General features: G+C 59.8%; 48 protein-coding genes (2 of these 48 cut by a window edge). 4 read left to right on the top strand and 44 right to left on the bottom strand.

The features are described 5' to 3' along the window. The 15 genes from PD282_RS08940 to PD282_RS08870 form a co-directional block, all read right to left on the bottom strand. A protein-coding gene (locus tag PD282_RS08940; RefSeq protein WP_274650236.1) for an ABC transporter ATP-binding protein crosses the window boundary here: on the bottom strand, positions 1–1,123 show its 5' portion. 641 nt of this gene lie to the left of the window's left edge; the window shows 1,123 of its 1,764 coding nt (coding positions 1–1,123); its start codon is at positions 1,121–1,123; its stop codon lies beyond the left edge, outside the window. Positions 1,124–1,712: 589 nt separating this feature from the next. Then, positions 1,713–2,447, bottom strand: coding sequence for an HAD family hydrolase (locus PD282_RS08935; protein ID WP_274650235.1), 735 nt, complete (start codon positions 2,445–2,447; stop codon positions 1,713–1,715). A gap of 58 nt (positions 2,448–2,505) precedes the next feature. Beyond that, a complete protein-coding gene (locus tag PD282_RS08930) occupies positions 2,506–2,955 on the bottom strand; it encodes a GyrI-like domain-containing protein (RefSeq protein ID WP_274650234.1) in 450 nt (149 codons plus the stop codon). 137 nt (positions 2,956–3,092) lie between these two features. Further along, positions 3,093–3,935, bottom strand: a complete 843-nt coding sequence (locus PD282_RS08925; RefSeq protein ID WP_274650233.1) for an ABC transporter permease — start codon at positions 3,933–3,935, stop codon at positions 3,093–3,095. Then, positions 3,932–5,131, bottom strand: a complete 1,200-nt coding sequence (locus PD282_RS08920; RefSeq protein WP_274650231.1) for an extracellular solute-binding protein — start codon at positions 5,129–5,131, stop codon at positions 3,932–3,934. Before PD282_RS08920 ends, PD282_RS08925 begins: the two co-directional genes overlap by 4 nt. Before the next feature lie 48 nt (positions 5,132–5,179). Beyond that, complete coding sequence (locus PD282_RS08915) at positions 5,180–6,208, bottom strand: ABC transporter ATP-binding protein (RefSeq protein ID WP_274650229.1); 1,029 nt, start codon at positions 6,206–6,208, stop codon at positions 5,180–5,182. Positions 6,209–6,227: 19 nt separating this feature from the next. Continuing rightward, positions 6,228–7,049: an ABC transporter permease gene (locus PD282_RS08910; protein ID WP_274650227.1), complete on the bottom strand. Its 822-nt coding sequence runs from the start codon at positions 7,047–7,049 to the stop codon at positions 6,228–6,230. A 148-nt stretch (positions 7,050–7,197) separates the two neighbouring features. Next, the gene (locus PD282_RS08905; protein ID WP_274650225.1) at positions 7,198–8,223 is read right to left on the bottom strand and encodes a LacI family DNA-binding transcriptional regulator; all 1,026 of its coding nucleotides are present in this window, start codon (positions 8,221–8,223) and stop codon (positions 7,198–7,200) included. Next, entirely contained in the window at positions 8,220–8,984 is a 765-nt protein-coding gene (locus tag PD282_RS08900) for a glycerophosphodiester phosphodiesterase (protein WP_274650223.1), read from the bottom strand. Before PD282_RS08900 ends, PD282_RS08905 begins: the two co-directional genes overlap by 4 nt. Next, a complete protein-coding gene (locus tag PD282_RS08895) occupies positions 8,981–10,018 on the bottom strand; it encodes a CehA/McbA family metallohydrolase (protein ID WP_274650222.1) in 1,038 nt (345 codons plus the stop codon). Before PD282_RS08895 ends, PD282_RS08900 begins: the two co-directional genes overlap by 4 nt. Further along, positions 10,015–10,473: a hypothetical protein gene (locus PD282_RS08890; RefSeq protein WP_274650220.1), complete on the bottom strand. Its 459-nt coding sequence runs from the start codon at positions 10,471–10,473 to the stop codon at positions 10,015–10,017. Before PD282_RS08890 ends, PD282_RS08895 begins: the two co-directional genes overlap by 4 nt. Positions 10,474–10,648: 175 nt before the next feature. After that, positions 10,649–11,518, bottom strand: a complete 870-nt coding sequence (locus PD282_RS08885) for an eCIS core domain-containing protein (protein ID WP_274650218.1) — start codon at positions 11,516–11,518, stop codon at positions 10,649–10,651. Positions 11,519–11,645: 127 nt separating this feature from the next. Further along, positions 11,646–14,846 (bottom strand): hypothetical protein, encoded by a 3,201-nt coding sequence (locus PD282_RS08880; RefSeq protein ID WP_274650216.1) that lies wholly within the window; start codon positions 14,844–14,846, stop codon positions 11,646–11,648. Positions 14,847–14,878: 32 nt separating this feature from the next. Next, the gene (locus PD282_RS08875; RefSeq protein ID WP_274650214.1) at positions 14,879–15,373 is read right to left on the bottom strand and encodes a GNAT family N-acetyltransferase; all 495 of its coding nucleotides are present in this window, start codon (positions 15,371–15,373) and stop codon (positions 14,879–14,881) included. 15 nt (positions 15,374–15,388) lie between these two features. Then, positions 15,389–18,172 carry an adenylate/guanylate cyclase domain-containing protein gene (locus PD282_RS08870; RefSeq protein ID WP_274650212.1) on the bottom strand — a complete coding sequence of 928 codons (2,784 nt, stop codon included), beginning with the start codon at positions 18,170–18,172 and terminating at the stop codon, positions 15,389–15,391. A 205-nt stretch (positions 18,173–18,377) separates the two neighbouring features. On the opposite strand from PD282_RS08870, the gene PD282_RS08865 reads away from it, so the two are divergent. Next, the gene (locus PD282_RS08865) at positions 18,378–18,764 is read left to right on the top strand and encodes a DUF4280 domain-containing protein (RefSeq protein WP_274650210.1); all 387 of its coding nucleotides are present in this window, start codon (positions 18,378–18,380) and stop codon (positions 18,762–18,764) included. 5 nt (positions 18,765–18,769) lie between these two features. Then, positions 18,770–20,914: an MORN repeat-containing protein gene (locus PD282_RS08860; RefSeq protein WP_274650208.1), complete on the top strand. Its 2,145-nt coding sequence runs from the start codon at positions 18,770–18,772 to the stop codon at positions 20,912–20,914. An 82-nt stretch (positions 20,915–20,996) separates the two neighbouring features. On the opposite strand, the gene aroC is transcribed toward PD282_RS08860, so the two are convergent. Next, a complete protein-coding gene (gene aroC / locus PD282_RS08855) occupies positions 20,997–22,052 on the bottom strand; it encodes a chorismate synthase (protein ID WP_274650206.1) in 1,056 nt (351 codons plus the stop codon). Positions 22,053–22,161: 109 nt separating this feature from the next. Here aroC and PD282_RS08850 point away from each other — a divergent pair, with 109 nt between their 5' ends. Beyond that, entirely contained in the window at positions 22,162–23,064 is a 903-nt protein-coding gene (locus tag PD282_RS08850; RefSeq protein WP_274650205.1) for a LysR family transcriptional regulator, read from the top strand. 341 nt (positions 23,065–23,405) lie between these two features. Beyond that, complete coding sequence (locus PD282_RS08845; RefSeq protein WP_274650204.1) at positions 23,406–24,767, top strand: MFS transporter; 1,362 nt, start codon at positions 23,406–23,408, stop codon at positions 24,765–24,767. A gap of 209 nt (positions 24,768–24,976) precedes the next feature. Here PD282_RS08845 and PD282_RS08840 read toward each other — a convergent pair whose 3' ends face one another. From PD282_RS08840 to PD282_RS08705, 28 genes are all read right to left on the bottom strand, one after another. Further along, positions 24,977–26,683 carry a hypothetical protein gene (locus tag PD282_RS08840; RefSeq protein WP_274650203.1) on the bottom strand — a complete coding sequence of 569 codons (1,707 nt, stop codon included), beginning with the start codon at positions 26,681–26,683 and terminating at the stop codon, positions 24,977–24,979. Positions 26,684–27,338: 655 nt separating this feature from the next. Further along, positions 27,339–29,435, bottom strand: a complete 2,097-nt coding sequence (locus PD282_RS08835; protein ID WP_274650201.1) for a phage tail protein — start codon at positions 29,433–29,435, stop codon at positions 27,339–27,341. 66 nt (positions 29,436–29,501) lie between these two features. Beyond that, positions 29,502–31,808: a putative baseplate assembly protein gene (locus PD282_RS08830; RefSeq protein WP_274650199.1), complete on the bottom strand. Its 2,307-nt coding sequence runs from the start codon at positions 31,806–31,808 to the stop codon at positions 29,502–29,504. A gap of 15 nt (positions 31,809–31,823) precedes the next feature. Further along, positions 31,824–34,922, bottom strand: a complete 3,099-nt coding sequence (locus tag PD282_RS08825; protein WP_274650197.1) for a baseplate J/gp47 family protein — start codon at positions 34,920–34,922, stop codon at positions 31,824–31,826. 24 nt (positions 34,923–34,946) lie between these two features. Continuing rightward, positions 34,947–35,345, bottom strand: a complete 399-nt coding sequence (locus PD282_RS08820) for a GPW/gp25 family protein (protein ID WP_274650195.1) — start codon at positions 35,343–35,345, stop codon at positions 34,947–34,949. Positions 35,346–35,362: 17 nt separating this feature from the next. Further along, positions 35,363–36,079 carry a phage baseplate assembly protein V gene (locus tag PD282_RS08815; RefSeq protein ID WP_274650193.1) on the bottom strand — a complete coding sequence of 239 codons (717 nt, stop codon included), beginning with the start codon at positions 36,077–36,079 and terminating at the stop codon, positions 35,363–35,365. Continuing rightward, a complete protein-coding gene (locus PD282_RS08810; protein ID WP_274650191.1) occupies positions 36,076–37,176 on the bottom strand; it encodes a phage late control D family protein in 1,101 nt (366 codons plus the stop codon). The genes PD282_RS08815 and PD282_RS08810 overlap by 4 nt, the downstream gene beginning before the upstream one ends. A gap of 3 nt (positions 37,177–37,179) precedes the next feature. Further along, positions 37,180–37,806, bottom strand: coding sequence for a CIS tube protein (locus PD282_RS08805; protein WP_274650189.1), 627 nt, complete (start codon positions 37,804–37,806; stop codon positions 37,180–37,182). Positions 37,807–37,861: 55 nt separating this feature from the next. Then, a complete protein-coding gene (locus tag PD282_RS08800) occupies positions 37,862–38,896 on the bottom strand; it encodes a hypothetical protein (protein WP_274650187.1) in 1,035 nt (344 codons plus the stop codon). A gap of 2,444 nt (positions 38,897–41,340) precedes the next feature. Beyond that, positions 41,341–41,580 (bottom strand): hypothetical protein, encoded by a 240-nt coding sequence (locus PD282_RS08795; RefSeq protein ID WP_274650185.1) that lies wholly within the window; start codon positions 41,578–41,580, stop codon positions 41,341–41,343. A gap of 776 nt (positions 41,581–42,356) precedes the next feature. Continuing rightward, positions 42,357–42,803: a phage tail protein gene (locus PD282_RS08790; protein WP_274650183.1), complete on the bottom strand. Its 447-nt coding sequence runs from the start codon at positions 42,801–42,803 to the stop codon at positions 42,357–42,359. Between the two features lie 8 nt (positions 42,804–42,811). Further along, a complete protein-coding gene (locus tag PD282_RS08785; RefSeq protein ID WP_274650181.1) occupies positions 42,812–42,985 on the bottom strand; it encodes a DUF6760 family protein in 174 nt (57 codons plus the stop codon). A gap of 20 nt (positions 42,986–43,005) precedes the next feature. Continuing rightward, entirely contained in the window at positions 43,006–43,383 is a 378-nt protein-coding gene (locus PD282_RS08780) for a phage tail assembly protein (RefSeq protein ID WP_274650179.1), read from the bottom strand. A gap of 147 nt (positions 43,384–43,530) precedes the next feature. Continuing rightward, positions 43,531–43,965, bottom strand: coding sequence for a phage tail protein (locus PD282_RS08775; RefSeq protein ID WP_274650177.1), 435 nt, complete (start codon positions 43,963–43,965; stop codon positions 43,531–43,533). A 62-nt stretch (positions 43,966–44,027) separates the two neighbouring features. Then, positions 44,028–45,764 carry a phage tail sheath family protein gene (locus PD282_RS08770; RefSeq protein WP_274650176.1) on the bottom strand — a complete coding sequence of 579 codons (1,737 nt, stop codon included), beginning with the start codon at positions 45,762–45,764 and terminating at the stop codon, positions 44,028–44,030. A gap of 195 nt (positions 45,765–45,959) precedes the next feature. After that, a complete protein-coding gene (locus tag PD282_RS08765) occupies positions 45,960–46,751 on the bottom strand; it encodes a hypothetical protein (protein WP_274650175.1) in 792 nt (263 codons plus the stop codon). A gap of 13 nt (positions 46,752–46,764) precedes the next feature. Continuing rightward, positions 46,765–47,307: a Pvc16 family protein gene (locus tag PD282_RS08760; protein ID WP_274655112.1), complete on the bottom strand. Its 543-nt coding sequence runs from the start codon at positions 47,305–47,307 to the stop codon at positions 46,765–46,767. 175 nt (positions 47,308–47,482) lie between these two features. After that, positions 47,483–49,675 (bottom strand): ATP-binding protein, encoded by a 2,193-nt coding sequence (locus tag PD282_RS08755; protein WP_274650173.1) that lies wholly within the window; start codon positions 49,673–49,675, stop codon positions 47,483–47,485. Between the two features lie 238 nt (positions 49,676–49,913). Then, positions 49,914–50,564 carry an HAD family hydrolase gene (locus PD282_RS08750; RefSeq protein WP_274650171.1) on the bottom strand — a complete coding sequence of 217 codons (651 nt, stop codon included), beginning with the start codon at positions 50,562–50,564 and terminating at the stop codon, positions 49,914–49,916. After that, on the bottom strand, positions 50,565–51,323 hold the full coding sequence (locus PD282_RS08745) for a class I SAM-dependent methyltransferase (protein WP_274650169.1): 759 nt from the start codon (positions 51,321–51,323) through the stop codon (positions 50,565–50,567). Between the two features lie 27 nt (positions 51,324–51,350). Then, on the bottom strand, positions 51,351–51,593 hold the full coding sequence (locus PD282_RS08740; RefSeq protein ID WP_274650167.1) for a DUF2164 domain-containing protein: 243 nt from the start codon (positions 51,591–51,593) through the stop codon (positions 51,351–51,353). 17 nt (positions 51,594–51,610) lie between these two features. After that, a complete protein-coding gene (gene hisA / locus PD282_RS08735) occupies positions 51,611–52,372 on the bottom strand; it encodes a phosphoribosylformimino-5-aminoimidazole carboxamide ribotide isomerase (RefSeq protein ID WP_274650165.1) in 762 nt (253 codons plus the stop codon). A gap of 134 nt (positions 52,373–52,506) precedes the next feature. Next, positions 52,507–53,865: a DUF4269 domain-containing protein gene (locus tag PD282_RS08730; protein ID WP_274650163.1), complete on the bottom strand. Its 1,359-nt coding sequence runs from the start codon at positions 53,863–53,865 to the stop codon at positions 52,507–52,509. Then, on the bottom strand, positions 53,831–54,568 hold the full coding sequence (locus PD282_RS08725; protein WP_274650161.1) for a YjjG family noncanonical pyrimidine nucleotidase: 738 nt from the start codon (positions 54,566–54,568) through the stop codon (positions 53,831–53,833). The genes PD282_RS08730 and PD282_RS08725 overlap by 35 nt, the downstream gene beginning before the upstream one ends. A 26-nt stretch (positions 54,569–54,594) precedes the next feature. Continuing rightward, a complete protein-coding gene (locus tag PD282_RS08720; RefSeq protein ID WP_274650159.1) occupies positions 54,595–55,302 on the bottom strand; it encodes an HAD family hydrolase in 708 nt (235 codons plus the stop codon). A gap of 356 nt (positions 55,303–55,658) precedes the next feature. Then, positions 55,659–56,834, bottom strand: coding sequence for a glycosyl hydrolase family 18 protein (locus PD282_RS08715; RefSeq protein ID WP_274650157.1), 1,176 nt, complete (start codon positions 56,832–56,834; stop codon positions 55,659–55,661). Positions 56,835–56,936: 102 nt separating this feature from the next. Then, positions 56,937–57,260 carry a nucleotidyltransferase family protein gene (locus PD282_RS08710; protein WP_274655110.1) on the bottom strand — a complete coding sequence of 108 codons (324 nt, stop codon included), beginning with the start codon at positions 57,258–57,260 and terminating at the stop codon, positions 56,937–56,939. Positions 57,261–57,314: 54 nt separating this feature from the next. Further along, positions 57,315–57,671 carry the end of an NAD(P)-dependent alcohol dehydrogenase gene (locus PD282_RS08705; protein WP_274650155.1) on the bottom strand. 708 nt of this gene lie beyond the right edge of the window, so the window shows 357 of its 1,065 coding nt (coding positions 709–1,065); the start codon falls outside the window, past its right edge; its stop codon occupies positions 57,315–57,317.

The raw sequence follows: 57,671 nt of genomic DNA, 5'->3' as shown, positions 1-57,671 counted from the left end.
TGCCGGTGCGGCCGACGATGCCGAGCGTCCAGCCCGGCTGAATCGACAGCGTGACGCCCTGCAGATTGAGGACGTTCGAGGACGGATAACGGAACGTCACGTCCTTGAACTCGATCCGCCCCGGCGACGCGGGCCGCGCCGCTTGTTCCGGGTCCGGCACATCCGGCTTGACGGCAAGCGTCGCGTTCACCCGATCCAGCGACGCGTTGCCCCGCTGCATGATGTTGATCATTTCCCCGATCGCGAACATCGGCCATATCAGCATGCCGAGGTACACGTTAAACGATACGAGCCCGCCGATCGTCAGCTCGTTGTGGTATACGAGATACGCACCGTAGCCGAGACCGATCAGGTAGCTCGCCCCGACAAAAATTTTAACCGTCGGCTCGAAGAGCGAATCGATGCGGACGACGGCGATATTTTTGGCCAGCACGCCGTCCGTCACCTCCCCGAACCGTCTTTCCGCCGCCCGCTCCTGCACGTAAGCGCGGATGACGCGCGTACCGGCGATCGTTTCCAGCACGCTGTCGTTCATATCGCCGAAGGCGTTCTGCGCCTCGGTAAACCGGCGGTGAATCCATTTGCCGTACAGGCCGACCAGGACGGCCATGACCGGAAGCGGCAAAATCGCAACGAGCGTCAGCTTCCAGGATACGAAGACGATCATCGTCACGAGCAGCGTCGCCATCCAGATCGTCGAATCCATCACCGTCAGAATGCCGAAGCCGGCCGTGACCGATACCGCCTGCAAATCGTTCGTTGCGCGGGCCATCAGGTCGCCCGTCCGGTTTTTCTCGTAAAAAACCGGCGTCATCCGCAAAAAATGCTTCATCAGCCGCGACCGCATCATACGTTCCATGACGAATGCGCCGCCGAACAGCTGCGACATCCAAATATAACAAACGATGTAGACGATTGCCGTGAGGACGACCAGCTGCACGAGCGTCGCCGTCATGCCGCCCCAGGTCAGGCTCCCGTCCTGAATGGAATCGATCGACCGGCCGACCATCATCGGCGGGAATACCTCGATAATGCCGCAAATCGTCAGCAAAACGAGCGCCACCGTATATCTTTTTTTCTCGAGCCTGAAAAACCAGCCCAGCTTGCCGATAACCGAAAGCATGCCCGCGCTGCCCCCTTCCCCTTAGAAAACTTTGCCCAAAATTCAAACCTTTCCCATGCGGTAAAAAAAGCACACCGCCCCGCGAGCGATGTGCTTCTTATCGAAATAAAAAGCGCACGCCACGATCGTTCGTGGCCTGCGCAGGTGGACGCCGAAAACCGCTAAAATCCGTCCGGGTTCAGACAGGTTCAGTCAGGCAAGCGAAGGAGGCCGCGAATCGTATGAAATTGAATGCCGCCGCGTCGATGACCACGATGACATGATGCGCGTTCACATTCCACATGACTCGCCTACTCCCTTTCTTTTTCCAAAATGAATTTCGATACTTCGTAAGTTAACACGGCATGTAAATGGTTGTCAATCGGATTTTCGGTAAAGATTTTATTAATTTATTTTTGAACGTTAAAAATGCGGCGATTTCCGGAATCCCGGAACGCTGTATGTATGATAGCCGCCATCCGCGCTGATTGCCAGCGCGTTCAACTGCAGGCCTTCGGCGCAGCCGCCGTCGATGCCGATTTTGCCGTCGCCGAACGCCGGACGACCGCCCTTGCGGATTGCAGGCTGTCGCTCCTTTAGGTCATTTCCCCTATGTAATGCCGGCATCCGGCAGCAGCAGCGTCTCCAGTTCGGTCAGCTTTTCGATCACGGCATACAAGTTCGGAAAAGGCTTCGGCAAAGGGAGGCGCTTCGGATTCAGCCAAACGGCATGCAGGCCCGCGTTCCAAGCACCAGTTATATCGGCCTCCCAGGAGTCGCCGACGAAGACCGTCTCGTCCGCCGCGAATCCGAGCGCCGCGAGCGCATGGTCGAAAATGACGCGCTCCGGCTTCGCCGCCCCGATTTCCGAGGATACGAACAGGGCGCGCTCCGGGAAGCATTCGCCGAGTCCAAGCCGCGCAAGCTTTTCCCGTACGGTGTCCCCGGCTCCGTTCGTAATCACGCCCATCGTATACTTTTCGGACAGGCGGCGCAGCAGCGACGTGACGGCTGCGTCTTCGCGCAGCAGCGACAAACCCGCTTGAATAAACTGCCGGTTGAAATCCTCGGCGTGCTCGTCGGCGAGCGGGACGCCGAACCGGTCCAGCGTATCCTTCAGCCGGAGAAACCGGTACTGCCCGAACGTCGCTTCGCCGCGCGCCAGCTTCTGCCAGTTTAACACGCTGAAATGATGAAACGCCTCCTGCACGGCTTCCTGCTCCAACGCTTTTGTGAGCGCGTGGGAAGCGAAGGTCAGCCGCACCGAGTCGTTCCAATTGGCCTGAAAATCGTACAGTGTGTCGTCAATATCGAACAGGACGAGCCTGATCTTTTCCAAGCGCATACTTCCGCCTCCTTCCGCCGGCTGCCCGGATAAAAGAAAAGAAGGCTTGCGCCTTCTGTCAGTCTTCAATCGGGATAAGCAGCTCGACCGGCATTTCCTCCAAGTGCTCGTCGACATAAAAGATTTCGATCGATACCGCCTTGTCCCGCTTGGCCAGTCTCTGCTCGTGCATCCAGACGTTCAGCTGCTCATAGCCTTCGCCGATCCGTTCGTTCGTGCAGGGGACCATCGCGTACCGGCGCTCAGGTACCGTAAACTGCACCATGCCTTCGGGAACGCGGTCCATATGGGCGACCTCGTAGCAGGCCCAATACGTCACGAACGCCTCGTTGCCGAAATACGGGCTGTAGACAGCGGCCGATTTCGTCTCGCCGTTGAATTCGTGCTTCCTTGACAGAAACTCGCTCTGCAGCCGGATCGCTTCGTCAGGGAACGACGAGAAAGGGCCGCAGTAACTCAGTCCGACCAGATTAATGGCGGGTTTCGTAATGACTGAACAATTGTTCATTCTCGAAAAACCTCCCATCAAGGTTAGGCCATGCGAATGGATCGAATGAGGCCGTCCGCGGCCGCTTTACCCATTTTCCAGTTTAACACGACCTCGTACCAGGATGGTATACGTTTCAAAAATCGGATTGAAAATTTCTACCGGCGCGCCGTCTCCTCCCGGACCATGCTGCGAATATAGAAATACCCCATGAAAGAGCAGAGAGCGAAGGTGAAAAACGCGATGGCGGCCGCCTGCTCGCGCTCCTGGAAAACGCCGAACACCTGCTCCATCGCGACGCCCAGCATTTGCGGCGCATTCGGCCCGAGCAGGAAAGGCGCGGTAAACGAACCGATGACGCCCATAAACACGAAGGTGACGGCGACGAGAAACGTTTTGTACGACAGCGGCAGAATGAACCGGAAAAACAGCTGCAGCCGTCCGGCACCGACATCCTTCGCGCTTTCGATTACCGAGGCCGGAATGCCGGCGAGCGCCGAGCTCAGCAGCATCGTTGTAAACGGAATATTGAACCAGCAGTTGGCGATGATGATCCCTTTTTCGTCGAAAATGATGCGCGGCAGCGATTCCACCCCAAGCGGAAGCAGCAGGCGCGAAAGCCAGCCGTGATTGCCGAGCAGGTTGATCAGCCCGTATGTGGCGATAACCCCGGGGATGAAAATCGGGATCATGTACATTCTCCGGATCCAGACGACAAGCGCGCCGCTGCTGAACCTCATGTAGACGGCCAGCGCGTAGCTGACGAGCAGGATAATGAGCACCGAGACGCACGTGATTTCCAGCGTGAAGATCAGGTTTGCCCGCATGCCCGGATCCGTGAACAGAAACAGGTAGCGGGAAAAATCGTAGCCGCCCGAATCGTTTTTCAGGCTTTCCCGGAACGAGGCGATAATCGGAATCACGACGACGACGAACAGCAGCAGGAAAGAGGGGATGACGAGCGCCAGACCCAGCATCCCCGTTTTCGTTTCCTTCCTCATTGCGCCGCGACGTCGCTTTGCCAGCGTTTATTGATATCGGTGCCGAGGTCGCCGATGTTGAACGTGCGGAACCCGTCCGAGACGCCTTGGAACGAATCCTGAATGCTCTGCGGCATGCTGGACAGCTTGATGCCCGGGAAGCCGTGCATTTTTTGCACGATGATGGACTGCGCCTCCGGCGTCATGACGAAATCGAGAAATTTGTATACCGCTTCTTTTTTGTCGGACAGCTTCGGCACCATCAAATACGTCGGACCGCCGTTAAAGCCCGGCGACAGCTGCTTCAGCTTCGTCGATTTCGGCAGCGTGCCTTCTTCCAGCTGCTGCAGCACCATGTCCGACCACGCCGGAATCATGTCCACTTCGCCGCTTGCGAGCAGGTCGAGCGTGCCCTGGTTCTTCTTCGGATAAATGCCTTTGCCGTACACGTATTTGCCCAGGTCCTTCAGCAGCGCAAAGCCTTGATCCCACTGCTTTTCGATCGCAGGGTCGCTGCTGTGGATCGCATCCTCCGGCAAAAATTTATAGACGGTCGACTGGACGAACGAGCTTCCCGCTCCTCCGGTGGACGGATCGTTGTAGGCAAAACGTTCGGGATGCTTGCGGATCCAGTCGTACAGCTCGTCAAGCGTGCCCGGCGCGTCCTTGACTTTGTCGCTGTTATAAGCCAGGATGACCGCGGACGAACGGTAAGGCACGGCCAAATAGCCGACGTCCTTCATCGTCTGCTCGTCGACGTTCGCCAGATTCGGAATGGCGCTCGTGCTCAGCGTATCCCACATGTCGTCCTTCTGGCCTTTCGTGACGGTCGGCAGCCCGTCCTCGTACAGATCGATGCCGCCGGAGCCTTTGCCCGCCTGCTTGGCGGCGGCGATGCGGTCGTACGTCGGCTGCGCGCCGGTGCCGGACGGGATGTACACGAGCTTGACTTTAATATCGGGATTTTTCGCCTCGAACATCGGCGTCAGCGTGTCCCACAAATCCTTCACGTTCTCCGAACCGGTGAAATAGAAAGCGAACTCGACCGGCTTTGCCGCCGCGCCGCCGGACGAGGAAGACGATGAGGCTCCGGCGCTGCCGCCCGAAGCCGCCGTATTGCCGCCGGACGAGCCGTTTTTGCCGCCGCAGGCCGAAAGCGCGACGAGTGACAGCATAAGCAGGAACAGAAGCGCGGAACTCTTTTTCAATCGCAACATGCTTGAAATCCTCCTTGATTCTGTCGATTTTATGAGTAACCAGCGATTTTACTGAAACACCGATACTTTGGCAAACGAAACGTCCACGCGCTGGCCGGCGCGCAGATCCTTCACGGCGTCGCGCGGCCGAAACGCTTTGACGGGGCCGATCGCTTCGACCTCCACGGATACCTCGGCGTAATGGCCGAGCACCATAATTTGCCTGACGGTTCCCGGCAGTGCTTCGCCCGCCCCATCCGGTCCCAGCACGACATCCTCCGGCCTCGCGACGACGCTGACCTCCCCTGAGAGCGGCGTGCGAACCGGCATTTCGAACCTGCCGATACGCAGCTGCGCACCGCTCACCACCCCCTCCAGCACGTTCGTTTTCCCGATGAACCGGGCGACATAGAGCGAATTCGGCTCGTCGTAAATTTCCTGCGGCGCGGCGACCTGTTCGATGCGCCCGTGGTTCATGACGACGATCCGGTCGGAAAGCGACAGCGCCTCCTCCTGATCGTGGGTGACGAACACCATCGTGAGGCCGGTCTGCGCCTGGATGTCCCGCAGCTCCTCGCGCATGTCGTGCCGCAGCTTGGCGTCGAGCGCCGAGAACGGTTCGTCGAGCAGCAGCACGGACGGCCGGAGCAGCAGCGAACGCGCGAGGGCGATACGCTGCTGCTGTCCGCCGGACAGCTCGGCGGGAAATTTCTTCTCCGTGCCCGGAAGCCGCACCAGCTCCAGCGCTTCGCCGACCGCACGGCGAATCTCTGCCCCGGCGGTTTTGCGGATTTTGAGGCCGAAGGCCAGATTGTCGTACACGGACATATGCGGCCACAAATTATAGCCCTGAAATACCATCGAAGTCGGACGGCGTTCAGGCGGCAGATGAGCGACGCTTCTGCCTTCGATCAGGATGTCGCCGCCGTCGGGAGCGAGAAACCCGCCGATCGTGCGCAGCACGGTCGTTTTCCCGCAGCCCGACGGTCCGAGCAGCGTTACGAGCTCGCCTTTGCTCACATCGAGCGAGATCGCTTCGACGCCTTCGCCCGTTTTATACCGTTTCGTCAAATTGCGGATGGACAACTGTATCGTCATCTTGCTGGCTCCTTCCTCGTCATTTCAGTTGGAATCCGCTCGACAGCACGTCCGCGCTGACGAACCGCTGGGCGGCAAGCAGCAGGATGACGGTCGGAGCCGTTAAAATAATCGAAAATACCGCCCCGGCGCTGCTCGGATAATCGGATATGATCGAATACATGACGATCGGCATCGTCTTGTAATCGGGAATGCCGACCAAAAAAGTGCCCTGCGCCTCGTCGAGCGAATTCAGGAACGTAAACACGGACGCAACGATGATGCCCGGCATGGCCATCGGCAGCGTAATGCTGCGGAACACGCGGAAAGGACGGGCCCCGACGTCGCGCGCCGATTCCTCCTGGGCGGCGTGCACGCTGCGGAATGCCGCTGTCGGAATCCAGGTCATGAACATCAGCACGTTGATCATGTGGATCAATACGACGCCCGCGAGCGTGTTCATGAGGCCCAGCTTGTAGAACAGGACGGCGATCGAAATGTACAGCCCCATTTTCGGAAACGCGTGCGTCAACAGAAACGAAAACAGAAAAAAACGGCTCAGCGGAAAACGGATCCGCGCAAACGCGTAAGCGGCCGGGATGCACAGCACGACCGAAAGGGCCGTGACGATGGCCGCGATCAGAAACGACAGGCCGATCGAACCGGCGATATCGTCGTGATGAAACACGAAGCTCCACCATTTGAACGACCATTGATGCGGCAAAATATCCGGATACGTCCACTGCCCGCTGAACGCCAGCACGAGCAAATTGATCAGCGGCCCCATAAAAAACAGCATAAAGACGATCAGCAGCACAAATTCGACGATTTTTCGCGGGCCAAGCGCTTTGAAGTACCACATTCGGGCAACATTCCGCTCCTTTCTTCCATAAAGCCGGGCTGTGCGGACAGGGGACCGTTCCCATACCCAGCATATCCAGGCTATATTCGGTGGATGTTAAGGCAGGTATAAGAAACGATGAAGACGAGCAGGCACATCCGGCGAACGGCTATGAGCCCGTACCCGGCGGCGCGGTCGATCCGCGCTCGATCAGCCCGGTCGCGAGCTCCACCCCCTCCGCGGGCGCTGCCTCCTGCCGGATCAGCCGGTCCAGCAGCCTTACCGCCTCCCGTCCCATGCCGGCTTTATCGACGCTGATCGTCGTCAATGAAGGCGCATACATGGCGGACAGGTCGATATCGTCGAAGCCCATGACCGAGAGCTCCCGCGGAACGGACACGCCATGCTCCAGCAGCCATTTCATGGCGCCGAGCGCCAGCATGTCGTTCGTCGCGAACAAGGCGGTGCAGCCCATCGCCCGCAGCCGCTCCCCGTGCTCGGACATGAGCCGGCGGCCCTCCTCGAAGGTCGATTGGGACGAATACAGGACGGCGCTTTCATCCGGCCTGCAGCCGCTGCGCGCCAGACGCTCGCAAAAGCCTTTCAGCCGGAGATTGTGACTGCGGTGCTCCTGCGGTCCGGCGATCACGGCGATGTTCCGGTGGCCGAGGCGGTGCAGATAAGCCGCCGCCTGCCCGCCGCCCTCTTCGTCGCGGCTGACGATTTGCAGCACGTCCGCGTCATCCGTCGTACCGTTCACCATCAAATAGGGAACGCCGAACCGTTTCACGTAGTCGATGACGTTTTGCCGCAGCCTGCTGATCAGAATGAGGCCGTCCACCCGTTTCTCGAGCAAAAAATCGGCCCGGCGCAGCGACATCTCCTGGTCCGTCGTGACGAATACGGAGTAGCCGAGCGCTTCGGCGGCCAGAATCACCGCATCGAGTATTTTGCCGTAGAGCGGATGCGACGCGATCGGATGATGCTGCCGGTAAATGATGACGCCGATGTTGTTCGTCCGCTGGGAAACCATCGCGCGCGCCACGGCGTTCGGCTTATACTGCAGCTCGGCGATGACTCTCTCCACGCGCTCGCGCGCTTCCGGACTTGCGTAGCCGTTGCCGGAAATGATGCGGGACACCGTCGATTTGGAAACGCCCGCAAGATCGGCGATCTGTTTGATCGTATGGCTCATCCCGCGCTTCCATCCCGGACATGGGCCGCTTTTAGCCGGAGAAGCGCTTCGACGTTGCGGGTCGTGATCGACCGGAGGTTCATGCCGAGCGCTTCCTTCATCTGCGCTTCATCGTCGATCGTCCAGGCAAAGACGGGCAGCTCCGCCGCGGCGGCGGCCTCCAGCAGCTCCGGCCGGATCAGGCGGTAAGCGATATTGATCCCGAAGCAGGAGGCGGCGAGCGCTTCCTCGATCGTCTGGCGGACGGCGTCGGCATAAACCGGGCTGTCCAGAAACAGCCGGGCATTCGCGTTCAGCAGCTTCGGCGCTTCGGGAAAAATCCGCTGCGCGAGCTGCGCTCTTGCCGACTCGCAGCCGGACAAAAACACGCTGTCCGTCAAGTCGTTGCGCCGGATCAGCGCGGCCATCGGCTCCAGGGCATCATCCGACTTGACGTCGAGATTCATCGTTTTGCCGGATGATTTCACCAGCGTAAGCGCGGATGCCAGGTCGGCGAGCCGCCGCGTCTTCCCGGGCACGGCGCCGTTTAGTTCAAGCGCACGCAGCGTCTCGTAGTTCGCGGCGGCGATCGAGCGGACGCTGCCGTCCGCGGCATGCAGCTCGTCGTCATGCGAGAGCACCAGCATCCCGTCACGGGTCGCCCGGATGTCGTCCTCGACGATATCGGCGCCGGCATTCAGGCCCGCTTCGAGCGCTTCCAGCGAATTGATCGGTTCATTCATACAGCCGCTGTGCGCGGTAACTAGCGGAAACCTTTTCATAGCTCTTCACTCCGTCCTTCCATGTAAATCGCGTTCGTGAAAGCGATCATCGTCCGGATGCCGCGGACGACGCCCCACAGCTCGGCTCTTATCCAGCCGGGCGCGGAGGCACCCCCGCCGATATCGCAGGTGACGACGGCTTGACCGCCGCTTCCGTCGACGGCCCATTCTCCGACGACCCCCGCATTACCGGTTAAGCGCAGCGTATACGTTTGCGGCGGCAGCTCCCATTTTCCCGGGCGGACTTTAAAATCGGCGCCGATGCGCAATTGCAGCCCATCCCGGCGGAAAGCGGCAGGAACGACGCTTCCCAGCCCGAAACGGATTCCGGCGGCTTCCGCTGCCAGCGTGAGGAGCGGCCCGATCGTTACGGACGCTCTGCCGGCCTTCAGCGCTTTCACCGCTTGACCGGCCGTATTGTCCGGAACGGCGCGGCCGGCCTCATCGACCGCTTCCAAATAGGTGACGGCGATCGGCTCCTCCACCGGCGTCTGTGCATGCCAGTCCCGGCCCGAGACAGCCGCGATCCGGCAGCCGGCATCCAGCCGTTCCGTCCAAAGCGCGAATGCCCTTGCGTTGTCCGTTTTCGGCTGCGGAAACGTGCCGGACCACACCTCGATATAATCGATCGCCCGCCAATCGGCGATTTCGTATTCCCAGCGGCATCCGGTGCAGATCGGGCTGCCGATGCGGAACGGATGGGCCATGCCGGCAAGGCCGCCGCAGCGGTGCACGTCCGCGATGCCGTCAAGCAGGTTCGTCCGCTCCGCTTTCCGCCAATCCGCATACTCCGTTAAGCCGATCGTGACCATATGCCCGTAAAAGGTCGTCCATTCCATACCGGGTATGATCGCGATCCCCGTTTCCGCTTCCACGGCTTCCCGTTCCGACAGACCGCTCATTGTGTTATGGTCGGTCAGCGCGATGCAGTCGAAGCCGAGCGCTTTGGCGCCTTGCGCCAGCTCGTTCAGCGTCTGCCGGCCGTCGCTGTGGACGGTATGCGTGTGGAGCTCGCAGGCCAGCCAGCGATTCATGGCGTCTCCTCCGTCCAGAGCTGAAGTTCATACGCGCAGACGTCCGTTACGACGGCGTGAAAGCTTAACGTCACCGTCCACTCTCCTTCCCGGAGCGGACCGGGAAGCAGGCCGGGCGAGGCGCCATCCTCGCCGATAAAATGCCGCTGCTCGGGATCGTGACGATGACATGCACCCCGGAAACCTGCCGGATCGTCGATCGATAACGTGATTAAATTGCTGAGCGGCAAATAGCTTCGCCATGCCGCGGCGGCCGCTTCCTTTTGCCCCGGCATCATGCCGTTCTCGATGGCGGCCAAAATTTGCGCACGGCTCTCCTCTTCGTCGCTTAGATGCTTCGGCGCGTAAGCGAACCGGATGCCGAGCCTGCCGGCAGGCCGTTCCAGGCGGAAGGCATAGGTGCGATGCGTGCTTGAATCCGTGATGTCCGCCGTTTCCGATACGTTTAGCAGCATGATTGTTGCTCCTCGTTCCATAATCATGGGAACGTTCCCATGTACCCATCATATTCAGCAATTGTTATCGTTATGTTTGGTTCAGCTAAACAAATTGTAAAGGCTTTCCCGCCGCGGCAAAAGGAAGCAGCCGGCGCTTGGAGCGCCGGCTGCCGCCTCGATACCGATGAAGCCTTTAACGCCCTTTTTGCTGGACGACATGCGTCAATTCGTGACTGAGCAGCTGCAGGCCGCCGGACGTATCCGGCTTGTATTCACCCTGACGGAAAAAGATATCGCTGCCCGTCGTGAACGCCCGCGCGCCGACGCTTTTGGACAGCTCGTCCGCCGTGTTGTCCGTATGGATCGTCACGTCGCTGAAATCGGTCCCGAACGAGCCTTCCAGCTGCTCGCGCATGCCGTCCTGAAGCCGCTGCCCCTTGCCGCGGGAATCCTCGATCCTCGCCTCGACGCTGCCGCTTGCCTCGGAGGCGCCGGCTGCGGCGCGCTGAATGAGGGCGAAAGGATCGCGTTTCAGCTGCAGCTCCTCGCCCTTCTCTTCCATCGCTTCCGCTTCGCGCTTAATCGGGCCGGCCGCGTCCGGCTTCAGCTGCAGCTCCTCGCTCTCCTCTTCCATCGGCTCGACTTCACGCTGGATCGGGCCTGCGGCGTCCGGCTTCAGCTGCAGTTCCTCTTCGTCCTCCGGTCCGGCCATTCGCTGCACCGCCTGGCCGGTTGCCTGTGCGCTTTGCGTCGTGCGCAGATCGTTTGCGACGCGATAGGCGACCTGATCGGCTTCGAGCTCGTAGGCATCGCTCGGATTATTGATCGTCATTTTCGCCATGACGGGTATCGCCATCCTGCCGCCCGCTCCCGCCATGCGGAGCATCGCGCCGTTGCCGGCCGCCCGCTGCAGCGCCTGCATCTCCGCCGCGCCGAGCGGCGCTCCGCTCGCAAGCGCGCGCTGCAGCTGCGCATGCCCCGTCTGATGCGGCTTTTGCTGCGTACGTTCAAACTGCCGCTGATCCATTTTGCGGATCGATTTTCCCGAACCGAACGTCCTCATAAACCGGATGACCTCCCGCCGCTGTCTCGTTCCCGATTTTGCTATCACGATATCCTATTTTTGCTACCAATATATCATAGAAACGCCATACATCCCATAGAAAACACGAACTTACGCAGGCCTTCCGTTAAAAAACGCCGCCGGTTGCGATTGTCCGCTCCAGCATGCGGACCCGAGCAAGCGAGGCGCGCAGCAGACCCATGCCGATTTCCGGATGGAGGCGGACCAACCGGGACAGCTCCTCGCCGCTCAGGGCAAGCAGCCGGACCTCGCCCCCGGCCGCCAGCACCGTCGTTGTCGCCGGAGTCCCATCCAGCGCAGACGTTTCGCCGAATACGTCCTTTGGACCGAGTACGGCAATCAGCCCGTGCCCGGCAGAGTCGGCCGCCGCACCGCAACCGGCTGCGTGTTCGAACTCCGCTCCGCGCCCGGCGGCTGCCGCCGCTTCTTTCCGCATTTTTCCCGAGTTACGGACAGCTTCGCCGCCGGTGTCCCTCGTCCCTGCAGCTACAGATAACGGCTCGCCGCCGTCCGCATCGGCGATCAGCTGCACATGCCCTTCGACGATGACGCCCAGCCTCGAATTGGGCTCGCCCCGCTTTACGAGCCGTTCGCCCGCCTGCACCGTTTCTTCCGCCGCGATTCCGGCAATGTAGCCGAGCTGCTCAAGCGTCAAGTCCGTAAAAAACGGAACCTGCTTCAAAAATACGATTTTATCGAGCATTCCGAACAAGGAACGCTGCTCCTCCATGCCATTCGCCTCCCTCTGCTGGATGACGGCCGATGCGATCAGCTGCAGCCACGCGTCGCGCATGCCGGCGGTGCGCCGCAGCACGTTAAGCGCTTCTTCTTCCGCAAGCTCGCCCGCTTCCTCGTCGCCGCCGGTGAGCAGGCGCACGAGCGCGCCGCTAAGCCGTTTGTCGCCCAGCCCCTCGGACAGCGCCTCGAGCCCGCTCTCCCGCGTTTCCTCGTCGCGGTCTTCGGCGGCGAGCCGGACCGCACGGACAACCTCCTCGTCAGCCAGCCTTTCCAGAACGGCCCATATGCCGTCCGCCACGAAAAACATCAGCTCCTTGAGCCGCAGACCGGCCAGCTCCGCTCCGTCGCGCTGTCCCAATGCGCGAAGCGCGGCTTCAGCCTGGCGGTACATCTTCCATTCGCCGATCTTGAAAAGCGACGCGTCCGCAAGCGCAGCGTCAGCCTGCGGCTCGTCTGTCAGCCGCGCCAGCGCGCGCATCGCCGCGCTCCATACCTTCGGCGGCGCAAGCGGCAGCGAATCCGTCAGCGGCAGGACCGCACCTTCGCCCATGCGGACGAAAGCCTCCACGGTCGCTTCATGCAGCGCGGGCTCGGCCCATTCCAGCATTTCCTGCAGCCATGGAACGGCGGCGATATGCCGCAGCCGGCCCATGCAGGCGATCGCCTCGGCGCGCACCGCCGGATTGAATTCGCCGAGCAGCGGCTCGACTGCCGGCAGGAAGCTGTACATGTTCAGCTCCGCAATCGCTCTGCACATATAAATCGCCGCCTCCCCGCCTTCCCGGAGAAAACGCTCGACGACTTCGTAACAGGCTTCGAAGCTTTGCGCGTTTTGGAGCGCATAAAGCGATTTGACGGCTTCGGCGACCACCATCGGATGAGAGTCGAGCAGCTTCAGCCGCACGAAATAAACGGCCTGATGCGGCATATGCGTCACCCGGCCGAGCAGGCGGACCGCTTCTGCCCGAACCTCGTAGTCGGGGTCCTCCAGAAACGACGCCACCTTGACAACCGCCTGCAGCTCCGCCGAAGCCAAATTCATCGCGCGCAGCGAGGCGAGCCGGATCCGGGCGCTGCGGTCGTCCGCCAAACCGAGCAGACGCGGCAGAAACGAAGCGTCCTTCGTCCGCCCGATCAGCCCCAGCGCCACCTCGCGGGTGTAATCGTTCGGATGCTCGAGCAGCCGGCCGAGCAGATCCGAAGAACGTCCCTGGCGCAGAAATTCGTCGAGTGCAGCCGCTGCATCGTGCCCGGCCGCCGTCATCGTCTGGACGCTGCGAAGCAGTTCGCGGATATACAAGCGCCGCCCAAGCAGCGCAAGCAGCACAAGCAGCGCCGAACCGCCGGCTCCGAGCCAGGCGAGCAGGCTGAGCGGCAGGCCGAAGCCGGCATGCAGCGACTGGAGCAGCGCCCCGATCAGAATGCCCGCGGATGCGGAAACACCCTGCGCTACATAGCGGTAGCCGTCGCGCTGCGAGATCGGCAGCAGCTTGAAAAAAAGCTGGTTCGCCGGCTCCGCAAAATAATAGAGCAGCAGATAAAGGAACATATAGCCGGCCGACAGTCCAAGCAGGACGGCCGGTGTGCCGAGCGTCGCGCCTGCAAGCGCGAAACCGGCGGTGAAGACGGCGGCGATCGCCGCCAGCATGTTGCTCGGCCCGAGCCACGCCATAATCCGTCCGGAGACGAGCTGCAGCAGGAAGGCGGCGGCGAACAGCAGCGTCGTCACGAGCCCGAAGAAGGAAGCAAAATCCGCTTCCGACGTAAAAATCGTCTGAGAGACGTTCAGGAACTCGTATTCCATCAGAAAGTAAAGCCCCGGCATTAGCGTCATGATACCGATGGCGACAAGCAGGTACGGCGACGTAAACGAGCGCTTGAAGTAATCGGCGGAGCCGAGGCCGCTTTCCGCGCTCGGACCGGCTGCGCCCTGCTCCGCCTTCAGCGTGAGCGGCACGAGATATTGCGCGATCGCCCGCCGGTAATTGAAGGAACCCGCAAGCAGAAACAGCGGCGCAACCATATAAACCGCATCCGCCCCAAACCAGCCGCTGATGGCCCGAGCGAGCAGGCCCGAGACGATTCCGCCAAGCGCCGCTCCGGATACGAACACCGGCATCAGCCGCTTCGCCTGCTGCGTCGGGCACAGGTCGACAGCCAGGCTCCACAGTAAAATCGTCTGCTGCCGCACGACGAAGCTGGAGGTCAGAAACAGGAACGGATAGTACCACGAGATATCGGTGCCCGCCGCCCGCATGACAAGCAGCACAGCCGCATTAAAGGCGACGATGCCCCCCATCGCCGCAAACATCGTCCGCATCAGCTCCGGCTTCGTCAGCCTGCCGGTCAGCCACGACATGAACCACGCTTCCAGGGGCAAAATCACGGCTTCAGCCGTGTAGACGTAAGGCAAATATGCACTGCCGAGCCGCTCGTTGAACAGCGTCATATAACCGTTGTAATTCAGCATTTCGGCAATGCCGCACAGCAAAAAAACGGGCGTCATCAGGACCAGTTTGCGGCGGTCTTCGATTTTGACGCCGATCATCTGCAGCCATCTTTTGTTCATGGTCGGTATCCACGCCCGTCGGTTCGATTCGTTCAAAGCTTCAAATAATAAATGAGCCGGTCCTCGCCGTCGAAATAATAGTCGGGACAGCGGCCGACCGCGGAAAATCCGCTGCGTTCGAACAATGCGCGGATCGCCGCGTAGACCGGCAGGTCGCACGTATAGGTCACGACGTAGCGCGCCCCGAGCGAGCGCAGCTCCGCCAGCATTTCTCCGATGAGCAGCGAGCCGACGCCGCGCCCGCGGTACGCCTTGTGCACCACGATATAATCCCAATAATAGCCGCCCGTCCGCTGCTCGTTTTCCATGAAGCTGATCACGCCGATCATATCGCCGGCTTCGTTTTTGACCATTCGGTAAACGTACCGCCCGCTCAGCGCTCTCATCGGATTGAGCCGAAAATCACTCAATTCCCCCGGCGTATGGTTCATGTCGTCGAACGAATCACCGGAGAGAAAAAAATCGGTAATCGCGCGGGCGTCGGTTTCGGTCAACAGCGGCTCGACGCGGTAAAACGTCTGCGGCACGTCAATCCCCCTCGTTTATACGGCAAGCGTCCCGTTCCAGTCGACCGCGGTTCCGCGCTGATAATATTCGTCGCACAAATAGAAGTACAGCTTCGCCGCTTTGTCCAGCCTGCTCCATTTGATCACTTCCACGAACGTCTCGCGCGCATCGAAAAAGCGCCCTTCCTGATACAGCTGCACGCCGCGCTCAAACAGCTTCTTCGTCTTGTCTTTGCCCATACGCACCGCTTCCGGATCGCCTTCGTAGACGTCGTACAGCTCGACCGGCGTCTGCTGGCCGCCCAGATGAATGCGCCCGAGCGAGCGGTACTGGAACCGCTCCGGCGACGCGACCGTCTCCATCGCCGAATGCGTCACGAGGATCGAGACGCCGAGCTGCTCGGACAATTCCTCCAGCCGCGTCGTTAAGGTCACGTCGTCCGAAATGACGTTGCTCTCCATTCGCGTCTCTTCGCCGATAATCCCGAGCATCAGCGGACCTTTGTGGATGGCGATCCCGATATCGACGGGCGGATAATTCGCCTTGGCCCGATGTCCGTTGTATACGACAAGCTCCTTGCGGATAGCAATCGCGGCATTGATGGCGTCCTCCGTCCGGCTTGGAAACAAGGACATAAAGCCCGCTCCCATGTAGCTTGCGATCAGCCCGTTTTCCTTCCGCACCAGCGGGCCGAAGCGGCTTAAAAACGAGTTCATGAAATTGAAGTTTTCCTTCGGCGACAGCCGCTTCGACATCTCGTAAAACTGCCGGATTTTCGACACCATGACGATCATGTTCTGCTGCACCTGGTCGCCGAGGTGAACGTCGAGAATGCCGCGTTTGCCGAGATATTTGAACACCTGCTGCGGCACGAAACGGAACGAAGCCTCGCTGAACGCCGTTATGTCGCGGATATACTGCCGGATGTGCCGGACCATCACGTTAAACTGCTCGCCGAGCTCGCCTACCTCGTCGCGCGTCCGGATCGATACCTCGGCGTCCCAGTTGCCGTTCGTAATTTCGGCGACGCTTCGGCGCAGCTTGCGCAGCGAAGCGAGCAGGAAGTAGGTCGTGACGACGAATACGAGCAGCACGATTAAGGTGATAGCCGCGATTTTCTCGATCACGCCTTTATAGATCTGCTTGTTCTCGCGCTCGAGCACAGTCAGGTCGCGGCCGGTTTCGTAAATGCCGACGATTTTCCCTTTCGAATCGTACACGGGCGCGATCGCGAAAATCCACTGCCCGCTCGCATCCTCCCAGCTTCCGCTCCGCACCTGCCCCTGCTTCAGCACCGCGAGATTATCCTCGTCCAGCTCGAACGGCTTGAACATGTTGACGCTGTCGTCGTCGTCGGCGATGACGTACAGCTTGTTTCCGTCGTATTTGTACACCGTGCTGTACAAGCCGCGCCGGTCGGACGATTGGTCCCCCTGAAACAGCACGTTCATCCGCTGCAAGATCGACTGATAGTCGGCGTCCATGAAATCGTTTGGCGATTGCAGCCGTTCGAGCGCGTTCCCGTCGATGATGTATTTGCCGCTTTGCGCCAGAACGGAAAGCTCGCGTTTCATTTCGTCCTCCATGTTCTTGGAAAAAGCGTTGTAAATGGAGTTTGAAAGCAGCAGCATCGATACCGCGATCAGCGGCACGAACGCCACCAGCTGCTTCAGGAAAAACGAAAACCGGCGGCGCAGCAGATGGACGAAGATCAGTCTGGACGCTGCAATCAGGAGGGCGGCGGCAGCGGCGGCCGCAAGCCAGACCAGCCATTCATCCATCCGTTCGGAGCGGCTGTAATCCGCCTTCGTCACAACCGATGCAGGCGCGCCTCCAGGGCCGGAATTCAAAATCCGGTCCGGCAGCAGCACCTGAACGCCTCCGCCAGGGAGGACCGCGTAGTCCGCAATCTCGAAGCTGTCCGCGCCCGGCGCGCTTTTTTCGATCGCCGCTTCATCCAGGACGAGCGAAATCGGATCGGCCGCCCCGGGAGTGAGCCGTGTCAGCGCATTCAACGACCGGTCCACGAACAACAGGGAGCCGCCGGCGTCCGTTTTCAGCCGCTCGGGAAAATTTTTGCGCATCGGCGGCATGCCGGCGACCGGGTAAAGCGGCTTGCTCGTGCCGTCCGCGGCAACCTGGTAAATGGAGCCCCTTTTGGTCGTATAGTAGATTTGGCCGGGCTCGGTGCCGTAAATTTCGGACAAGTAACGATCCTGCGGCAGCTCGAACGCGAACGGCTGGTCCCATTTGCCGGAGTCGATCAGAAACCGTTTTTGCTGCACGCCGCTGCTGCGGCTGATGAAGAACGTCAGCGCATCGCCGCGAATCTGGAGCGCTTTGAGCTGACCGACCCGCTTGCTTTGGCCGTCGCCCTTCCATTCGAACAGCTGCGCGTCGAGTTTGCCGTCCGCCGAATACCGGGTGACGGTTTCGGACTGGACATATAGGCCGTATGAATCGAGAATCGTGTTTAACACGTACAGGCGGCTGCGCGAATCGACCGCCAGCTCGGTAAAGTTTCGCCGGATGCCGTCCTTCTGCTGCCCGATCCGGTATTTCAGCTTCCCGTCCGGACCGATCGCTTCGATCTGCTGCTTGGCGCCGCTGATGACGTACATCTCCCCGTCCGGGCCGTTCGCGAGAGCCGACAGGTTCGCAAGCGGCAGCGTGCGCTGCAGAGGGCTTCGGTTCAGATCGTCTGCACGCGCGATCAAATAATAGGCGATCCCCGCCAGAGCCAGCGCGATGACCGTCAGCCACAGCACGCCGAAGCGGACGTTCGGCGCCGCCTGCGCTTTTTTCCCGTTCGTTTTCATAGACCTAACGCTCCGTTTCAAAGAATCGATTCCATCATACCAATCTTATACAATAGTACTACAAAGTTCGTGCCAAAACACCAAAAACATTCCATTTTTACGCCAGTTTCCGACATCTCATCTTGCCGCTTCGAAACCGTTTATAGTACTATGTTCATAGAAGAGGAAAATATGGAAAATCGGATCTTGTTAAAGGAGACTCGCAATGGGTCAGCTCGTTTGTCAAGGCGCGCTGCTGCAATGTTCCTTCGGCGCCGCGCCCAGCTCGCTTAACGTCCTTCCCGCAAACCGGGTCATGACGTCCATGCCGATCGCCAATATTATGGACAATAAACCGATGGTGAACATCATGCCGTTCGGAATGTGCAGCTCCCTCGCCAACCCCCAGGTCGCGTCGGCGACCGCGGCGGCGCTCGGCGCGCTCACTCCGATGCCGTGCGTGCCCGTTACCGCGGCCCCGTGGGCGCCCGGTGCTCCCACGGTGCTCGTAGCCAATATGCCCGCGCTGAACAATACCTCCAAATGCATGTGCAGCTGGGGCGGCGTCATTCAAGTTACGATGCCCGGCCAGTTCACGATACAGGTGCCCTGATGAACATGCTCGGACAGTTCCTCAAGCCTTTTATCAACCCGATCCGCAAAAAAGTGCTCGCCCCGCTTCGCCAGTCGAAGCAGCTGCCCAAGCTGATTACAACGAAGCTGATTCAGTGGGTGCGCGGCATTCTGAATCCGCCCCAGCAGTCGGTCAAAAATTATATTCCGCTGGGCCGCTATTATGTCGCCAAAAAGCTCATCGTCATCGTCGTGCTGATTGGGCTTGTCATTTTTTATTTCGGCTTCGTGAAGCCTCCGAAGCTTTTGAACAAGCTGCTGGCCCGAACGCCGACGATCGAAACGAGCGCCGGCAGCCTCGCCGCGTTCAGCGGCACGGCGAAAATCGTGGACGACGCCGGGAATGTGATTTACGAGGGCGGCCTCGCGCAAGGCCTGTACGACGGAACGGGCAAGCTGTATGCGAAGGACGGCAGGCTGCTGTATCAGGGCGACTTTGCCAAAGGAATGAAGGAAGGCACGGGCGAGCAGTATGCATCGGACGGAACGCTGCTGTACCGCGGCGCATTTACGATGGACCAGTACGGCGGCGGTCCGGGAACGCTTTTTTACCCCAACGGCAAGCCGAAATACGAAGGCGATTTTGCCGGAGGTACATATGAAGGAAACGGCACCTTATACGACGAAGCGGGCGTCAAGCTGTATACCGGCGCATTCTCGCAGGGCCAGTTCAGCGGAGCGGGCAAATCGTTCGCGCCGAACGGGTCTGTCGTCTACGACGGAAGCTGGGCGGCGGGCGTTTACGAGGGCCAGGGCAAGCTGCTGCGGCCGGACGGGACGGTTCAGTACGAAGGCGTCTACAAGAGCGGCCGGCTGTCCGGAGACGGCGTGGAATATTTTCCGGGCGGCGCCGTGAAATATAAAGGCGCGTTTCAGCTCGGCGTTTACAGCGGCCAGGGGTCGCTCTTTAACGAGAGCGGAACCGCCGTCTATACGGGGCAGTTCAGCGGCGGAGCCAAGAACGGCGACGGGCAGGCGTTCGATGCCTCGGGCAGCGTCGTTTACGCCGGCAAATTCAAAAACAATCGATACGACGGCGTCGGCACGCTGAACGACCAGGACGGCAGCCCGCTGTATAAAGGATATTTCTCGGCCGGCAAAATAAACTTGGCGGGCTTTATCGGCCTGCCCCGCAAAAAGCTGCAGGACGTGCTCGGCGAAGCCGATGCCCCTGCCGTTGCGGATGCCGGCGCGAACGGCGCGGACGGTACCGGAAGTGCGGTTGAGGAAGGAGCTGCCGGTGCGGACGGCGCGGGAAGCGCAGTTGAGGAAGGAGCTGCCGGTGCGGACGGCGCGGGAAGCGCAGTTGAGGAAGGAGCTGCCGGTGCGGACGACACAGGAAGCGGTTCAACCGGTGCGGATAGCGGATCCGGCAGCGGAACCATTGCGGGCAGCACGGACGGTGCTGCCGGAACGAGCAGCGAATCCGGCAGCGGCGGCGCCAAAGCCGGGCAAAGCGGTGACGGCGCGGACGGCAGCAGCGGCGCCAAAGACGGGCAAAGCGGCAACGGCGCGAGCGGCAGCAGCGGCTCCAAAGACGGGCAAAGCGGCTCAGGGGCGGACGGCAGCAGCGGCGCCAAAGACGGGCAAAGCGGCTCCGGTGCGGGCGGCAGCGGCGGCGCCAAAGCTGAGCAGAGCGGCGACGGCGCGAACGGCAGCGGCGGAGACTCTTCGAAGACCACCGGGAAAACAAATCCTGCGGCACCCGCTTCAGCAGGCGATCAGGGCGCGGAAAATTCGCTGCCATCCGACAGCCAAAACCCAGGCAGCGGCGACCCGGCGGCTGAGGATGGCGGCGCAGTGTCCGACGTGTCCATGACCGCAGCGGGCGGACCGCTGCAAATGACTTACGCCGCCTACCAAATGTCCTTCAAGCTCGAACCGGATGAAGCCAATCCGGAAGAGGCCTACGTTGCCGAAGTAAATCTGTGGAACAAACAGATGATCGCGATGCTGCTGAAGCAAATGACCGATGCCAAGCTGAAAGGCGAGAAAAAAACGGTTTCGTCCGACCGATATATTGTCGTGTATGCTTCGGGGGATTATTTTTATACCTTCACCTATGTTGGCAAACAAGATGTCCCCGCTCGATTAACCGTAACGAAATCTTTATTGTCGTCATCACATTAAATAAAAACGGGGGAAATGACACGCCCAGCTGCAATTGCCCTTCAGGGCTCCTTCGCACCCGATCGGCTGAACGGCTGGCCGTTCATGAACGCAGGGCGGCTTGCCGTTTGAAATGATCCTCCAATACGAGACACGCCATCGCCTCGACGACCGGCACGATCCTTGGACAAATGCAGGGATCGTGCCTTCCTTTTGTCGAAATCGTGCGCTCCCGGCCCGAACTGTCCAGCGTTTGCTGCGGCCGCGAGATCGACGAGGTCGGCTTCACCGCAACCCGGAACACAATCTCCTGTCCGGTGCTGATGCCTCCAACAATGCCGCCGGCATTGTTGCTCGCGAAGCCGAAACGGTTCATGCCGTCATTATGCTCGCTGCCCCGCATGCCCGCGGAATCGAATCCCGCGCCAAATTCGATTCCTTTTACGGCCCCGATGGACAGCATCGCTTTGGCGAGATCCGCATCCAGCTTATCGAATACCGGGTCGCCGAGGCCGGGCATGACGCCTCGAATCCGGCATTCCACAATCCCCCCGCAGCTGTCTCCTTCCCTTGCAAGCCGATCAATAACGTTCACCATGCTTTTCGCTGCTTCGGGGTCGCAGGCGCGAACGGGGTTTCTTTCGATTTCCGATTCCACGAACCTTTTGCAGGCGATACCGCCGATCTCCTTCGTATAGGCCGTGAGCTCAACGCCGCGCGAGGCCAGCAGCTTCCTCGCCACCGCACCCGCCGCCACTCTCGCTGCGGTTTCGCGGCCAGAAGCCCGCCCGCTTCCCCGGTAATCGCGAATGCCGTATTTTCGCTCGTACGTGTAATCGGCATGCCCCGGCCGGTACAGCTCACGGATCGTTTCGTAATCGGACGGATTCATTTCCTTGTTGTCCAGCATGAGAAAAAGCGGCGCTCCCGTCGTCTTCCCCTCGAACAGGCCGGACAGGATCCGAACGATATCGTATTCCTTCCTCGGCGTCGTAACCGTCGATTGTCCAGGCTTTCGCCGGTCCATCTGGGTTTGAATATCCGCCTCCGACAGCTCCACGCCGGGCGTCACTCCGTCTAAAATGACTCCGATCGCTTCCCCGTGCGATTCACCGAACGTCGTGATCCTCAGCATGGTTCCAAAGCTGCTTCCCGCCATCACCATCATCCTTTCGCGTTGACCGATCGCTTTCGCAACCAGTATACTTTCGAAAAAGGAATAAATGAAATCGAAAATTCGAGTCTTTGTCATAGAGGAGTTTTATATCATGATCAACATGGAGCATTACCGGGTATTTCGAATGACAGCCCGGTTCGGCAATTTAACAAAAGCAGCGGATGCGCTCCATCTTACGCAGCCGTCCGTCAGTTACGCGATCAAGCAGCTGGAGGATCAACTGGGGGTCAAGCTTTTTGACCGGCTTCCGAAGGGAGTTCGTCTTACCGGCGAAGGCAGGAAGCTGCAGGCCTATGTCGAGCAATCCTTCGCTTTAATCGAACGCGGGGAAAAGGAACTGGACGCGGTAAAAAGAGGCGAAGCCGGCGAGCTTCGGCTCGGCGCCAGCGGTCCGATCATCAAACAGCTGCTTGTGCCTTGCTTGAACCGGTTTCGTTCCCGAAACCCCGGCATAAACATCCGCCTGCTGCAGCGAAAAACGCCGGAAATCGTGCGGGAGCTGGCCGACGAAACGATCGATATCGGTTTTGTCCATTTGCCGCTGCAGAGCCGCGCCGTTGAAGTGAAGCCTCTGCTCGTTTCCCCGGAGATGTTTGTCGTCGGCGGGGCCTTCCGGGCGTATGCGGAGCACAAGCTTTCGCCGCAGGAGCTGGCCGGGCTGCCGCTGCTGCTCCTGTCCCCGGATAGCAGCACCCGAAGGTTCGTGGAGCGATGGTTCGCGGAACACGGACTTTCCGTTCAGGCCGCCATTGAGCTGAGCAGCAACGACATGCTGCTTGAATTTGCCCTTCAAGGCTACGGAGCCGCATTTCTTCCCCGCTCGGCGGTCGAACACGAACTGGCCGAACGGCGGCTGTTCGAGCTGCAGCCGGCCCCCGGTGTTCCCCCGCGCGAAATCGGGTTTGCGATCCGAAAAAAAACCGGTTTGCCGATCGCCGCGCAAACGTTCTTAAACTTGATCCTCGAAGAGAGCCAAGCAGAGCAAGTCCCATAAATAAGGCAGGCGGCATTTTAGGAGGTTGAGCGCAGAACGGTTGATCAGCTCACGAAAATTACCGGGAAGTACCGGGGAATGCAGGTCTTGATTGCCACCCGCGCGGTCATTGGGGAAATATGATGCCCGCTTCGGAATGGAGACCTCTCATCGCGCTATGTGAATCGCTTTTCATCCATCCCACAAGTTAATGTCAGATTCATATTCGCAGCTGCGGTCCTTCTTCCTCTGATACGGGGATGCCAGTCATCCTCCCTGAAAAAGCTTTGTTCCCAGCGGCGGACATTGGTGATATCATTTACGGAAGAAGAGGTAATAAACGGAATCTATGAGGTGACGAGTTGTTTCGTTCATTGGCGGATACGCTTTCTCCTCTGCGCAGCCGCAATTTCCGGCTGTATTTGGGCGGCCAGGGGATCTCGATGCTCGGTAACTGGATGCAGGGCACGGCGCAGGCCTGGGTCGTTTGGCGATTAACCGGCTCGACCGCCGCACTCGGCATTGTCGCGATGCTGAATACGCTGCCCATCCTGCTGCTCGGACCGTTTTCGGGCGTGTGGGCGGACCGGCTCGACCGCCGGAAGCTGCTTATTTACACCAATTTGCTTGCGATGATTCTTGCCGTCGTCATGGGCAGTCTCGTTTATACGGATCTGGTGCGGTTATGGCACGTCTACATCATCGCAGGCATTCTCGGCTGCGTGAACGCCCTGGACATTCCGTCGCAGCAGGCGTTTATCGGCGACCTGTCCGGGGTGGAATTCGTTCGCAAAGGCTTTACGCTGAACAGTATGATGGAGCAGGTCATGCGCATGATCGGACCGTCGGCTGCCGGATGGATGATCGGCGGAATCGGGGAGGCGCCTGCGTTTTGGCTGAACGGTCTGAGCTATGTGGCCGTAATCGCAAGCCTGTTCATGGTAAAAGCGTCCCAAGAGAGGCAAGCCGGAGCAAGCAATCCGCTGGCGGAATTCCGGGCCGGATTCGTCTTCGTCCGGAGGAAGCCGCGTATCCAGGACCTGATCCTGTTTACGGCGATGACCACATTATTCGGCTTCGTCAATACGCAGCTGTTTCCGGAAATCGCCGATCACCTGCTGCACGGCGGGCCGGAAACGCTCGGCACGATGATGGGCGCTTTCGGTGCTGGCTCCTTCTTCAGCGCGCTGCTGCTGACGCCGACCCTGCAGCGGGTCAAACGTACCGGACTCGCGCTGTCCGGCATCATTGCCTGGTCGGGCTTTTGGTTCGGCGCTTTTTCGCTGTCCAGCTCGCTTACGTTCTCCCTGGTCGCCGTCTTTTGCGCCTCCTTCGCCCAGCCGGTCGTGCTGACAACGGTAAAAGGGCTTTTGCAGGTGCTCTCGCCGCCCAACATGCGGGCCAGGGTGCTGAGCCTGCAGGTCATGGTTGCCGTCGGCATTCAGCCGCTGTCGTCGCTGACCGTCGGATTTGTCGCGCAATTCGCCGGATCGACGCGTGTGATCCGGACCAACGGAGCGCTGATGATCGCAGCAGCCGCCCTGCTGCTGGCGGTCCGCCCGGCGCTGCGGGTTTGGGTGCCGCAGGAGGAAAGCGGCGAGAAGGCTCCGCCGGCTTCCGAGGGCGATGCTGCGGCTTCGCCGGTTACGGCCGAGCCGGCGGAACGGCTGCAGCGGGACGAATATGCAAGGGCGGCATCGGAGACGAAACCGGTCAACAGCTGAGGGTACAAACGTTCTGAACAAAAGCCGGCTGCTATCCCAAAAGCCGATTTTGAAATTTCCTCTTCCCTCGGGCTGTTCCATTCACGTATAAAAAGAATCTTCATTCCTCCTTTGCCGGTGGGAATGAAGATTCTTTTTGCATACCATTTCGAATGCGCTTCTTCAAGCGGATGTTTTTTGGAATAGCTCATTTCGCATTCAGACACGGTCTAAGACCGACGTTCCTCGTTCTCGCTTTCCCTTCCGGCGGCAGCCTGTGCCGCTCCGGCTCCGGCCCCGTCGCCTGCGCCGGCGGCGCTGCGGACAACCGCAGCGGGCCCGGTTCCCGGCAGCTTTTTGAACGCCCACCAGCGCAGCTTGATCGACGGCGTCTCCGTTCCTTGGCTCAGCTTCATGCCGATCCGGAACGTCCCTTTGGCCGGGTAAACGATCGTGCCGAACGTAACGGCAGGCAGCTGCGGTTCGTACGCCGTCCCTTTAAACACATCGGCGGAGCCGTAATACACCTGATCGCTCGATTGCAGCAGGTCGGACGTCACATGAGCGTCCATATCCTCCAGGCCGACCATGACGTAGAGCGGCCCGCTGCCGAGACCGCTGTCGATTTCGTCGGTCACATAATTTTTTTGCCCCCGGAAGAAGAAATAAAGCGGACCGCTTTTGGCGTTTAGCTCCAGCTCCACGGTCACGGTACCCGTCGACATTTCATCCTGGATATGCTGCGGCTGCGGAACTCCGAGCTTGAACGAAAATTCGGAGCGCTCCTCATTGTAATCCACGTCAAGCGTCGGCTTCCGCCCGAAAGGAAGAGCTGCCGCTTCGGACCGGACGAAAAACTTGCCGCCTTTGTCGCGCCCGCTCGCAATCCCAAGCCGCTGCAAAAACGACGGATTATAGACGTATTCGCCGAACGGCACGCGATCGACATGCTCGATCATGTAGGTCGGCCCCATCTGGAGCAGGCTGATTTTGGCGAGGCACACCTCCTGATCAGCCATGCCGTCAAGCGATTCGTCCAGCGTGCGTTCAAAATAATCGCGCAGCGACCGCTCCGCCGCCGGCTCCTGGATAATATCCACTTCATGCACCGGGTTCGAGTCGACCGCGATGCGCAGATCGCCGATCGACAGCTTGACGCTTGCGCGATTGACGGAAAGCTTCGCTTTGCGCCCGGCCGTATTGGCCGCTTTGACGGAATACGTATACGTAAATTCGGTATCCTGTCCATCGCCCGGCTCGCTGAATACGACGGTTCCCCGTTCATCCCCGACCGGCGTAAAGCCGTCGCATTCGTAATCGAAGGCAAGCGAGATTTTCGGCGTTTGCAGCGTTTTTTCCACGACCAGCGTAACATCGGCAATCGCTTCGGGATTTACATATTTCGGCATCCGCTGGTAAATCCGGACCTGCCCGTCCTGATAAATCGGCGCAATGACCTCCGTCAAGCGGACGTTTTCGAACGAGTCGGGAGCGGGAGCCTCTTCCTTGATAAACAGCCGGTAGCTCTCCAAAATACGGTTGTATTCGCTCACTTCCTCGGAACGAACGGCGGAGTTGGCGATGGCGTGAACCGGCTCTTTCCCTTTTTCGTCGTACGCGATATACAAGAAGACGTTCTTCTTGTACTCGTTGTTCGTAAACCCGTCGATCATCGACAGCTTAAGCGTCACGGGCGATGGAATGACGATTTCCCGGCCGGAATAATCGATGGCGACGCCCATTTCCACCGTGATCGACTTGTCGTCCACGGCGACGACCTGCATGCCGGAGACGACCCCGCTCCCGATCAGCAGCCGGTTCATAAGCCGGCGTTTGTCGCTGATGTACTTTTGCTCGGATTCGAAGTCACGGACGGTCAGCAGCTTGCCGTAAAAATAACGGTTGCGCTCGAAAGGGTAATACCTGCTATTTTTCACCATCACCAGCTCCTAAAAGTTTTCTGCGCCAGCTTCTTCGAGATGCTCCCTCGCAAGCAGAAAACTTGCTTCGGAAGCATAAACTAAAAGTTTTCTGCGCCAGCTTCTTCGAGATGCTCCCTCGCAAGCAGAAAACTTGCTTCGGAAGCATAGGCTAAAAGTTTTCTGCGCCAGCTTCTTCGAGATGCTCCCTCGCAAGCAGAAAACTTGCTTCGGAAGCATAGGCTAAAAGTTTTCTGCGCCAGCTTCTTCGAGATACTTCCCCGCAAGCAGAAAACTTGCTTCGGAAGCATAAACTAAAAGTTTTCTGCGCCAGCTTCTTCGAGATACTTCCCCGCAAGCAGAAAACTTGCTTCGGAAGCATAGGCTAAAAGTTTTCTGCGCTTGTTTCTTCGAGATACTTCCCCGCAAGCAGAAAACTTGCTTCGGAAGCATAAACTTTAAGTTTTCTGCGCCGCTTCTTGCAGACGCTCCTTTTCGAGCAAGCGCCTAATGCTGCCTCACCGTCAACCCAACAGGTCTCGGGGGCCGCCTTTACTGTTACGTATACAGCGGCAGTCTCGTTTTTAGCACGTACCGGCCAGGGAATAATCGCTCTATTTTCGGCGCCGAATCCGGCGCCTGTCTTAAAACGCTCCCTATACGTAATCCGCCCCTATTCCAGCTCGGAATCGAGTCCGAGCCGCGTATGCTGGTCCATGCGATGGTCGCGGTCAACGTCGACGATAAGCGTGTCGCTCGGCATCGACCGGTTCGGATCGAGATGGAGCAGCGAAGGCTCGGAAAGCAGCGTATTGACGCCCAAGTATGTATGCATATCGAGGTACATCCACGGCTGCAGCACGATCAGATGCGCTTCGGTAAAAGCCGGCTTTTGCTGGTCGAGCATGTGCTGCAGCATAATCCGCTGCTTTTCCGTCGGCGCCTGCTCCGTCGTCACCAGCACGGAGAAGCTGCACGGGTGCATTCCGTAAAGCTGATCGGTGATTTCCCGCAGCTCCGCAGCTTCCCGCATGGCGCGATATTGAAAATATTCGATGATGAACGGCTTCGCACCCGTATAAATCTCGACCATTTTCTCGATGCCGCGCCTTGTGCCCCGGTACCGGTACAGCTCCGGCGCCTCCCGGATAAACCGGCGGATCTGCTCGTCGCTCCAATGCTCATCCACCTCGATGCCGAGCCAGCCGCCGAGCCATTTCAAATACGGCCCGCTCACCAGCTCGCTGTCAAAATGACGCGGCAGTTCGCCGATTTTCTCCTCGATGCTGTCGAACATCGTGCCAAACAGCGACAGGAACCGTTCCGTGAAGCCGCTGGCGTCCTCCTGGTAAATGGCGGGCAGGTGCGACAGCAGCGTCGTTCGCGGCAAATAAACCCGCAGCTTGGACAGGGAAGGCGTTTTCCGCTCGCTGCCGATCCATTCGATTTTCAGCCACAGGTAGCGCCCCTTTGCGCCAAAAAACAAGGCGTCGCGCGGGTTAATGACCGGCGGCGACCAGAAGGTCGCCAGCGCGTCGGCCTTTTCCTTCATGCTGAGCCCCGGGCTGCGGATAAAGGCGTCGACCGCCGTATACGAGCCGTTAACGATCAAGCTGTCGCGGTCCGAGCAAAAGTAGGAGACGTGCAGCTGCGTTTCATCGGGAATATCGGCATCGAGCGTCATTTTGTGCCAGACGTTCTCCGCCTCCGCGCTGTCGAGCGCGGCCGTCAGGCAGACGCCCTCCAGCATGCCGGTCTCTTCGCGCTCCTGCGTTCGCGGCTGCAGCTCGAGCGTGGTCACCGTGTCTTCCTCTTCGTTCAAAATCAACATCCGATCGCGAGCGTCGAACATCAGCTTGTCCGTTTTACCCCGAAAGCCCGGCACCTTGTTGATCCACTCGCCCGTTTGCCCGAGGTTTAGGATAAACCGGTCGTCCTCGCCTTCGTCCGCAATGATGCGGGAATCGCCGATATAGAGCTGGCTGTGCGAATCGACGGCGAGACCGGCAAACCGCAGGGAGGGCAGGTAAATGCGCGATTTTAACGCACCGTCGCTTTCGAAGCCGTATAAAATATGATCCGCCGTATCGAATACGTACACGCTGCTGTCGCCGGCGACGGCGGCGAAAAAGCGCTTGTCCATTGCGCGCAGAGGCTCGTCCGTCTTGACCTGCCACTTGTCGTCGGTCATAACGGCCCGGCATTGCCCGCTTCGGTCGATTTGGACGATCCCGATCCGGCCTTCCGCAGGCACGATGCTCTCGCCGTCCTCCGTCGTCAAGACGTCAAAAGGCATAACGACATACACAAACGTATCGTCCGCAGCCGCCGCAAGCGGATGGATCCGGATTCCGTCATAGTCCGCAAGCGTCCAGTACCTTTGGCTGTTGCCGATTGCAAACGCCGAGAGGACCGTCTCTCCTTCGGGATCCGCAACGATCAGCATGTCACCGGTCACCGCAAGCATCGAACGGCTTCCGAACAGCTGATGGCCGGAAGGAAACAGCTTTTCATGATAGCGGTTGTCCTGATCGTATATCCAGACATCGGCTGCTTCGTCGAGCACGAACAGCCTGCCGTACAGCCCGACGGCAAAATCGCGCGCCCCCGGAAAGCCTTCCAGCTCGCCCAGGCGCAGCGTGGAGCGAACGCCGTATTTTTGCGTCTGCTTGATTCGCAAGCCCTGCGGCGTCCATTCCAAATTGTCGCTGCCGCCGCTTTCGAAATCCGCCTGTTTGTTCAAGGAGAAAAATAGCGTTTCCCGTTCCACTCCATCACCTCCTCCGAAAGCCGTTTCATGACCGCTGCAAATATCTGCTTTAAAAATGAACCTGCCTTAAATATCGGTCCTGCTGATCAGCTCGACCTCATGCTCGCCCGAGTAGACCAGCCCGTACGGCGGAATTTCGATATCCCCGGACGGCGTCCGGCTGTAATGCTGTCCTTCGGCATCCAGCCACAGCTCCTGAATGAAGGCGACGCCTTTCATTTCGTTCAGAATGCCGTACAAATCGCCTTTGTACACGGTTCTTCCGAACGGCCAGCCTTTGGAGCCGTCATTGCCGTCAAGCGGCTGCAGCAGCCGGTTCAGCGCCGCCGTCATCTGCCTGCCCTCGTCGACGAAGTGGGGCTCGACGATCGCGACCGCATGTACGGTAATCCGAATATATTCCGGCGCGATGACATGCACCTCGGTCGTGATGAGACGGCGCTCGTCCAAATGACGCCGGACGGTTTGCAGGAAGCCTTTGCTCGGTACGGGCGCAGCCGCCGGACTGTACGGCACGACCGCAACGGTCAGCTGTCCCGGCGCCTGGCTGCGAGGATAATCGCGAAGCCCTTTCAAATAAAGCGGCAGCGCCTTCACTCTGGCGACCCGGAGGCCGGGCGTACGCAGCACGAGCCGTTCCACATCCTCGCCCGTCACGGCGCGGAACGGCTCCGAGAGCCGGGTCTGCACCCGCTCGATGCAGTCCTGCAGCGATTCCCGCTCTTTACCGCCGCCGGCAAAAGCGTGATTCGTCACGGTAAGACCGGCCTCTTCGTAATACGGGTGGATAAAACGGTCGATCATGCCGTGCTTCACATTTCCCCGCGTCCCGCCGCCGATGCTGCAGACGATGACGATCACGTTCGGTTCTTCGCTTGCCGCCGGGACACGACCCCGTTCGTTGTCGCCGAAGCGGATTTCGCGGCTCGTTTCGTCGTACACAAAATGATTGTCGTCCGGCCCCGACCCGTCAAAATCGTCCACTTCGGTCCAATCTTCCCAAAGCCATTCGCCGCCTCGCCGTTTCGATCCGATCTGCAGCATAAAGCGCCCGTTCTGCAGCGGACAATCGTAGGCCGTAAGGCGCTGCGCCGGCAGCCCGTCTGTCCGGCCGAGCAGCCGCATCGCTTCGAACTCCGGCGCGGAAGCGACAATCCGAATCGTTGATGCTCCCTGCGGCGGAACCGCCCGGCCATCTCCGCCGCTAAAGACGATATGCGCTTCGCCGGAATCGATTTGCTGCTCGCAGCGATACAGCCTTGCCCCGCCTGCAAGCGGACCGTTTTCCCGCCCGCTTGCCGGACGTTGTCCGGCAAATTCCCTCCACTCCAGCCATCCGCCGTTTTCCCGCGTTTGAACGCGAATGTGGCCGAATGCGGCCAAAAACGAGGATACGGTTACCTTCTGGACGGGCTCCCCGCTGCCGTCCGCATGGAACAGCTCGCTGAAGGTATCCCGCTGCACGGCGGGGACGGTATTGAGCGCGATATGTTCGATTCGCGGCGGATTTTCATAGCCGGCTTCCTCCACCATACCGCAGATCCAGTAGCGGCCGCGGTCGTTCGCGGGATGCACCATTACCGGCCGCATCGGTCCGGGAACGCGAAAGGTGAGCGTGCCGCCGTACATGAGGTGAAGCGTTTCGTCCTCCACGATCTCGAGCGGCATCCACCCGGAGCCTCCCGCGAGCGCGGCTTCGCCGGGCTCCGCTGTTCCGCCCGCCCCTGTATCCGACGAAATGCCGTAATATTTCCACGAAACGGCGGCCGAAGGGATGACGTCGCGGCGCGCGTCGGCCGGCGGAGTAAACGGGACGGCGCCCGGCTCATGCAGCTCGAAATAAACCGACATCACGGTCCCCGCCGCAAGCTCCCGGTCAAAGGCGACATACATCCGGCTGCCTGCCCGCGCGTCCGGCCCGAAGGCGTAAAACGAGACGCCGCCGTTCTCGTTTGTCGACGTATAGTCGTTCGCATCGCGCTCCGTCCGGACGATGACGCGCTCCAGCTTCGCCGGATGGAGAGAGATCGGCTGCGTCGTCTCGAAGCGCTGATCCTGCGCCGCCAGCTTTGTCCCCGCCGGCAGCGGCATAACACGAGCGGCGCCGCCGACGCTTACTTCCGTCCGGGCCTCGCGGGCAAGCCCGGGCTTCTCTCCGAGCAGCTTCAAAAACCTTAGCAGGCTCCGCTCCGGGATCCTATTGATATAGTACTGCTGCATTTCCGAGAGCCAGGCGAACAGCTCGACGAGCGTGATGCCCGGGTCGTGCGCATTTTCATCCGTCCAGTCGGGCAGCCATTTCGGAATGGCGCTGCGCGCGTCGCGCACAATTTGCTCAAACCGGCGGTCGTCCAAATTCGGCGACGGCAGCACGGCGTCCACCTCCCTTTAACCGATATCCACTTTGACGACGTGCGTTCCGCTGCAGACCAGCGCATGCGGGTACAAGCTTTGTTTTGCCGGATCGATCTCGCTCCGTTCGCCGTCCTCCAGCTTGACGACCGACATGTACAGCTGATCGACGTTTTTGACCGTACGCACCGATTTCAGCAGCGAATAAAACAGCGAAATATGGATGGCCTCCCCGATTTCCCAGCCCGCTCCGTCCAGCTGACCGCGAACCGGGTCCAGAAACTGGCCGAGCTTGGCCAGGCACGCCGTTTCCGTTTCCAGCACATCATTCATCGATTCGACGGTGACGCGTACGTTTACGGAAACCTCCAGAAAAGCCGGCTCGATCACCTGTACGGCCGGCGCGAGCGAGACCGTATTCGCCGACCGCTGCACGATATACGATTCGATCTGCCGCTTCACGCCGGGAAAAAGCAGGCGGCCGGCTTCGGAAAGCACCGCCAGCGTGATCGAACCGAGGCTTCGTTCCATCCGAATATTGCGGTTGGGCAGACACTTGACTTTGGCCAGGCCCGGGTATGCCTCGCGCGCAAGCCACTCGAAATCTTCCGCCGTTACCGCTCTTCCCTGATGCTTCAGCCGTTGCGGCCCCCGCCGGAGCGCCGCTTCGATCCGCTCCGTGTCGCAGCCGCCGCCGGCCGGATCCGGATTGGTCGCGCCGGCGATAAAGGCGATCGACTGCTGCAGGCCGGTAATTTGCCATGCGGCGATATTCCCTTTCCCGCCCGCCGTTACCTTGTAATTGACGCGGACGCTGTCCGGACCTTCGTGCGGAGCCTGCCGGCCTTTCACCCCGTTTCCGAACGTAAATGTTCCGGCCGGGCCGTTCAGCACATAATGCCGGTCGTGCGATCCCGAGGCAAGGAACGAATCGACACCTTCCCATTTGACCCATACCCGATGCACGTTGCCCTCGGAATCGTACAGCACGTCAAACCGGTCAGGCATGCTGCGCATCTGCTGCGCCAGATCGTAATCGGACAAAAAGCCGGTTTCGTCAACCCATATTTCCTCGGATATGACCGGCGATTGGGACAGCGTATAGACGCCTCGGGTACGCCCCGGCGTTTCCCCGTTAATCGTCAGCTGCTGCAGCGCCGGAACCGCATTGAAGTCGATTCGTTCCGCAGCCGGCGTCGCCGCTTCCGCCGCATCGAAACATCCGTCGCGATTCACGGCCCGCAGCCAGTACCGCTCGCGCCCGTACATGAAAGCGGGGATCATGTCCGGCGGTCCGACGAATTGAATGGCGCCGCTCTCGGACAACCCGTTCGTTTCGTCGAACACATGAAGCGGCTTCCATTCCGTCACGGTCCCGTCCCTGACGAGCGCTTCCCATTCGATCCACGGCCGCCTGTCCGTAACGATTTTCGAAGGAAGCAGCGAGAAATGAAGCCGGATCGGACCTTTGAGCGGCGGCCGGTCGAAGCCCAGCACCATCGCCGGGAAACGGGAATCGATCTCCTCGAACAGCTGGAAGGGGGTCCCTCCCTGGCTGGCTTCGAGTGTCCGGTCCTTCATCGCCGCGTTGTTGAAGACGAGCGCCGTCTCGGCGGGAAAGCTGCGCTCCCCGTAGGCATAACGCAGCTTCAGCTTTTCGATCCAGGGGGCGACATAAATCATTTCCGGCGCATACAGATTGTCCATCGCCGTCACCCGGACGCGAATCCAATAATCGTACTGCGAATTGACAAACGTCCGCTCCAAGTCCTTCGGGCATTCAAACGAGACCGTGCAGGCAAGCGTTTCGTCCTCGGGCAGCCCGGCGAACAGCGTTTCGTACCGCTGGCTGCCGGGAATTTTCAGCCAACCGCTGCCGTTCCAATATTCCCACAGCACCCGCTGGATGCGGATTTTCGGCGGATCCTTTTTCTCGAGCTCGGATCTGCGCATGATCAAGCGCCAGCGGATTTCCGGATCGGGCGCCGTACGGAGCGGGCTCGCCTTCGCCTGCAGCTCGAAGCTGACGGTCAGCATGCCCTCCCGCTTGCAGAGCGCTTCCTCGCTGCCGATATAAAACGTGGAAAAGGGAGCGAAATGCTCGCCGAACGGATAGCAGCCCTCCGTATTCAGCTCCATGTCGTTATACACGAGCATCGTCGGCGGAATGCCGTTCACCTCGGAATCCGCTTCGGCGTCAAAAGAGACGGAAACGCCGATTTTATCCAGCTCCAGTCGGCGCTGCAGCAGCGGATTCGCTTTGTCCCCGCATCGCTTCAGCCGGCAGCGCAGCCAGCGCCCTTCAAGCCCTGCGACATTGGTCTTGTCGACCGGACGAACCGCCCGCTTCACAAGCGTAACGGAGCCTGGACCCTTCGCGACACCGTCGAACGGCAGCCATTCCCCGCCCGAAAAATAGGACCATTCCAGCTGATCGAGATCAGCCAGCGCTTCGGCCAGCTCCTCCTGCTTGAAGCGCTTCGTCGTATGCTCCAGCTCCACGCGCAGCTTGGCCGGATGCGTCGCCAGCAGCAGATCGTCGTGCCGTACATACAGCGCATGCTCCTGCAGGTTGTCGCCGGCTGCGGCATCGAACAGCTTGACGGCTTCCGGCGGCTTGTTTTCGGCCGTTACGGGATCCCCGGCAGCTGCAGCGGCGAAATCGGCGGAAAGCGCAATCCGGTCAAGCGCCGGGCTGACGTTGAACAATTCGGTCAGCCTAGCGGGCGTAACCAGCATCGGCCGGTCCGTCTCGAAAATGAGCTCGTCTCCTCCGGCTCCGCCGGATGCCGTCAGCTGGGTCCCTTTCGGAATCCAGACCGTGGTTGACGCGCCTTCGCTCAGCCGGAACACGACGTTTGCGGAAGCGGGACGGGCCGGCTGAAGTCTCGTTTGCAGCAGATTCAGAAATTCGATGAAGTTTTTTTGCGGCGCGCGGTTCAGCCGCTTCACGTTCTCCTGCAGCATATCGGCGGCCAAATAAAAGAGCGCCGTGCCCGCGTCCGGATCGTCCGGCGAAAACCGCCATTCCGGCGTATAGTAAGGAGCCGCCTCCTTCATCCAGCGCACGAAAGCGGCCATGTCGCGCTTGTCGATCGCCAGGGGCAAGCCGCCGTAGCGGGTAGGATTCGTCATCGTCCGTCGTTTCCGCCTTTTGCGTTATTTCGTCCCTTCATCCAAATAGAAGGGGTACACCTGATTGAACAGGTTGTTCGTGCTCCGGACGACGTACGAAACGTTCAGCAGCAGCCTGCCCGGCGCCGCCTGATCCCGGATCGCCCGCACCTCCACCTCGTGCACGCGGGGCTCCCAGACCCGGATCGCGTCCAGGACGTCGGTTTCCAGCAGCCGCAGCGTCGTTTCGTCTGTCGTCTCGAACACGAACCGCCGGATGCCGCAGCCGAAATCCGGCCGCATGGCGCGTTCGCCTTTCGATGTCGATAAAATGATGCGGATCGCCTCGGCGATGTCGTCCTCATGCTCCGCCATTTTAATCCGGCCGGTCGTCCCGTCGACCTCGATCGGAAATTTCCACCCTTTTCCCAAAAAGGAGGCCATGCGCTCACCTTCCCGCTTTAATTGATTTTGACCAGCGAGCCTTTAATGTTGACGATGCCGTCCGACTTGATGTCGACCGTCGCACCGCCCTTGAGGCTCAGCGCCGCCTGCGCTTCAATGTTAACCTGCGCCGATTTGACCGTAATGGACTTGCCGCTTGACAGCGTAATGTCGCCTTGGCCGGTAATTTCCAGCTTGGTGGATGAGCTTTTGACCGTGACGTTGCCCGCGCCCGAGCCGCTAATCGTGACGTTATGGTTGCCGCTTTGGTCGGTCAGCTTGATTTCGTCGTTCTGGTCGGCGAACTCGATTTTATGCCCTTTTTTCGTCTTGACCGTTATTTTCTCGCTGCCGTCCGAATCGTCAAAAATCACCTCGTGCCCCGAACGCGATTTGATTTTGCGAATGTTGTTTTTCTCATCCGCCCCGGAAGGTGCCGGATTCGTCTTGCTCCATAAGGAACCGATGACGTAAGGCTGGCTGAAATCGCCCATATGGAACGCCACCAGCACCTCGTCGCCGACCTCGGGAATGAACAGGCTGCCCCGGTCCTTGCCGCCCATAAACGTCAAGGTGCGTGCCCAATCGGACTCTTGCTCGATTTCCCGGTGCGGAAATTTCAGCTTCACCCGTCCAAGCTTCTCGGGGTCGTTGTTATTCGTCACGACTGCCAGCATAACGCCTTGCACGAAGCCGGACTCGTCCCTTCCCCCGCTGCCCATGTCGAACATCATATCGCATTGCCCCCCACTTCGAACGACGTCAAATACCCGGAAGCCGAAATGCTGTGACTGACCTGCTTCAAATACATCGGCTGATTGAATTTGGCGCCGAGCCCGTCCAGCTTGATATAGCGGCCGGCACGAATTTCCGGGATGCCGATGCTTTCGCCGGAGCCCGTCACGAGATCCATTGCGCGCTCGTTCATGAGCGCATTCGCCAGCTCCTGCGCTTCCTGCATCGTGCGGCTGTTCGTATAGACGTATTCCTTCGTATACGAGGCGAGACCGTTCATGATGTCTTTCCCGGTTCGCGAGTTCGTCCCGATAATGTCGATCTGGCCGGCCTGCGCTTCGATCGCCTGCGACGTTTTCATATCGAAGCCCCGCACGATCACCTGGCTGACCTGGTTCGAAATGTCGACGCTGGCCGAGTAGCTGCGCAGGTTTTTGCCGTACATAAGCGTCAGGACCGGCGTCTTCGATTGGTTAGGCTTGCGGAAAAACAGCTTCTTGCCGACGACGAAAAAATCATAATCGTTTTCCTTGGCGAGCGCATTCATGAACTGAAAATCGTTCATCCGGATCTGCTCGATGATCGGCTTTGTCACCGGCGTGTCGTCGACCGTAAGCGTCGCCCCGTATTTCGCACCGATCGCCTTGACGACGTCGCTGTCCTTTTTCTCTTTCCACGAATTGGAATGCGACCCTTTCATCATCAAAAAAGAGATGTCCATGCCGGTGACGCTCACGGTCGGATTCCCGTCTGCCGGATAATCGAGTGCGACGGACGTGATCAGGCCGTAAAAAACCGTCTCCAGCTTATCCGCGTAGCCCATGCGGATTTCGGTGTATTTGCCGACGGCAAGCAGCGTATCGACCCACTGAAACTCACGCCGGACCGGATCGAATGCGTTGTCGACCGTAAAATGGAACGAGTCGGCTTTCTTGTCCACCGTCGTATCGACCTTGATCGACGAGATGGCGACGCTCTGCCGGATCAGGCTGGTGCCGTCGATCATGACCTCGAACGCAGGGGCGAAGAAGCCGCGGTATTTTTGCTCGAGCGCATCGAAGGTGTACGTGCTGTTATCGAATTTAACGTCCGCCATTGATCAATCCAGCCTCGGAATAATAATTTTGCGTCCGGTCTGAAGCCGCCGGGGATTGTCGATGCCGTTTGCCTCCGCGATCGCCCGCCACTCGCCCGGGGCCTCGTATTCCGCCGCCGCAAGCATCCAGAGCTGATCGCCCTGGGCCAGCATTCTGTGCTTGGTCCGGTCCGCCGATTGGCGCGGAATGTTCTGGTACTGCTCCTTCATGCTCTGCAGCGCGCGGAACGATACGGAAAGCGTCGCCCGCACGGGCAGCCCCGAATCCAGAAACATCGTAAACTTCTGCGATACGCGTTCGACGACGCCCTTGAAATCGAGCGAGCCCCACACGAAACGGCAGCTCGGCGGCGCGTGCAAATCTTTGTCGACCTCGAGCAGCTTGGAAATTTTCGACGTCTTCAGGCGGACATCCGTTCCCTGTTCATAGGAATCGAAAAAGAGCTCCATGCTGAGCGTCGTCGCTTCGCCGCTGATAAACTGGGCGATTGGCGTCTGCAGGCCCGGAATCGTCTGCCAAGCGAATTTGTTGGACGACTCCAGCGCGTATTCGCTCGGATTGAACAGCACCTCCAGCTCTTCATCGCCGGTGCCGCGGTTTACGATGATTTTCGCTTTTTTCAACGCCATGCTTCATGCGCTCCTTCACGAATGCCCGAGCCCTTGACCGGTGAGCCGAGCGCGGTTAAAAGCCTCTGCGCCGCTGCTCGAATTTCATCTTTTTCTCCAGCGCTTTGTACACGTTCTCCGCGATCACGTCCGGCTGAAGCTGCGGCAGCTGCGCCAGCATTTGCTGCAGCTGCCGGGCGTCGAAGCCGGGCGTCGCGCCCTGCGGCGGCGCAGCGGCTACCGGCGCGGGCGAGGCCGCGGCGGCCTGCTTCGCCGCGTGCAGCAGCGTCGCCGGCGGCCGCATGTTGACCGCCGGCGGCGGCGCGGGCTGGCGGGCGGCCGCGGTGTAGTGCATCGCAAGCGCGGGATCCGCCGCGCCTGCGGATTGCGCGCGCGCGTCCGCCGGCGCGGCGGCAGCCGGCGCCTGCGCGCGGCGCCGCACATCGGCCGCGAGCGCCGCCGCGCGGGCCGTGCCGCTGCCGGCCGCGCGCTGCGCGAGGCGCGGCGGTGCCGCGGCCAGCCCCGGCGCGGACGTGCGCTGCGCGAGGTGCGATGGCGCCGCTGCCAGCCCTGGCGCGGACGTGCGCTGCGCCTGCCGCGCAGCCGTCCGCGAAAGCGCCCCTGCCGGCGGCGCCGTCGCAGCCGCTTTTGCGCGAATCGCGGCCACGGCGCCATCGGGCGGGGCCGCGACGGCTGCGCGCTGTACGAGAGGCTGCCATACTTTCAGCGCCTGCCTTACGGCATCGGTGCGATATCCATGCCCAACCGATATCGCAGCCGGTCCCGACGCTCCCGTACGAAGCTCGTGCCGCGGCGTCCTCGGAGCCGGTCCAGCCGTTCCTGAGAGTGCCCCTTGGTTCAGCGTCAGGGAAGGCTGTCCCGCAACACCGGTTCTCCGGCTTGGCTCTGTTCGCGGCTGCCGCGCAGCGTCGGATTGAAAGCCATGCAGCATGGATGCCTGCTCTTCGTCGCCGGAACGAAACGGGTTCACAGCATAACGCGTAACAAGGGATGCCGTTAATCGCAGCGAAGCTTCGTCCCGGAATGAAGCCAGGCCCTCGTGCCGCCAGCCGCCGGATTCGCGCAGAGCGCGTATCAACTGAACCGGCATTGAATCGTTCCTGTGACGGACCGAACGAGCAGACGGTAATACAGCTCTTGATGAAATGTTTTCGCGTTCCGTACGATGGATATTCCCGAAACCACTTTCCCGCTGCGGTCCAAATGACCGGGCGAAACGATGGACGCCGGATAACCGACCTGCCGATACTTTGGCTCCCGCGATGAAACGTCCGATAAGCGGGCGAACCCCCATTGAACCGGCCTGGTATTGATCCGCAATTGCTGCGGCTTCTGCTGTCCCGGTATCAGCCTGCCGCTGCCGACCTTTTGCCGGACTAAACGGCGAACCGGTCCGCTGCACTATAATCGTGCTTGTTTCAGCAGAATCCTTACGGCGGTATATGCCGGCTTTGTCTCTATGTCCCGTTTCCCTGATGAGGTTCTCTACTCGAAAAACGCCGTTAACCCGTTCCGCGATCCGCTTGAAAAATCCGGTTTGTCCGTTCTCTCTGTAATCAAGCAGCAAATCCGGGCGTCTACTCAGCCGGTCGTTTTCTCTATAATTCAATACTTCGCGCTCAAAAGGCGCCGCCAGCACAGCGGCATCTGCACGGCTCCGCCTTCCGGCATTTGCTGCGCGAACAAGGTCATCACCTGTTCCGCGAACACCTGTGCCCGGCGGCGACAAGCCTCCGTTTTGAGCCGAAAAGTGCTGCGGCTGCGGGCCGGCAGTCGTTCTATGAAGAAGTGGCTTAACCTTTGCAACCGTTTCCGTCGCGACGCCCCCCAGCGTCCTGCGGTTGGATAAGATAAGCCTTTGAAGTCGCTCTATCATCGGCTGTCCGCCTCGATAACGGATCTCCATATGCCGTTCAACCGGACCGGTCCGGACGGTCCGCCGAAATGCACCGGCTATTTCTCTATTCGAACCGATGATATCCTTGCGTAAAACGGCAGCCGTTTCCTTCGCAGCAAGCCCTTCCGTACGCGAACCGGATGCGCCGCGTCGTGCCCGTTCGTACTGCCCCAGCCTGTGTCCGCTGTCTTCCCGGGTGCTTCCGTGCGTCCAATCATTCGCTCCCGAATCAGTTCTTGCATCCGGTCGGCCTGCGTCCTCGGAACGTCCCGTATGTACGGCACGGGTGGATTCCCGGTGCAGCATAAAGGTCGGTTTTAAACGCGAAACGGCCTGAACGACAATCCGTTTTACGCCAGGGCTTCCGAACATGACGGTTGGTGTCTCTTCGTCGCGCAAGCCCTTTCCCGTCTTGGCTAAAAAGACGCTCACCGCCGTTATGGCAACCGTTCTGCCTTGAATCTCGCGGATTAGCCTTGCGATACGAGAACCGCCGAAACTTAAACTGCCGGACAAATCGGCCTGATCCCGGGATGCCTGCCTCTTCCGGTTCGGGAATAAAGGCGTACCGGATCCGGGCAACCGGCGATGTACGGGAATCGTTTCACCGCTTCCGCCCGCCGGACCGGGATTTGCAGGCTCCGCATCGTTTCGAGGCCGGCCGACTAGCTCCGTGAGCCGAACGGAAGTCCTTCGCAGACCCGGCTCCGGCAACGTTCCGCGCGAACTCGTCGTCCCGGCGTCTCTCGATGCCTGATCCCGCATTATGCTCTTAGATGCAGGCATTGAGCCGCTAGGGAGAAAACCGCCTGACATCCGCGCCGGATTGACCTGTCCGCCGGCAGCCTGCGCGGTACCTCTTTGCGCCTGACTTCCGAGCGCCGAACGGTCAGGCGACGGGCTTATCGCTCTGCGCACTCCTGCCAACCGCTGCCGCAAAGCCGGGGAGCTCCAGGGCGGAGCCCCGTCGCCCAACTCTCTCTTCAGCACCAGCTTGACTCCGGTTTGATCGGATGACGAGAGACTCTCTTCCGTTCTTGGCTGCTGCCCTGCAGAAACGCGGCTTAGAGCTGCATTCGGTTGAATCGGCCGCATCCGGCCGGCTGCCGGTAATGCAGAGGAAACTGTACTAGGATCAGCTGAGCTTCTCCCCGCATCGCCATATTCCGCCTTTCGCCGCACGCCTTCAGGTCTGCGAGAGGCTGATCCGCGAAGGGCGTCCGAGCCCTTGCCAGACGAAGCAGCTCCGCGCAAAAAACGGGCGGAAGCAGCGGCGCGCAATGCGTCAGCCTGCCAGACAACATCGTAGCGGTTCCCGTTTGTTGTCGTAAAGCGCCATATAAAAGCGTTCGCCGGGTTCCGCTCCGGCATCGCCGGCGGCCTCCATACCAGCCGCGATGGCGAGGCTGCGGCCCGCTCGCCGGTCTCTCCTAAAAATCGGCGAAGCCGGCTGTATATTGCTTGCGAATACGAGCCCCGCCCCACACGATTTTTCCAAGCCAAACCGGCTCCTGCAGCGGACGCTCCCGCCGCTTCCCTCAAAACGCGGGATGTACGGCCGCCCGGTTCAGCCTCATTAAACCGTCGGCCGGTCGAAGCAAGCCGGTCCGCATCTTCCGCTTCCAATTCCGGCGCCTCTAGGTTAGAAACTCGCCTACCGATGTTTGCCGTAAGGCCGGGCCGCGTCTCCGCGGTCTGATCGATACGGCGCTGAACTGCGCCGCCTGAACCTCCTGCGCTTGCAGAACGGCCCGCTCCGCGATCCGGCGCATCGTCCTCTCCTGTAGGGTCGGTACCGGCAGCTCGTCTGTCTTTTGTACGATCATTGCCGCGTTCAAAGGAACCATTCCCGTTTTGTCCCGGGCTGCTCCGAACATCACGGCCATCCCTCGACGAACCGTTGTCCGGATCCGGCTTCTCACGGGCATTCCCGGAAGGCATGACGTCTCCGGTATTTTGCGTCCCGGGCCTTTCCGCCCAACCGGATTCGTTCCCCCGTGCCGAAAAACTTAATTGCGCAGGCGTTACCCGATCGTTCCGTCCAGAGTCCGCTTCCCGCTGCCAGCCATCGCGACCGTTCGCACGGCTTGACGCCGCCCTGTGCAGATCGGGCCGGTCCACAAACTCCCCTGAAGGCTCTCCTGCCAGCCTGACGAGACGTTCGACAAGCCTCAGCCATTCCCGCTCCCGATGCTCTCGCTGCAGATGCAATGGAACCAGCAGTTGAAGCTGCAGCTGCAGCCGTACCTGCCGCATGACGGATACGATAGAGCCGGCAGGGGGCATGGCGCGGTAAGGCGACTCGCGCAGTGTCAGCGCAAGCCGTTCCCGGCCGTCGCGGCGGACGAACCGGTATTTATCGCGGATTGCCATTGCGAACAAGGCGTGGCGCGCCGAGCCGAGCCGTCCCGGCTCCTCGCCGGATTGCTCACCCGGGGTTCCGCTGCCCTTCCGGTTCATTCGCCGCCCCCCTTCCGTTTATCGGCAGTCCTTGCCGTTTCCATGAAGCGCGACCGCCGCATGTATTTCTGTTCGTATTGTTGATTTCATGTTCGTTTCTGTTCCTATGTTGATTTCATGTTCGACTAATGATTAATGTTTGTTCAATTACTCGGACATGCATCTTCCAAGTCCATCTCTCCGAGCGAAGCTGCTACGTTTTAAAAATCGTCTTCAAGCCGTTATGCACCAGCTCGACGGTTTCGATCGCAACGCCGCTGGAGGCAGCGTTGAGCTCCGGTCCACTCCATTTTACCGGGTATGCCTCGAAGAAATTCCACCTGCACAGCTCGTCGCCGGAGAAATGCTGCAGGATGATCGCGCCGCTTTTGCGGACGATCGTTCCCGCCATCGCCTGCGCATACCAGTCCCATAGCTCGCTCGAGCTCGTCATACCCCGTTTCAGCACGATCGGCGAAAACTTCGACGCCTTCGGCAGCCGGTGAACGTAACCGTTGACGCCGCCCTCGCGGTATTCTTCAAATTCCAGCTCCGTCTGCAGCCCGCTCACCTCGGTAAAACCGCCCGCGAGCATGCCGTCTAGCTCCACCCAAAAGCGGAACACGCCTCCGATCGGGTCCTGCTGCGTCAGCGCACTCATGCTAGCCTTCACCTCTTGTTAAAAACGTCGAATACGTTCTGCTTGTCCGGTTCATCGTTCAGCTTCCGGTTGATGCGCGAAATTTCCTCGCACCACCTGCGCCGCTCCCGGTGCTCCATATTCATGATGTCGTCGTGCGCCCAATGAAAATAATAGGCGATAAAGCCCGCTTCCTCGTACAATCTGTCGATCGGATAGCCCGTTAAAGGCTTTCCGTTACGGATAAAAAATCGACGTCCACCTCGAAATCGTGCTCGCATTTCGGACACAAGGCCTGCACCTTCGGCGCTTCCAAGTCATTGATCTGCCGGTACACGTTTTGCAGGTAGGCCAAATCCGCCGTAAACAGCTTCTCGATCACCTTCGTATCGATATGCTTCAAATCGCCTAAACGCGTGATGACGCGAGCGAGCAAAATGAGCGTCAAATAACCCGGATTTTGCTGTACGCGCGGATCGCGCATCGGTAAAATTTCGTCCGCCGCCGTCGCCAGCCGTATGACGCCGCGCTTGTGCAGCGTCCCGCTGTCGTCCACATAGCCGCGGGGCAGCTCGAATTCGTACTCGGTTTGAAACGCCATGCCTGTTCCACCGCCAATCCAATTGAATGTATTCTATTATTCCAAGAGCGGAATGGAAAACGCCGAAAACAAGAGATGCCCGGAAGGCTTGATGCCGCCTCGCCGCCATCCCTTGTTCTCGCATACCGCTTTTCTGCGTTGAAGCTTTTAAGCCGTGCGGGTCATTCCTTCGTGCGCCAGCTCGAGCAGCTCGATGGCGACCTCGGCTCCCGTACCGTTGAAGCTGGGCGCCGTATATTTGACCGGCCAGGCTTCGATGACCTGCCATGTCGCCACGTCGGAGCCTTCCTCGTCGATCGCGACGATGGTGACCGTTTTCCGCTCGATGGTGCCCTGAATGCAGTCCTGCATCCAGTCGTACATGTCCATCGAATCGGTTGCGCCCCATTTCAGCGAAATGTTGCCGTATTTGGCGAGTCCCGGGAGCTTGCGGGGCGTAATCACTTCGTTGCCTTCACGGTATTCGATCACGTCGAGCGACGCGTCGAAGCCCGACACCTCGCTGAAGCCCGCCTGCTGAATGCCTTCGACTTCGATGCGGAATCTAAAATTGCGGTATGGATCATTGCGTTCGCCTGGCATGGAAATCCCCTTCCGTTAAAATGGATGAACGTCGGCATCGTCTACCGGAAAGCCCGGCGCGATTATTCGGAACCCGTCTTCTGCGTAATGCGGAAGATGACGAATTCGGCAGGCTTCACCGGAGCGACGCCGATCACGCAGATCAGGCGGCCGTTGTCGATGTCGTCCTGCGTCATCGTTTCGCGGCCGATATTGATGTAGAACGCTTCCGACGGGCTGTTGCCCATCAGGGCTCCGTCCCGCCATACGCGCGTCAGGAACGCGTCGATCGTGCGCTGCACGCGGGCCCACAGCTGTTCGTTGTTCGGCTCGAAGACGACCCAGTTCGTGCCGTTCTTGATCGATTCCTCGAGAAAAATGAACAGGCGCCGCACGTTGACGTATTTCCAGAGTCCGTTCGACGAACAGGTCCTTGCGCCCCATACCCGGGTGCCCTGCCCCGCGAAGTTGCGGATCAGGTTGACGCCGACCGGATTCAGAATGTCCTGCTCGCCCTTGTTATACTGCACATCCAGCCCGGAAACGCCGCGAAGCACCTCGTTCGCCGGCGCCTTCTGCACGCCGCGGGTCTGGTCGGAACGGGAATAAATGCCGGCCACGGTGCCGGACGGCGGGATAAATATGTTCCGTTTATCGAGCGGATCGAATACCTGCACCCAAGGATTGTACATCGCGCAATAGCTGGAATCGAAAATGTTGCGATGCGTCATGACGTCGGCCACTTTCGTTTTCTCGCGCGGGATGTCGAGGACTGCAAAACGGCTGCCGAGATTCTCGCAATGCGCCACGAGCGACAGCTGCACGTTCGGGTCGGTTACGCCCGGAACGGACATGATGCTGACGACGTCGTTGTCGATAAACGCCTGGATCCCCGTCCGTTTGCCCGGTCCTCGGTCTTCGCCGATAAAATCGGAGGCCGACAGATTCGCAAGCGAACCGTCGCTTCCGCCGCCGAATACGACATCATGCTTGCCGGCTGTTTCCGGCTGGCCGGAAATGACGGTAAACGGTGCGGCCGGCTCGCCTGCCGACCCTTGCGTCAAATCCGTCACGGCGACGATGTTGGAGCGGGCGAGTATTTTATCGACGTGATTCGGCGCCGCCACGTTGAGCGACAGCTTTTCGAACGTTTCGGCTTCGTCCCCGTAAAAAATATGCATCGTAAATTCGCATGTCGTCAGCACCTTCGAAGGGAGCAGCTGATTGTCGACGACGTCGCCTTCAAGCGCGGCCTCCAGCTCGATCAGGTTGTCCTGCGACGATACGACGCGGCCGTATTGCTTGTCCTGTCCGTCGTCGAACGCGACGACGTCGCCGGGATTGAAGCCCGCGCTGTTCTTGACGCGGTACCGCTTCGATTCGCCGGGCGTGCCGAGCACTTCGTAAATCTGCGTTTTCGCCTTGCTGGAAGGAACGATCGCGGCCCGGATCTGGTTCCCCCACGTACCCGGATTTTTCGCCTGAACGGCCAGCACCGAGGCTTCGGAGGTTATGTTGGCGGCCGGCTTGGCGTCGGACGGCGCAACGCGCATCACGAAGCAGCGGGAGCCGCCGTTCACGAAAAACTGATCGACCGCATAGGCAAGGAAGCGGTACGATCCGAAGGCATTCTCGGATAAATACGTGCCGAACGTGCGCTGGAAATCGGCGATGCTCGTGATGAGCTGAGGCAGCCCTTCCACGGCGCCGCGCTGCGCAAGCCCGATAAACCCTGCCGTACTTGTGCTTGCACCCTCCAGCGGCTGCGCGCCGCTGTCAAATTCCTCGACGTACACTCCTGGCGATAAATATTCTGCCATATTCCCCGGTTTTCCGATCCGGCGGACGCTCATGCGTCACTGGCCCACCGCAGTGGCGGCCGCTTGCGGACGCAAAACCAGTTCCCCCTCCCGTTGCGAGTTTAATTTAAGATAAACTGATGCACCTGCGTACGCCTAATCGGCGGCGCCGGCGACCAATAAACCTACCGGATGTTTGAAAAATTTGCCGAGCGGTTAATGAAGTACGAGAGGACCGGCGACGTTGATGCGCCCTTCGAGCAATCGCAGCGTTTCCTTCAACCGGAGACGGCCGCCGGATTCCGCTTCGAGCGAAATCGTAAATTCCGGCGTCTGTACAGCAGGCCTGAACACCAGCCGGACAAAACCGTTCGCGTCCGCATCCGCTTCCATTACCGGCAGCAGCAGACTGCCTTTCGAAATTGCGGCAGCAAGCGGCTCGTCCAGCCGGATGCGCCGGTCTTCCGGTCCCATGCCGGCCAGACGGCACCGGTCCAAGATCTCGCCCTCTCGGGTGCGGATCAGGTAGCAGTCGCCCGGAGCCGGTCGGCCGGCAACGGAAAGCGCCTCCAAAACGGCCGCGCCCGCCGGGGCGTCTGCGGCTATCCGCGCGCGGGCCGCCCTGTCGTCCGTCATGACGGCGCTTACGGCGGCGCCGGATGCCCTCCTGCCTTCCGCATCTGAAAACGTAAGGTCAAGCGCGGTAGCGCCGGACGGCAGCGGGTAAGCGCGGCCCGGCATAAGCGATACCGCTTTGATCGGATTGAGGGGATTCAGCGTTGAAGGATCGATCCTCAGCGTCTTCGCGGCATAGATCGGCGATTCGATCCTGACGACCGCCGCTCCGGGAGCCAAATCCGAAAATACCCAGATTCCTTCCCGCTTGACGACCGGCTTCCGGGACGTCCCTGCGACCCGGACAGTTACCGAGGAGGGAGAAGGCGCAAGACCCGTGAACGCGTCGCGTACGACAAGGGCAAGCGAACACCGGGAAACAAATGTCCGCAACGAAATCTCCTCCTCAAGTCCGGTTTTTGTCTTCCAGCCGGATATGCCGCTCCACGACTCGCGTCGCGGACTTGATGCGCGTGGAATCGATCAGGACAGGCCCGACGCGAATCGGGACCGTCAGCCTATACGGCGTTTCGCCGAAGTTCCACATGCCGGACAGTGCATCCGCGGAGAGCGGCTCCAGAGCGACGCGGAGTTCTTCTCCGCTGTCCGCTAATGAGCCTTGTAAATAAGGGGTGCGCACGATCGCATGGTCGTACATTATCTGAAGCGCCCGGCCGATAATCCGGTGCTCGTCGAGCGTGCGCGATTGCAGATCGGCATTCGAATAAGCCGTTAGTATGTAATGTAAATCCACCGCCATCGGCGGGTGCTGCAGCATGCCGTTCCCCCGGGGAAGCGGCTCGTTTCTTCGGGACTCGCCGTTCTCGGATACGCGGTATAAGTAGAGCGTCAGAACAAAGTCGCCTTTATCGGCAGGCGAAGCCATCCCGATCAGCTCCGGCTGCGCCACCGGTTCCGGCGTCATATTGTCGCGCAGAAGCTTGAGCAGCGAAGCTCCCGCATCCGCAACTGCGGAATAAGTTCCGATTGCGATTCCCTCCGATTGTCCCGGGCTGGAAGTCCGTTTCTACTACAGAAAAATCCATTTTTCATCAAACGATATCCCTATTATAGCTCCTATTTTGGCGGATGACCACGAAAAATTGCTTCAATCTGGCAATTTTTTAGAAGAAGCCGTCCCATTCGCCGCCCACTAATATTTTCCCGGATTTCCGCAGCTCCTGCCGTGCGGCGGCGACGAGCTCGCGCATGCCGACGCGGGTGCCGGCGGAAGCCGCCATGAATGCGGCCGTGAGGACGATGTTCTTGATATTGCCCCCGGCAACTTCGATTTTCGACGCGAGCGCCGCAAAATCGACATCATCCGACAAGGGCGTCGCGGAAGGGATCATCGACCGCCACAGCTTCTCCCGGTGCTCGGCGTCCGGAAACGGAAATTTGACGACGATATTGATGCGGCGCAAAAAAGCGTCGTCGATATTTTGCTGGAAGTTGGTTGCCAGAATCGAAACGCCCTCGTATTCTTCCATCTTCTGCAGCAAATAGGCGGTCTCCACGTTGGCGTATTTATCGTGCGCGTCCTTGACCTCGGAGCGTTTGCCGAAGAGCGCGTCCGATTCGTCGAAAAATAGGATCGCGTTCGTTCGCTGCGCCTCCTGAAAGATGTCGTGCAGGTTTTTTTCGGTTTCCCCGATATATTTGCTGATCACCTGCGACAGGTCGATTTTGTACGCTTCAAGCTGCAGCACGTTGGCCGCCACTTCGGCCGCCATCGTCTTGCCGGTGCCGGGAGGCCCCGCGAACAGCATGCTGAGCCCTTTGCCGTAGGACAGTTTCCGGTCGAACCCCCAATCGCCGTATACGCGCCGGCGGAAGCGCATCATGTCGCAGGCCTGGCGGAGCAGGCCGAGCGGCTCCGGAGGCAGCACAAGATCGTCCCAGGTGTAACGGGGCTTTAATTTCCGCGCCTTTTTCTCCAGGTCATGTCGAATCTGGGCCAGCGCTCCCGCTTCAAAATGGCGGGCCGTCGGCACCTCCGCGTCTTCCCGCCGCGCATGAAGCCGCGCATGCTGCGCCGCCCGCTCGATTTGCCCCGGCGTCAAGCGGAACTTGTCCGGCAGCCCTCCGATTTCCGCGCTTTTCCCGCCGCCCCGCGCCTGCCAAAACAGCCGCTGTTCTTCCGCCGACGGCAGCGGGATTTCGGCCTGCATGAAAACCGCCTCCTCCGGGAACGGGAGCTCCGAATAATGGCACCGCTCCTCCGACAGCCATACGATCGGTTCGCTCCAGCCGTGAAGCCATTCCCGCAGCCGGTTCCGGTGAGGCGCGAGGTCGCTCTCCGTCTGCGTCAGCCGTTCGCCGCCCGCAAAAGCGACGATCGCGCCGGTCAGCCGCGCTTCACGGAGCAGCCGGCGCACATGCAGCTCAAGCCGCCTGCCGTCGCCCTCCAGCGCGGGGAGCCGCAGCAGGAGCAGCGGCATGCCGAGATGCCGGGCAAGATGCTTGGCGTGCAATCTTTTTCCCGACCCTTCAGGCCCCCACAGGTGGATGATGGGACAGTCGCCCTCCGTATCGGCGCCGTCCGACCGCCGGCTGCGGCAGTGAAGTTCGGCGAATCTGCGCATTTCGCGCTGCAGCGGCTCTCCGACGAGAAGCGGCGGCAGTTCGCCGTCCGCATTCGGGTCTGCGGGATCGAACCGTTCGGCCAGCCCGGACAGCCTGCCGTCGAACGGCTCCGTTTCCAGCAGAAACGAAACGGTACGGGCATCCAGCTTGAGCAGCCGCGAAATCGTCGAAAACGCGGGCTCGTTCTCCTGCGGCTCGAGCAGCCAACGGACGAGCGGACGGTCGGCACGGAAGGCGGCCCTTGCCGCGAGCCTCTCTTCGCCGCCAGCGCAAAGCAGCCTCAGCGCCAAATCGACCGTCGGCTGCTTACAGGTCACGTCGTCCTGCATAAAACCGAACAGCTTCTCGTATTTACGGTCAAGCTCGGGCGCCAGCGCCAGCACGACGCAGCGCCGCTCGAACGGGCTCAGCATCAGACGCTGCGCCAGGCGCACAAGCGGGGGCGGATGGCCGGCCTCCGCGCTTCGTTCGAGCCGCTTCCCGATCAACAATTCCAGCTCCCCGATCTCGCGCTCCATCGCGGCAATAGCGGGCGGCAGAGACTGTGAAGGGCCGCTTTCCGCCTCAAGCAGCCTGCGCACCTCCTCGTCCGTAATGAGCAGGCCGCGCATCGGATCCAAAGGATTGTCGTCCTCGAGCTCCATGCGGCACCGCAGCTTAAATTCGATTTTCCGGTCGAGCAGGCGCATTTCGTCCGCCCAATGCTCAGCCGCCGTTTGATAGGGTTGCATTCGCTCACTACTCCGTTCGACAAGATTCTCAGCTCTATTGTAAATAAAAAAAGAGTTCTGTTGCCAGAACTCTTTTTACGAAAATGGCAGTATTGATTTCGCGCATACTCCTCTGCGAAGTCGATTTTCATAATTGGACAGCCATTTGTATCCCGTTTCGCAAACGAAATCAAGCAAGCCCGCGGGAACTCGCCCGCGGGCTTGCTTGTGATTGCACATTTACATTACGCACGCCGGGTCATCCAGCCAGTAACATTTTCTTTAACGCCGCGATGTCCGGCGCATACGCGGAAGCCCCGGCTTCCCGCAGCTCCCGCTCGCTGCCATAGCCGTAGCCAACACCGATGCCGGCGACGCCGTTATTGCGCGCTCCGACGATATCGTGCTTCCGGTCGCCGATCATGGCGGCGCTGCCGGCCTCGATGCCGAACTCGCCCAGCAAATGGGCGATCAGCTCGGTTTTATCCGACCGCGTGCCATCCAGCTCGCTGCCGCCGATATGCTCGAAATACGCGCCGATGCCGAAATGATCCGCAATCCGTCCTGCATAAACGGCCGGTTTCGAGGTAGCGATCAGCAGCCGGAAGCCGGTATGCTTCAGCTCCTCAAGCAGCTCCGGGACACCGGCGTAAAGCTCGTTCTCGAACAAGCCCTTTTCCGAAAAATATTCCCGATAATACGAGACGGCTCGCGCAGCCTCAGCTTCCGAAAAGCCGAAACGCTCCCGGAAGGAGCCGGCAAGCGGCGGGCCGATAAACGGTTTCAGCCGGTCCGGATCGTCCACGTGAATCTCGAACCGGCGAAGCGCGTAAACGATCGAATTCGTAATGCCTTCCTTCGGATCGGTCAGCGTTCCGTCGAGGTCGAACAGCAGCGTCCTCAGCCTCACTTACACCTTTCCCGTATAAAGCTCGGATTCATAGCGGAAATAGACATGTCCGTCCGTTTCGAAGCGCTCGAACAGCTTCTTCAGCTTGGCGACGAACGGTTCGTATTCCGCGCTGCCGGGAAGCGGAACATAAGAGGACGAGGCGGACCGCCCGAGCAGACCGTCAAAATCGAAGCGCTGCTCGTTCGCGAACGTCCCGAGCCGGTATTCGCCTCCACGGAAAAACGACCTGAACTGCTCTTCCCCGAGACGGGTATGCTTGACCTCGTTGTAATCCGCCGCAAATTCCAGGATCAGCTCGTCGTATGCCTTGGAGAACGGGTCGCCTTCGACGATGCGTTTGTTCCAGACCAGCGCTGCCGTGCCTTCCGGCTTCAATATCCGCGAAAATTCCTGCCGGGTCTGAACCGGCTCGAACCAATGAAACGCCTGGGCCGATACAACGCAATCGACGGAACCGGCACTCAGCGTCGTCCGCTCCGCCGAGCCTTCGACGGGCGTAAACCGTTCGAATTCGCCGAGAGCCGCCTCGGCTTCTCCCCGCATTTCCGGGTTCGGCTCGACGGCATAAACCCGGCTTCCGCGCTCCAGCAGCAGCCGGGTGAAAATGCCTGTGCCGGCGCCCACGTCGGCGATCGTGCATGCGGCCGGCTCAAGCCCGGCTCTTTGATACAATGCATCAACCAGGGCGGCGGGATAGCTCGGACGGTATTTCACATAAAGCTGCGCCCGGTTTGAAAAACGCACCTTGCTGTCCATTTGTTCGGTCACGCTCCTTCTCATTCGTTAAACTTTGCGCTCCAGCGCGTACAATTCGTCCTCGAGCGAGGCGGCGCTTTGCAGGACGGCCTGCCGCGCATCCGCAATCGCTTTGTTGTACGCGTAAGGGGCGATTTCCCGCAGCATGAAATCGACGAGTTGTTCGGCGCTCACGCTCCCGAGCTCCTCGGACCGTTCCTCCGCGTAAAAAGCGATCAGCGCCCGGACAATGCGTTCCTTTTGTTCCTTCGGAAGCTTGATCGGAACCATGGACGTAACCTCCTCCTTCACCCGATCCGGCGGAAATAATCGATGACTTCTTCGTAGGACTGTGCGCCGCCGAAGAGGTCCAGCGCGCTGCCGATCGTGATGTCCAGCCTGCCGCCCGTCAGCTCGCGAAACAGCTCCACGTCCGCAAGGGACCGCGCGCCGCCGGCATAGGTCGTCGGAATCGGCGTCCAATCGGCAAGCTGACGCACCAGCCCTTCGAGAATACCGGTTCGCTTGCCTTCGACATCGACGGCATGCACCAGGTATTCGCTGCAGCTTCCGGCGAGCTCCCGCAGGTTGTCCGCGTTCACCTCAAAGCTGCTGAACACCTTCCATTGGTTCGTCACGACGAACCATTTTCCGTCCTTTTGCTTGCAGCTGAGGTCGATGACGAGCCGGTCCTTGCCGACTTCGGCGGCGATCCGGTGCAGGTTGTCCGCATTCAGCTCCCCGTCGCGGAAAATATACGAGGTGACGATGACATGCGAAGCTCCCGCTTCCAAATAACGCGCCGCGTTCTCGGCCGTAATGCCGCCTCCGACCTGCAGGCCGCCGGGGTATGCCTTCAGCGCCCGCAGCGCCGCTTCCTCGTTGCCCCCGCCGAGCATGATGACATGTCCGCCCGCCAGACCGTCACGCTGGAAAAGCTCCGCATAGTAGCTGGAATCCAGCTCCGAAACGAAATTTTCGACGACGCCCAAGCCGCCGGCATCCAGCGTTTCACCGACGATTTGCTTTACTTTACCGTTATGCAGATCGATACAAGGCCTGAATTTCATGACGTTCAACCCCAACCTTCACAGATGTCTACTCCCATTGTAGCAGAAACTGCCGCCTCTCCGCACATACCGGTACTAATAATTCCCAGCCCTTCCGTCCTCTTTGCCCCATCCCGGTATCGGAACTCGTTGCGCTACAGCAGAAGCGCCAGAAAACGGGCGACTCCCTGCTCGCGGTTCGACAAGATCGTGGCCGTCGCCTCCCGGATTAACGCTTCGTGCGCATTCGCAACCGCATATTTCTCGTCGGCGGCCTCGAACATGCCGAGATCGTTCAAATTGTCGCCGAAGCAGACCAGCTTTTCCGCTTGTACGCAGCGCTTGAGAAAAAGCGCCGCATCGCGTTTGTTGGCCCTTCGCTCGGCAAATTCGAGCCAATGGAAGCCCGGCGCATAAATATCCGGACCGAAATGGGCCATCACGCGGGGGCTATGGCGAAACGCCTCGAAAGAAGGAGTCAGCTTTACCGGCAGGTCGATCGCATTGACGGAAACGACCGACTCGCGAAGGCCCGCGTCGAATGAATCAACAAGGCGGAATCGCCGGTCCCCTCCGCGAAGACGGCTCGATATATACGTCTCTTCTCCCGAATTAAATACGCCTTTGTAATAAATGTGCGGCTCCATGCTTTCGTCCATCGTATACAGGAGCGGATGAAGGCCGCTCCGTTCGTAATGTTCGATGATGTCCTGCGCCGATGCGGAGTCGAGAAAACAAGTCCGGATGTTTCGCCCGGCGGCCGGGTCGAAAATAAAAACGCCGTTAAAAAACGCGATCGGCAGCTGTAATCGAATGTCTTTCAGCAGCTTAAAGGCGGATTCGAAGGAACGGGCCGTCGCCACCGTAAACAGATGCCCGCGATCGATCAGCGCATTCAAAATTTCGGCCGTCTCCGCGCCGATCCGCTGCTCCTCGTTCAGCAGCGTGCCGTCCAGATCGGACAAATAGAGGGTTTTCACCCGCCTTCTCCTTTCCATTGGCGGTCGAGCAGCGCAAACAGCCGGTCGTCCGGCAGCGCGTATAAGCCGAGCACCTCTTCGTAAGGGTCGCCCGGGAGCCCGAGCACCGCCGCGAATGCCGGCTCCGTTTTTCAGCCCGGCCTTCCTGAGCGACAGCACCTCTTCCCGGAAAGGCTCGCCAAGCCGTTCCAGGATGCGGCGCTCCGCCTCCATATGCCGCCAGCCGTTCTGCCGTTTCACGGGAAGCGGCTGCGCAAAAAGCTCCACCGGCCAGCCGCTGCATACGAAACGTGCCGTGCATCTGCGAAGTCCTCGGACAACGCGCTCGCTTAGTTCGAAGCCGGATAATTGCGAAAACCGCTCCGAAACCGCCGCCCGAAATGCGCTAAAATCGTACGCCTCGCATAAAATGTCCAAATCGCTGCCCTCCACGGCAAGATCGATCGGGAACGTTCCGGCAAGCCTGGGTCGGAACGCCGCAAGCTGCAGGAGCAGCTGGTCAGCCGTCGATCGCCACCCCGGCAATCCGGTCATGAGCGGCCCCTCCTCCCAAGATTCGGTGCAGCTCCGCAAGCGCGCCGATCGTATAGGCCGGCCGAATATGCGGCTCAAGCGGCTTGCCGAGCGGATTGTACAGGCAGAAATCGATGCCCGCACCGGCGGCGCCCGCGTAATCGTCCTGCAAGGAATCCCCTACAAAAAGCGCCTCATGCCGCTCCACGCCCAGCATCCGCAGGGCATGGCCAAAAATTTCGGGCTGCGGCTTATAGAAGCCGACCTCGTCGGAAATGAACAATTGCTCGAAGTACCGGTCGAGCCCGCCCGTCTCCAGCCTGCTCCGCTGCGCCTCGCCGATCCCATTGGAAACGGCCCCCAGCCGGTAGCTGCCCTGAAGGCCCGCAAGCAGCTCCGGCGCGCCGTCCAGCAGGTGGCACGTTCGGCTGAAAAGCTGCCAGTACGTGTCCGCTACCGCTCTTGCGAGCCTGCGGTCGCCGCCAAGCCTGTCGAACGTGTCGCCGAACGATAACTCCAGCACATCGCCGATGAGCAGCTTGCGCTCGACCCGCTCCATCCAATACGTGAAATTGATCGGCGCGAAGACGTTCCGGAACGCCAGCCATTCCTCTTCCTCCGCGTACAACTCGTGCTGCAAGGTCGCCCGGCGCATGGCGTCCCGCTCGCTCCGGTCGTAATCGAGCAGCGTGTTGTCCAAATCGAACAAAACGACTTTATACATAGGCAATCCTCCCCTAACAAGCCGATTCAAAGCAGATCGAACAGCTCGCGCAGCGTATCGACCGCCGCGTATGGAACAACCTTAAGCGACTCCGGCCACGGCTGGTTACGCCGCAGCCAAATCGTCCGCATGCCGGCGGCGTCCGCTCCGCCCATGTCGTTCACCGGATGGTCGCCGATGTAGACCGCTTCTTCGGGAGCGACGCCAAGCCCGTCAAGCGCCAGCCGAAAAATGCGGAGGTCCGGCTTTTTCACCCCGGCCTCCTCCGAAACGGCGATAAAATCGAAGCTCCCGCGAAGCGAGAGCCGATCGATTTTGCCGTATTGAATGGCGGTCCGGCCGTTCGTTATGAGGCCGAGCTTGTACTTCGGGCGGCAGCGGGCCAGCAGCTCCGCCGCCGTCTCCATCAGACGCGCGCTGCAGACGTAATGCTCCCGGTAAAATGCCATCAGTTCTTCGGCCGAGCCGGGCCTGCCGCTCCACTTTATCGATGGCGAGTTCAGCAGCTCCGTAAACAGCTCGCGTTTGTTTTTATAACCGTCCTCGTCGGCGATCCGGATCTCTTCGATCATCGCCTCGCGCTCGTTTGCAGACGCGCCATCGCCATAACGGTCCAGCAGCTTTTCCGTAAAAAGCCGGAAGGTCGCCGTCCGGTCAAGCAGCGTGTTGTCGAGATCGAACAGCACCGCCTTGACCTGAAGACGCTCGCGTCCCGGCCGCATAACCACACTCATCCGCGTGTCTCCCATCCTCCGCAACTTGCTTGCGACCCGTTTAGGTCCCATTTTATCGGCAAGTTCTCCCATTGGCAATAAGCCTGGAGGGAAACCGCATAGGAAATACACGGATTCATCGTATCGGTGAAAGCCGCAAGAAAACTGCCCGGTTGGAGCATTCCTGCGCGGATCGGGATGAAAGTGAAGCGAGGCCGACGGGGGTTCCAGGTGGGAGATCGGTTCGCGGCGAAGGATACGCAAGCGCCTGTCATCCGTCCTGCAACGAGGAAAAAAAAAGAAGGAACCGGATGCGATAAATCGCTAGTCCGGTTCCGGTAAGGCCGTTGAGGCGGCTCGGTTAATGGCTCACACTTTCACTTGACCGCCGAAGCTTTTCGGATGTAAAAATTGTCGCGGAGCAGACTCCAATTTTGCGGAAAAGGTTCTCCAAGGACCCAATACGCTACGCCCCGAAGCTTATATTGCTTGATCAGATTAAATTTGGCCTGCATGCTCTGTTCGTTTTCAAACCAGACCTCATGCTGCTTGCCTTTAGGGTCCGTGTAATTAAAATGCGGGGCTTGTGCGGCGTTATCGTATTGCACGCTGGCGCCTTCCTTGACCGCTAAATCCGCGGCTTCCTCCGGTGCGATTCTTTTGGCCCATGGACCGCCTTTCCGGTACGGCAGCGTCCAATCATAACCGTACAAGGGCGCTCCCATGACGATCTTATGGCGCGGAATGACGGAGACGGCATAATCGAGAACCTGGCGAACTTGAGGAATGGGAGCTACCGCCATCGGAGGACCGCCGGACCATCCCCACTCATAGGTCATGAGCACGACGAAATCGGCGAGCTCTCCATGTCTTTTATAATCGTGGGCGCCGTGCCACGGACCGGCCTGCTCGCCGCTCGTTTTTGGAGCGAGGGCGGTCGATACCGGGTACCCGGCATTCCTGACGAGTGGGATAATCGTCTCCAAAAACCCGTTATACAGCTCGCGGTCCGCGGCCCGGATATGCTCAAAATCGATGTTCAACGCTCCAAAGCCTTTCGCCTTCATGGTTGTCAACACGCTTTGAATCAGACGCCGGGAGACCGCTTTATCCGTAAAAACGCGGTGGGCGATAGCCGGCGAGAAATTGCCTTCCATAAAATTGGTGACGACCATCATCGGGACGGAGCCGGACCGTTTCGTCGCTTGAATCGCTTTGGCGTCGTTCAGTCCGATCAAATCGCCGCTTGGCTTCACCCGATAGCTGAAAAAGGCGACATAGGATAAATGATCGCCTACGTTCTTCACTTCTTTGACAGCCGGGCCCGATTCGATCGGCTCCAGAAACCCGACGGAGGTTACGGAACGTTTCTTGGACTCGGTTTGCAAAGGGCTCATTTCATTGCCTTTTTGATTTGGCGTATTGATTTGATAGGCCCTTGACTGCGGGTTGGTTTGCTCTTTCGCATCGGGAACGGCCTGCTTTCGTACTGTGCCTGCGCAGCCCGGTAGGATGAGCAGCATTACCAGCAGCGCGCTTATCGCTCTTTTCATTCGGACAGCTCCTCCATTTTTATTAAGCTGCAGCTTATTCTTCCATTCGAGGAGCTGAACTATGCAGTTTTTGGCGAGCGCGCATGAATAGCTGAAAAACGGTTATTGCTTTACGTTCGCTGAGGGTTCATCCCAAATCACTTTCAGCAGCGGCCATTTGTCCAGCCACTTTTTCGTTTCGATGCGGCGCCTGAACGCTTCCGCGTCGGCGAAAAGCGGACTGCGCCGGACGGTCAGCCCGAACAAATCGTCCAATCCGTACGGACAAACGATCTGCAGGCTGCCCGCTTCATCCAGTCGAGCGCCCACCGCCGTCGCGGTTTCCGGCCATTTGTTCATAGCGTCGGCGGAGGAACGGTACGGACGGTCACCGTTACGGACGTGCATCCGAGCCTGATTTTTGACCGACCAACGCCGTGCCTTAATGCCGAAAAAAAAACCATCCCGGGCCCGGATGGTTTAATCTGCGGCGATAGCCGCTTATTCGTTGGGATACACGACAACCTTCAGGCTGCCGCTTTTGTTCGTCCGCGCCCGCTCCATCGCCTCATGCGTCCGGCTCAGCGGATACCGGTCCGTAATGAGCGACTTCGCGTCGGCAATGCCCGACGACAGGAAGGCGATGCCGCTCGGGTACGTGTTGGCATAGCGGAATACGCCGTAAATATCGACTTCGTTGTCGGCGATGTACGGAATGTTGAGCGGGATCTCCTGCTGCGCGGGCAAGCCCACGATAGCCATCTTTCCGCCGCGTTTCAGCGAACCGAGCGCCGCCTGCAGCGCCTGCGGGCTGCCCGCCGTTTCCCATGCGACGTCGACGCCGGCGCCGCCGGTCAG

The sequence above is a fragment of the Paenibacillus humicola genome, assembly GCF_028826105.1.
Lineage (GTDB): Bacteria > Bacillota > Bacilli > Paenibacillales > Paenibacillaceae > Paenibacillus_Z > Paenibacillus_Z humicola.
The sequence above is the reverse complement of the archived record's forward strand: the minus strand, read 5'-3'. Positions and strand labels throughout refer to the sequence as shown.

Bases quoted from the DNA above. Each gene is read 5' to 3' on its own strand.
- PD282_RS08825 (WP_274650197.1), bottom strand. From the start codon at position 34,922: ATGACGAATCCTACCCGCTACGGCGGCTTGCCCCTGGCGATCGACAAG.
- PD282_RS08815 (WP_274650193.1), bottom strand. From the start codon at position 36,079: ATGATGTTCGACATGGGCAGCGGGGGAAGGGACGAGTCCGGCTTCGTG.
- PD282_RS08910 (WP_274650227.1), bottom strand. From the start codon at position 7,049: ATGTGGTACTTCAAAGCGCTTGGCCCGCGAAAAATCGTCGAATTTGTG.
- PD282_RS08900 (WP_274650223.1), bottom strand. From the start codon at position 8,984: ATGAAAAGGTTTCCGCTAGTTACCGCGCACAGCGGCTGTATGAATGAA.
- PD282_RS08795 (WP_274650185.1), bottom strand. From the start codon at position 41,580: ATGTTCGGAGCAGCCCGGGACAAAACGGGAATGGTTCCTTTGAACGCG.
- PD282_RS08920 (WP_274650231.1), bottom strand. From the start codon at position 5,131: ATGTTGCGATTGAAAAAGAGTTCCGCGCTTCTGTTCCTGCTTATGCTG.
- PD282_RS08800 (WP_274650187.1), bottom strand. From the start codon at position 38,896: ATGCCGGTTCAGTTGATACGCGCTCTGCGCGAATCCGGCGGCTGGCGG.
- PD282_RS08770 (WP_274650176.1), bottom strand. From the start codon at position 45,764: ATGGCAGAATATTTATCGCCAGGAGTGTACGTCGAGGAATTTGACAGC.
- PD282_RS08935 (WP_274650235.1), bottom strand. From the start codon at position 2,447: ATGCGCTTGGAAAAGATCAGGCTCGTCCTGTTCGATATTGACGACACA.
- PD282_RS08925 (WP_274650233.1), bottom strand. From the start codon at position 3,935: ATGAGGAAGGAAACGAAAACGGGGATGCTGGGTCTGGCGCTCGTCATC.
- PD282_RS08715 (WP_274650157.1), bottom strand. From the start codon at position 56,834: ATGAAAAGAGCGATAAGCGCGCTGCTGGTAATGCTGCTCATCCTACCG.
- aroC (WP_274650206.1), bottom strand. From the start codon at position 22,052: ATGGCGGGAAGCAGCTTTGGAACCATGCTGAGGATCACGACGTTCGGT.
- hisA (WP_274650165.1), bottom strand. From the start codon at position 52,372: ATGAAATTCAGGCCTTGTATCGATCTGCATAACGGTAAAGTAAAGCAA.
- PD282_RS08905 (WP_274650225.1), bottom strand. From the start codon at position 8,223: ATGAGCCATACGATCAAACAGATCGCCGATCTTGCGGGCGTTTCCAAA.
- PD282_RS08930 (WP_274650234.1), bottom strand. From the start codon at position 2,955: ATGAACAATTGTTCAGTCATTACGAAACCCGCCATTAATCTGGTCGGA.
- PD282_RS08810 (WP_274650191.1), bottom strand. From the start codon at position 37,176: ATGGCGGACGTTAAATTCGATAACAGCACGTACACCTTCGATGCGCTC.
- PD282_RS08720 (WP_274650159.1), bottom strand. From the start codon at position 55,302: ATGAGTGTGGTTATGCGGCCGGGACGCGAGCGTCTTCAGGTCAAGGCG.
- PD282_RS08885 (WP_274650218.1), bottom strand. From the start codon at position 11,518: ATGAGGACGTTCGGTTCGGGAAAATCGATCCGCAAAATGGATCAGCGG.
- PD282_RS08745 (WP_274650169.1), bottom strand. From the start codon at position 51,323: ATGGACAGCAAGGTGCGTTTTTCAAACCGGGCGCAGCTTTATGTGAAA.
- PD282_RS08780 (WP_274650179.1), bottom strand. From the start codon at position 43,383: ATGGCGTTTCAAACCGAGTACGAATTCGAGCTGCCCCGCGGCTATGTG.
- PD282_RS08730 (WP_274650163.1), bottom strand. From the start codon at position 53,865: ATGACCGGATTGCCGGGGTGGCGATCGACGGCTGACCAGCTGCTCCTG.
- PD282_RS08895 (WP_274650222.1), bottom strand. From the start codon at position 10,018: ATGAATCGCTGGCTGGCCTGCGAGCTCCACACGCATACCGTCCACAGC.
- PD282_RS08860 (WP_274650208.1), top strand. From the start codon at position 18,770: ATGCTCGGACAGTTCCTCAAGCCTTTTATCAACCCGATCCGCAAAAAA.
- PD282_RS08890 (WP_274650220.1), bottom strand. From the start codon at position 10,473: ATGCTGCTAAACGTATCGGAAACGGCGGACATCACGGATTCAAGCACG.
- PD282_RS08865 (WP_274650210.1), top strand. From the start codon at position 18,378: ATGGGTCAGCTCGTTTGTCAAGGCGCGCTGCTGCAATGTTCCTTCGGC.
- PD282_RS08805 (WP_274650189.1), bottom strand. From the start codon at position 37,806: ATGGCGTTGAAAAAAGCGAAAATCATCGTAAACCGCGGCACCGGCGAT.
- PD282_RS08755 (WP_274650173.1), bottom strand. From the start codon at position 49,675: ATGCAACCCTATCAAACGGCGGCTGAGCATTGGGCGGACGAAATGCGC.
- PD282_RS08915 (WP_274650229.1), bottom strand. From the start codon at position 6,208: ATGACGATACAGTTGTCCATCCGCAATTTGACGAAACGGTATAAAACG.
- PD282_RS08740 (WP_274650167.1), bottom strand. From the start codon at position 51,593: ATGGTTCCGATCAAGCTTCCGAAGGAACAAAAGGAACGCATTGTCCGG.
- PD282_RS08870 (WP_274650212.1), bottom strand. From the start codon at position 18,172: ATGAAAACGAACGGGAAAAAAGCGCAGGCGGCGCCGAACGTCCGCTTC.
- PD282_RS08725 (WP_274650161.1), bottom strand. From the start codon at position 54,568: ATGTATAAAGTCGTTTTGTTCGATTTGGACAACACGCTGCTCGATTAC.
- PD282_RS08880 (WP_274650216.1), bottom strand. From the start codon at position 14,846: ATGAACAAAAGATGGCTGCAGATGATCGGCGTCAAAATCGAAGACCGC.
- PD282_RS08820 (WP_274650195.1), bottom strand. From the start codon at position 35,345: ATGGCCTCCTTTTTGGGAAAAGGGTGGAAATTTCCGATCGAGGTCGAC.
- PD282_RS08775 (WP_274650177.1), bottom strand. From the start codon at position 43,965: ATGCCAGGCGAACGCAATGATCCATACCGCAATTTTAGATTCCGCATC.
- PD282_RS08790 (WP_274650183.1), bottom strand. From the start codon at position 42,803: ATGAGTGCGCTGACGCAGCAGGACCCGATCGGAGGCGTGTTCCGCTTT.
- PD282_RS08850 (WP_274650205.1), top strand. From the start codon at position 22,162: ATGATCAACATGGAGCATTACCGGGTATTTCGAATGACAGCCCGGTTC.